Consider the following 55893-nt stretch of genomic DNA (forward strand, 5'->3'; position numbering starts at 1 on the left):
AAGATGCGCAATCCGCTCCCATTGGTCAGCCCTCAGCCCATAACGCCCCATCGATCAGCCTTTCGGAATGCTGATCTGCTATGAATCAGGAAAACGGTCGCGCCGGAATCCCCCCCGGTCAAATGACGACACACCCTAGTCGAGCTGATGTCGCGCCTCAAAGAACATCTGGCCGCTCCTGGTGGTCCGACCCTACCGGCCCATCCAAACATTGTCTCTGAGAGGAGCGCGCCATGACCGTGCAGACCAAGCCCGCCATCGTCACGACCGGCTCGGTTGCCGACTCACGCAAGATCTATCGCAAGTTCTATTCGTCGCCGCCCGATCGTCCGGATATCGGCGGACCGTTCCGCGCCGTCGATCTGCATCCGTCTTCCCGCCACGCACCGTTCCGGCTCTACGACCCGTCGGGCCCGTTCACCGATTCCGGTTTCATGCTCGATTTCGATGGCGGCCTGCCGCAATTGCGTGGGCCGAAGTTCGCGCAGCGCGGATTCGAGACGATGGATGCCCGCGCGGTCAAGCCGGAGGACAACGGCTCCGCAGCGGCTGACAAGCTCGTGCCACCCTGCCCGCCAACCCGCACGCTGCTGACCGGGGCGATGGCCCGACGGTCATGCAATACAAGTATACCTGTGCCGGTATCCCCCACCGAAAAGATCTTCGTCGGCCACCGGAAGAATCTCGGCCGGATTCAGGTGGCCAATGGGGCCGCCGAGCACCGGGCGGATGGCGAGTGAGTGGCCGGGATGGAGCAGAAGAGCACCGAGTTCCGAGGGGGCGGCAGCCGGATCTACGTGGAAGGCCAGGCGGCGGAGTGATTCGATGAAGGTCGCGATCATCGGTAGTGGCGTGATTGGTCTCGCGATCGGCTGGCGCCTGACCGCGCGCGATGCCGAGGTGCATGTCTTCGATCGCGACGAAGCTGGGTATGGTTCGAGCTGGGCGGCGGCGGGGATGCTCGCCGCCGGTTGCGAGACCGAGCCCGGCGAAGCGGCTCTCGGAGCGCTCAACCGCGACAGCCTCGCCCTGTGGCCGGATTTTGCGGCAGAACTTGAAGCCGCTTCCGGCATGAAGATTGGGCTGCGCCGTGAGGGCACGCTGATTATCGCCCTTAACCGCGACGATGCGGCGAAGCTGCGGCACGATATGGCGTTCCAGCGTACACAGAACGTGGCCCTGGAATGGCTTACCCCTGCAGAAGCGCGGGAGCGGGAGCCGTATCTTTCGCCCAATCTGGCAGGCGCCATCTTTTCGCCCGGCGATATCCAGGTCGACAACCGGCTGGTAGCAATCGCGCTGAAACGGGCATTCCTCCAGGCCGGCGGCATGCTGCACGAACACTGCCCGATCACTGGGGTCGACGCCGCGCAGGGCCGCGCCACCGGAGTCATCACCGCGGATGGCACGCATGCGGCTGATACGGTGGTGGTGGCAGCCGGTGCATGGTCGGCCGGAATTGATCTGCCGATCCCGCGCCTGCCGATTCGGCCAGTGAAAGGGCAGATGCTGGCGGTCCAGATGGATAAGGCGAATCCCCTGGTCCGCCACGTGGTCTGGGCGCCGCGCGCCTATCTTGTGCCGCGCGCGGATGGTCGCCTGATCGTGGGGGGGACCGTCGAAGAGCGTGGGTTCGATGCCACGATCACCGCCGGCGGCCTCTATACACTGCTCGATGGCGCTTGGCGCGCGCTGCCGGGAATCGAGGAATTGCCAGTGATCGAGACCTGGGTCGGATTTCGCCCCGGCGCGCGGGACGACGCGCCGATTCTCGGTCCGGCTGGCCTACCCGGCCTGTTCGTGGCGGCGGGACATCATCGCAACGGCATCCTGCTCACGCCGGTGAGCGTCGATGCGATGGCGGCGACGATTCTGGACAATCGCCTCGATCCAAGGATCGCAGCTTTTTCACTCGAACGATTTGCCGGAGAGCGCTCGGCGCATGGGAAAGTGACATGAGTGGAGAGTCGTTTATTCGGGTTGGGTGATTTCCTGCAATCTCCTAAAATCATTCTCGTCACCCCGAGAACCCCGTCCACGTAACGGTGACGTTGAAACTACGGAGAGCTATTCTTTGGATCGAGTTGTGAGCGGTCGGCGGCGGCGCGAAGCAAGGCAAGACCACGGTATAAGCCATGGACAAATTTGCTGTAGGGAAGCAGCAGGAATAGCGCGAGGATAGTGCCTAGATGGAGCGCAAGCAGGACGCCCATGGCGGGTGTCGCGCGCATAGCAAGCAACAGGAGGCCGGTCATCGCAGCTAGCCAGAGCAACCCGAGCAAGGCAAAGTCGGTGTTCATCAGCCGTGCCACAGCAGGGGCAGGATCACTGATTATTTTCACCCAGATAAGACCCGATGTGCCGATAATGAGCCCGGTACCACCAATCGTGCCAAACAGAGCTGGTAGGCTGAATAGTGGGTAGGGTGCTGGTTGGTCGAAGAAATGCGCGTAAACGGTCGCGGTACAGGTCGCCAAGAAACAGAGCAAGAAACCATAGGCCATGGCATGGTGGAATCGCCGCCGCAGCATCGAGAAGCTTTTATCGTGATCGCTACAGATCCGACCACCTCCTCCGAGGTTTTGAAGTGTTATGATATCACGCAGTGCGTGCAGAATAGCAGTCGGTCGGAGCCGCTTATCCTTCCTCCCCGATTCTCGCCAAAATTTGATACCGCTTACAGCCAGTGCAAAAACAGAGAATAGTAGACTCACACTGGCGACGCTCATCATCGTCCTCCAGGGGATAACCTGATAGAAGGCGCCTGGACCACTCAGGGCATGAGTAAGCGACCCTGGGGTAGCCGGCAATAAGGTGACTAAAAACACCAGCGTGATGCTGATCAAGCAAGTACCAGATACGACCAAGCCGTTACGGCGAAACAAGGATGCAAATAGGGCGGGCCAAACGTAGTGTGCGTGGCTCTCGTCTCTCAACTCCGCGAAACTCCGGGGTAAATTGACGTCGATTGGCTCCGGAGCCGCTTGACAAGCGTAGTAGCAGCCCCGGCAATTATGACAAAGATAAGCAAGGTAACGGAGATCGCCATCAGAAAATGCGCGCTGTAGTTCCATCGCCGGAAATACTGCACAATAGCTATCACAAAACCGGCAGGCGTTGCAGATTTCCGCAGCGCTTCGAACTTCTGCTAACGAGCCGATTTCAGGCATGCCTTCCTGCCCTCCACGTCGGTGGCCCGCCCGAACTCGGTGCCGCTAACCGTGACGAATCTTATGTAAATCGGGTACTTCCGGGTTGATACAAACGCCCCGTTCTCTATCGGTAGTAGCGGCGTTTGTTGCGCTCGGTGGGATTCGGGTAAGTGCCAAGATCTCAAGACACAACGAAAACTGCACGGGTTGTTGCCTAGCGGTGGTTGCGACGGCTCGCTCTGAGCGACGGCCACGTCGGGCAAGGCCGCGCGGAACCAGGGCTGCGGTAGAGAGTCCAATGTCGCGGTTACGCCTCTCTGGTCCGGCTGTTGCGAAGCTGATGGGCTCGCCGCCGAGGTGCCGAGCGGTGCGACACGCCCGCGACCAGCGCCCATGATCGGGCGGCGGCATTCCACGCGCTTGGGACAAACAATCACGCTATTCTCCCTATCGAAATGGTCACGAGTGTCGGCCGCCGCCAGCGCCTCGGTTATTTTTTATCACTCAAGGTCGCCAGATAAGCGATCACATCCGCGCGTTTCTGTGCGTTGGGCATGCCCATATAGGGCATCTTGGTGCCCGGTACGTCGGCTTGCGGGTTGGTCAGGAATTTATTCAGTGCGGCCGCAGTCCAGACGATGTGGGCGGATTTCAGCGCGGGCGAGAACTGGAAACCCTTCACGCTCGCGGCCGGTTTACCATAGACGCCGTAAAGGCTCGGGCCGATGCCGTTCTGGCCGGCGGCGACGCTGTGGCAAGCGGCGCATTGCGCGCTGAAAATTGTCTTGCCCTTGGCCGCATTGCCGGCGGGCATGGCGCCGGCCAGCGCAACCGCAGTGAAACACACCGTCGCGGCGGCGGCCAGGATGGGGATTACGATACGTTTCGACATCGATAGCCTCCTGTTGAATGTGCCTCTAGAATGGCGCAAATCGCTTCAGAACGCCAGCCAGATGCCAGCGAACAGCGTGTCGTTGGCCCCCGCGCTGCGCCCCGCCCCGTCATAGTTGCGTGCGAGTCCATTGAATGTCGGATACATCGTGTTCTCGACGAAGAACTTGGCGTTCAGCCAGGGCAGCCAGGCCGGCCCGCCATTGTTGAACGGGTAGTAGTCGAGTTCGGTGGTCCAGCTATTGGTGTTCGGCTTGCCGTTGGCGCTGCCGCCGATCGGGGATGCGGCGTAGAGCACCGGATCTTCATTGCCGTAGATCGTGTTGAACGACTCGGTGATGCCGTATTTCTGGAACAAAAGCTCGGAGACGGTGAGCGTAATCGTGTTCAGCGTGTCGGACGGATTACCCGCGAGGCCGAGCGGATAACTCGCCCGCCAGTCCTGCGACTCATGGATGACGTTCGCCTGCACCGAGAATGCCTGTTTCGCGGTGATGTACTGAAACTGCGAATCCGCCGCGACATCGAGAATTCGGTCGGTGGGTCCATCGATCATACCCTGCGGGTAGGGCCGATCGAACAGCGCATAGGAGCCGACCTCGAACGAGCTGTTGCCCCAAGTGTGCTGGAAGGCGAACCGGAGATAGGGGATCACCCCCTTGATCTGGGTCGCGGGCCCGACGCCGAGGGCATAGCTCAGCCGGTTCGGCAGCGATTTATACAGATCGGCCTCGGCATAGATCATATCTTCCGGCGTCAGGTTGAGCGCGCTATAGGCGCCGAATCCATACACACCCTGCGCCAGAGCCGGAATCTGCTGCTCCGCTGTCGGGCCGTTGGCAAGTTCCGACGGAATATAGGGATAACCCCAGCTCGGCGGCGTGTTCCACAAATCGGTCACGCCTGGTGCGTTGTTGACCGTGAAGCCGTAGAACAACGGCGTGCCGAACAGCGTGCCGGGTCGTGCGAGGCGGATATCGGTATTGTCCCAGTGCCATTGCCGGGCGACACCGTCATAGGTCACCTGGATGAACGCGCCAAGGCCGAGTTTCGCATCGAGCGCGCCACCATAGAACAGGCTGGTCTGCTGTGCTGCCCAGGCGTCGTTCGACTTGAAGCCGGGAGCCAACCCACCCGGCACCTTGTCGTGCAATTGGGTGAGGCCGATCTGCGACATCAACGCGACATTCTTCCAGGTCGGGAACATTCCGCCCGCGATATAGCCCTCCAGCTTGAAATCGCGGCCATAGGGGGTGAGCTGCGGAAAGCCGATATGGCAGGCCGAACACGGCTCGCCGGTCTGCGCGGCGAACGCCGGAATCGCGTGGGCGGCGTGCGGTAACAGGACGGTGAGACACGCCGCAAAGCCCGCGGCATACCTTAGTTTTCGGCCATTCTGGCGTATCGGTATCATGATGCCCTCTGTGATGTCGTAGGATCACGATGGGACGAAACGAGGGAGCGTTCATTGATCCTGATCAATGACCGTGGCGCCGGTTTCCGCCGGCAGTCAATCCAACGGAGCCTTGACCTCAATAGGCGGTGTTGGCGCCGACCGGGATCTGGTGGGCGATCAGGATGCCGAGCAAGGGGCCATAGACGGCGGCGATCAGAACGAAGGCGACGAGCGTCCAGGGGCCGAGGCGGTCGGTCAGCCGCACCCAGCGGGAGGTCTCGTCGATCGGCGCGTTGGCGAAGGGGATTTCCGGCACTTCCGAGGGTGACGCGGCCGCCGAAAAAAGCGTTCCGAGAGTGACAATGAGAAAACAGATCAGGGCCGCGAGCAGAATAACGCCGGCAATGCCGGTGATTGCCATCGGCACGACATGGACATAGGGATCGTGCGCGATGCCGCTGATCCAGTCGCGGCGCGGCGTGCCGTACAACCCCTGCCACATCAGCCCGACGCCGATCCCCATCATGCCGATCGCCCAGAGCCAGACGCTGACCAGCGCGATCTTCCGGCCATAGAGTCGCTTGCCGGTCAGATGCGGGATCAGCCAATAGCTCATCGCAATGAAGGTCAGTGCGGTCGCGGTGCCGACTGTGACGTGAAAATGCCCCGGAATGAACGCTGTGTTATGCACCAGCGCGTCGTTCGGCATACTGGCGAGCAGAATCCCCGTGGCCCCGCCCAGGATGAAGGTGAGCATCGCGAGCACCTGCCCGGCGACACTCGGATCATCCCAGGGCAGAGCGGTAAGCCAGCCGATCCAGCCGCGTCCGCCGCGCGCGTGGCCCGCAGTCTCCAACGAGGCGGCGACGGTGAAGGCGGTGAGCAGACTTGGTGCCACGATGAAGAATGTGAACACCATCTGCTCCATTTTCCAGCCCATCGCGATTCCCGGCGCCACCGCCTCGTGGTGCAATCCGACCTCGACGGAGAACAACAGGAACAGCAGGAAGCTGATCCGCCCGAGCGTGTCCGAAACCAGCCGCCCGCCCGCCTCGCGCGGCAACAGCGCATACCAGGAAATATAGGCAGGCAGCACCCAGAAATAGACGATCGCGTGACCGGTGAACCAGAACAGGGTCAGGGCCAGCAGCGGGTCCACGCCCTTCAGCATGCCGAGCGACCAGGGGATCAGCCAGAACACCAGTTCCGCGACGATGCCGATGGTGGTCAATCCCCAGAGTATCCAGGTGACGACGCTCATATAGGATACCAGTGGCGTGATCCGGCCGGGATTTGCGCGCTTCCAGGCGAGACGCTGGCGGATCGTCTCGGCGGCGACCATCAGGCTGCCGACCACCACCAGGGCGAGGCCGACATAGAACGACCAGACGGCCTGCAACGGCGGATAGAAGGTGTAGAGAACCGTCGCATGGTTGCTCAGCGTGGCGGTGAGCGACAAAGCGAGGCCGAACAGCATTACCACGATCGCGAGCCAGATCCACCCGGTATTGACTCGCATGTTCAACTCGCGTGCCGGGAAGTAGAAGAGGACGCCGGTATTGAAGAAGGTGGTAAACACCAGACCGTTGAGGACGCCGTGGATGGTCAGCCCCTGATAATAGGAGGCGACCGGGAGATGACCATAGATATTGATGTTGGCGTAATTCAGCGCCTGCGCCGGGCCGAAAATCGAGCCGACCACCATTGCCGCGAAGGCGGTCAGGATCAGGGTGAGCGCGGGCGCCTTCAGGCGGCGCAATCCGGCGCGATCAAGCGGCATGGTCACGATTGTCGCCGACATGCGGGTTCTCCGGTCAATGTTTTTGGGTGTGGCCCGCGAACAACTTTGCGCGAAGCTGCCCGACTGCGGCCGAGGTCATTGTCTGCTTGCGCGCGGACGCGACCGCTGCGGCATCGTAGGGCTTGTAGCCCGCCGGCTCGGCTTCCTTGTTGCCCCAGGCCGTGCCGATATAGTCGAGGATCGCGGCGATCTGCGTATTACTGAGTTGGTCGCCCCAGGCGGGCATCACGCCGTTATAGGATTTGCCCTCAGCCTTGACCTTGCCCTTGAGTCCGTACAGCAGCACATCGGCGAGCAGGGTGCGGTGCCGCGGATCGCTTTCGTATTCGGGGACAGACTTGGCGAGTGGTGGGAACGCGCCAGGAAGTCCCTGGCCATTCGCTTGGTGGCAGGCGGCACAACGGGATGCGTAGAGCGCCTGTCCCGCCTGCGCCAGCATGGCTGGGGTCGCAGGACCGCTCGGCACTACCTGAACGGAGGGTAGCGGCATTTTGGCAACCACGTCGAACGCGCCGATCATGTTCTGGTGGCCGATGCCGCAATACTGGTCGCAGACGACGAGATAGTCGTGCGGTTTGTGGTAAGTGGCGAACACATGGGCGACATAGCCGGGTATCACCTCGATATTGACGTCGGTTCCGGGGATTTCGAAGCCGTGGATCACGTCCGCGCTGGTAACGTAGAAATCGATCCGCGCATTCACCGGAACGACGATCTTCGAGGGCTCGAACTGGAACTGATGCGCGACCACCGCGACGCGGTAGTGGTGCGGCCCCAGCTTCGTCACTCCGGGGTGCCGGAACATCGGACTGCGCAGAATTTTGCGCACCGGATCGGTGAGTGGCGTGGTCGGAAACCGGCCGGGAGCGCTCATCATCCACCAGATCGACAGACCGAGCAGCACTCCGAGCGCGGCCATGGCGATAACGAACCAGCGGCGTTCATACTTTTTCAAATTCGCGTCGCGGCCGTTCATGGCGCATACCGCAGGACCGTGAGCGCAAACAGACTGAACCAGACGATCAGTGTCGTCACGCCAACCAGCGCCACGATCAATATCGCGCCGCGCGGTTTGAAATCATCGCCTGATGGCGCTGGGGGCGCCGGAGCCGGGTTTTGTGTTTCCGTCATGGCAGATATCCATCCGGCGGTTGTGAGCGAGAAAACCCTGCTCGTTGTGTGGTTATGCGGTAGTATCGGCGGCAGCAGCGGGCCTCATTGATCTGGATCAATGCAAGCCGCCGTCTGTCGGTGACCGTGTCGAGGAGATATTCATGACTGAGTCGCTTTATCCACCGTCCACGCCCGCGACTCGCAAGCGGCGGCGGGATCTCGCCCCGGAAGTCCACGCCGCGTTCGATGCGTTCAGCCGGGCTGCTTTTACCGATGGCGCGCTGTCGGCGAAGATGAAACAGATCATCGCGGTTGCCGTCGCTCATGTGACGCAGTGCCCTTACTGCATCGAGGGTCATACCAAGGCGGCGCAGCGCGCGGGGGCGACGCCGGAGGAATTGATGGAGGCGGCATGGGTCGCCGCGGAGATGCGCGCGGGCGGCGCCTTTGCCCATTCGACGATCATGCTGAACGCGCTCGATCACGCGCACCCTGCGCCGTGACCGCGCGGCTGAGGCTCCGCCGCGCCTACGATCCGCCGGCGGAATCGGATGGCACGCGGGTGCTGGTCGATCGGCTTTGGCCGCGCGGCCTCGCCAAAGCGCGGGCAAAAATCGACCTCTGGCTGAGGGAAATCGCGCCGAGCGATGAACTCCGGCGCGCATTCGGCCATGATCCCGCGCACTGGGAGGCGTTTTGCCGCTCCTATCGGCGGGAACTCGCGGAAAATCCGGAACCTGTGGAGCGACTCGCGGAACTGTGCCGCGCCGGCACGGTGACGCTGCTGTTCGCGGCCCACGATACCGAACACAACAATGCTGTCGTGCTGCGCGATATGCTCGAACATCGGTTGCGCGGCAAAAGCTGAGGTTCGATCGGCCTTCACGGCTTGATCACCACCATCGCGACGATCAGGACGACGAAGCCGACCGGAATCGCCGTCGCGATGTCGTAGAAGCGGGGACCGTGCCGGTTGGTCGAGTCGCGCAAGCGGCGACGCCAGGCCGACAGCGTACCATGATAGCCGGACAATGCCAGGACGGCGATGAATTTGATCCACCACCAGCCGGCCGACCAGGAGATCGCGCCGGGCGTGAGGATCAGCAGGATGCCGAACCCCCAGGCGGCATACATCGCCGGATTGACCAGGCGCTTGACCAGTGCGCGTTCGAGTTCGGCAAAGCCGGCCGCGCGCGCGGTCTCCGGTGGTGTCGCCGCATGGCGCGCATAGATCGCCGGCAACACGATCATCCCGGCCATCCAGACGATGACCGAGATCACGTGCAGCGCGAGCAGATAGCGGTAGGCCGGCAGCAGCGCCGCGATGGTCACGGTTCGCCGGGCTCGGGTGAGAACAGATCAGCCTTGCCCGGCTTGTCCTTCCACGCGTCGGCATCGTCGGGCGGCGTGCCCTTGCGGGTGATGTTCGGCCAGAGCGACGCGAAATCGCGGTTCTTTTCCAGCCATGCGGCAGCCTTCGCATCCTGATCCGGCACGATCGCCTCGGCCGGACATTCCGGCTCGCACACGCCGCAATCAATGCACTCGTCGGGGTGGATCACCAGCATATTGTCGCCGACATAGAAGCAGTCCACCGGACAGACTTCCACGCAATCCATGTACTTGCACTTGATACAGTTTTCGGTGACCACATAGGTCATCACATGTCTCCATCGTGCCGCACGGGCCGATGATCAATGGGCATAGATCCAGGCGGGCGGATCGCTCGCGGGAAAGGATTCGTCGCTCGCTTCGTCGAGGCGTTGGTCTTGGTCCGCACGCGTCGCGCGCCGTACTCGCGCCACGACTTCATCGACAAGCGCCGCATGGGTGGTGGTTCGGTGGCCCTCCACAGCATCGGGAACCTCGGTGAGGCACAGACGGAACACCTCATGCACCACCACCTCCGCAAGCTCGGTGAGCGACTCGTCGCGCTGGCGCGCCGCGAGCATTTGCAACCGTTGTGTCGCCTCGCGCAGCAGATCTTCGTTCAGGGCACCATTGGATGAGTTCGCCATGCTCGCTTACCTTCTGGTATGAACCCGGCCCATCATCACGCGGCGTGGGTAGCGGGATTGCCGGCAAAGCGTGGAAACAGGATATTATTTTCGATATGCACATGCATCATGAGATCGTCATGAAACTTGGACAGGCCGACACAGAGTGCCCGCCAGGTCGCGCAAGCATCGTCGGGCGCCGTGTGGTTCTGGGTAAGCCGGTCGATCTCGGCCAGCACCGCGCCATGATCGTCGTGCTCAGCGCGCATGGTGGCGATCGCCGCTTCGATCATCGGTCCGCCTCCGGCCTGCATCATCGGGAACAGCCCGACTTCCTCGCGCCGCTGATGGACGTTGATCCCGGCGAGCAGGCGGGACAGCAGGTCGGCAACGCCCGCAGGCACACGGCCATTCTCCTTGTGGGCTGCCTCGACCTTATGCGCGAGGCGGATCAGCCAGGGCAGTTCGCGCAGATGCACACTGTGGTAGCGCGTTCTGATGTGCTCGATCAGTTCCGCGGTCGGCGCCGCATCCCATGATACGTCTTCCACCGGATTGGCTGCGGCGAGTTCGCCGATCAGCGCATCGAGATCGAGGGCGCGTTTCGCCGCAGCATCCGCCAGGGTCCGATCGCCACCGCAGCAGAAATCGACGCCATGGTCCTGGAAAATGGCGGCAGCACCCGGCAGGGTCGCAGCGATCCGACCGACTGTCTGGTTGGCGATCGCGTTGGTATCGGCGAATTGGCTCATGATCTCCTCCATTCGAGGTTAATGAGTATCACGGATACCAATTTATCCAACAAATAAGCATTGTCAATACCGATTTGTCGGCACGGGCTCTTGTTCAGATGCAGCAAACCCCTATGCGGCGTGGGCCGATCCAATCAGCCGGGCGAGATCGGGGATCCGGCAATCCACCAGGGTGAACTTGTCCAGATAGGCGAGAAATGCCTGCTCGGCGGCGACCAGGATGGATCGGAGCCTGCAAGCAGGGGTCAGGACGCAGGCGCCGCCATCGGCGCGGCAGCATTCGACCAAAGGCTGATCCGCCTCCAGCGCGCGCACCACCGCGCCGATTCGAATCGATGCGGCCGGGCGTGCCAGCGCGACCCCACCCTGCTTGCCACGCTGGCTGCGCACGAATCCGGCGGCGCCCATGGCCTGCAGCACCTTCGCCATGTGATGCACCGAAACATCGAGCGCCTCCGCGATCGCCGCGGCGCTCTGCACTTCGCCCTCGTGATCGGCCAGAAGGATGAGGGCGCGCAGCCCGAAATCGGTGAACTGGGTCAATCGCATGGCGACATCATAAACCGGTATTGCATTTACTGGAATAGATGTTTATTCAGGTATTTTTAATGCCGATATTGGAAGGCCCTCGCATGAGCGCCGTTGTCATAACCACGCCTGCTTCAGGCGCCGTCCATGGCCAGACTATCGAGACGATCGACGAAGCGATGATCGAGCGCGTCGTGCATGCGTTTTATGCCAGAATTCGGCAGGATGCGCTGCTCGGGCCGATCTTCGAGGCGCGCATCCATGACTGGGGTACCCATCTCGGCCGGATGTGCGCGTTCTGGTCGGCGGTGATGCTGAAAACCGGCCGCTATCATGGCACCCCGATGCAGAAACACATGACACTGCCGGTCGAGCCGGACCATTTCGCTCGCTGGCTCGACCTGTTCGCCGAGACGACGCACGGCATCTGCCCCGAGGAAGCGCCACGTTTCGTCGCGGCGGCGCGGCGCATCGCCCAGAGCCTGGAACTCGGGATTGGGACCTACCGCAACAGGCATTTCTGATAGCGCGCTACGTTTTCATTGGTGCCGACGATCGAATTCATGATCCGAATGCACTGCAACCGTAATGAACGAGGGACCGGTCCCGTACGCGGCGGCTTCCTGTGGCGAACAAACCCTGCCACGCACTGTCAGGAAGCCCCCCGCACCAAATGTCTCGCACAAGCCGAAGAACAGCCCGCCTTCGCGCCGCGCACAGGAACTGCCATCGCATTTGTCGCGTGAGCGGTGTTCGCGGTTCAGCCCTCCGCGAGCAGCACCCGCGCGGTTTCGATCGGCATCAGCATAACCCTGTCGCCAAGCGGCGAGAGCAGGAAGCCATGGCGCCGATAGAACCCCACTACGTCATCATCGATGGCGTGGGCCACGATGGCCCGGACTCCGGCGATTTCCGAAGCAGCGAGACAGCGCCTGAGAGCGTCGGATAGCAAATCGGTTCCCAATCCGATCCCGCGATAGGCCTGATCGAGCGCCAGACGGCCAATGAGCAGCAAGGGAATCTGCTCGGGCATGCCGCGTCGCAGCTTTGCATTCGGGAGCGCCAGCCGCTGCTCCATCGCCGTCGTAATCGCATAATACCCCACCACCCGGGTCGGTTCGCTCGCGGTGCAGACGACATAAGTTCGTGCCGACAACCCTTCGCTGGCCAGCGCACGATTGCGGAGCCAGTCATCGAGTGAGGGATGCTTGCCATTCCGAAAGGACGAGGTGTCGTGGCTTGTGTCCAAACGCTCAGGGGCAAGAACCTGGGGTCTCTGTCGTAAACCTTTCCCTTCGCCCGCCCCCTTCCCGGCCATCAGCGTTCCCAGGCAGGCTTTCGTTTCAGCAGCGTCTGCAGCGCCTTCGTTGGCTTGGCGGGCGCATCGAGCATGGCCAGGAAAGCTTCATGCGCAGCGGGTGCGAGGAAGAATACACGTTGATCGAGTATTGCATCCTCCGCCTGGCGTCGTGCGCTGTCGAGCATGAATTCCGATAGTTTCTGCCCGCGCAGTGCCGCTGCCCGGTTGAGGATCGCCTTGGTCTCGACCGATGTTCTGATCTGGATCACATCCTCCTTGCGGGCTGGGGGCTTTCCGCTTCGTGCCTCGGTATGTGCTGCCTGAACCATCGCCAGTCTCCTTGTCTAGAATGAGGAGATAGAGCGATGTATTGATAGCGTCAATACAATCTGTGCCTTTCAAATTACCCTGACCAAGCCGTCGCCGGCCCACCGAAGCCCGGTTTTGTCCGATTGTGGGTAGGGTACGTGCCCCAGCACGCGTCGCGCGGCCGAATTCAGCGGTGATCCAGGCCAGGGCGCAGTCGATCAAGTCGGCGTTAGAACGGGCGCCGACGGTCGCAACGAGTTGTGGCTATGTTACTGATATTTGTGCGCGAGACGCCGAGATCGTCGAACTCGTGATCACTCATCTTGGAGAGCTCAAAATAAGCGTCTCGCTGAGCGCGCCGCGCGACTACCATCCTGCGCCAACGCTTGAACAGCTTAACCATCCGGTTCGAGTTATGGTGCAGGGCCGCGGCGATCGCCGCTTCCAGCTCGGTAACCACGTTCGTGGTCTTCAACTTGAAATCGTTCTGCTTTGTCACCGTAGACATGGGTTTCGCCTCTCTGGATCAAACGCCAGCCCCCTTGGGGCACTTCTGTTTCGGGCGTTTCCGGACGCTCCGGTTACAACCGGCCACGATTTGTGTCCTTGATTTGGATCAACGACTATGGCGTACACGATCCTCTTCCAGACCCGGCTCATCGACCGCGCGCTGTATCTTCTGAAAAGCTGGGCCAACGATCTGATATGCTTGGACATGGCACGCGGCACCGGGGCCAGCTTTGCGAGCAAACCGCAGTTGGCCGCTCAGATGATCAAGCGATCGCGCGTGATTGCGATTACAGCGGACGTGCCCGTCGCCCCTCCGGTCGATCTCCGACCGACTTCTTCGGAGAAGGATCTCCTCCTGCGGCGATGGTTGCCGTCGACAGCGTCTATGGCGGCGGCGATATCAGAAGAAACCTGCCGCACTGGCAAGGGCTACGTACTGGCGGTGGGGTTCGGTCCATTGAAACTCATGAGGGCTGCTGATCCGTCGTCATGTCGTCGATGGTGAACTGGCCTTGTTCTCAACCTGGCGCTCGGCTGGAACGCCGATCGACACCGGCCGCCGTCGAAGGATACTGCTGGTTGGTTGTTTCATGTTGCAGATCGCCTTGCGCAGACGCGCGACAAACTGCACGACGTTGTGCGCGGGACGCTGACCGCAAGCGATCTCTCCTCGCGTCGTTACCATCCTTCGCCGGCTTGCATCGGGGCAGATCGACATCCATGATTGAGGCGATTAGAGCGTCCACGACTTCTTCTCCATATCCCGGGTAGGTTCTGCATGACCCGTATGTCGGTATCGATCGCGTCTGAACTTGACTCGCTCCTCGGCACGGTGCGCCGGCCGGGTGATTTCTGGACGTCTGGCATGGAAGTTCTGGGCGTACCGTCGCTGGAGGTCGATGGTGCGGGCCAGGTGGCTTTACCGTTGCTGCCGGTGCAGGCCGGGCAACTCATCGCATGCGCCGAGCCCGCCCCCTATGGAAGGGGCAAGGCCACGATCGTCGATCAGAATGTCCGGCGCACCTGGCAGATCGGCCCCGATCGGGTGCGCATCGGCGGGCGGCGTTGGGCGGAGACACTCGCGACGATCGTGGCGCGGGCGGCCGAGGGGCTCGGGGTGAGCGAGCCGGTCGATGCCGAATTCTACAAGTTGCTGATCTATGACGAGGGCAGCTTCTTCGTCGGCCACCGTGACACCGAGAAAGCACCGGGCATGTTCGCGACACTTCTCGTCGTGCTGCCCTCGCGGTTCGCCGGCGGCACGCTGATCGTCCGGCACAAGAGGCGGGAGATCCAGCTCGATCTTCACAGTGAAGACCCGGCCGAAGCGGCGTTCACCGCCTTCTATGCTGATTGCGTCCATGAGGTTCTGCCGATCACCCAAGGATATCGCCTGACGCTGGTCTATAATTTGCTGCGGTGGGGCAAGGGCCGTCCACCCAGAGCCCCCAGCTATGAATCCGAACAGGCGCGCCTGACGGTGCTGTTACAGGGGTGGCGCGCGGCGAAACAGGCGGCCGATGAGGATTCGCCGGAGAAGCTGGTCTATCTCCTCGAGCACGCCTATACGCCGGCCGAACTCGGCTTTGCCGCGCTGAAGGGTGCCGATGCGGCGCGGGCGGGTGTGCTTTCTGCCGCCGCGCGGGAGGCGCAGTGCGATCTGCATCTGGCGCTGCTGACGATCGAGGAAAGCGGAATCGCCGAATATTCGGAGCGCTACGACGGGTCGTGGCGCGGGCGCTGGGTGGATGACGCCGAAGCCTTCGAGGCGGGAGAGGTCGTCGACCGGAGCGTGATCCTATCGGACTGGCGGCGCCCCGATGGCGATGCCGTGGTGCTCGGCCCGATTCCCGTGGAGGGGGATGAGTTTGCACCGCCTGACGCGGGCGAGGATCTGGCTCCTGACGAGGAGCATTTCCACGAGGCGACCGGTAATGAAGGCGCCTCGTTCGAGCGCACCTATCGCCGGGCGGCTCTGGTGCTGTGGCCAAGCGCGCGGATATTCGCGGTGCTGAGCCAGGCGGGTCTTGCGGTGACGCTTCCCTATCTCGATGACCTGGTTGGCCGCTGGGAAGCGGTCGGAGCGGAGCAGGAAACGCCACTCTGGTGCGCGGCACATGAGCTGACCGGGCATATGCTGGCGCAATGGCCGCAGCAAAATTGGTATCCGCGCGAAAGTGAAGGGCCAAGTGCGGCCGCGCGGCTGCTTGCCTTGCTGACCCGGTTGCGTGACACAGCGATGATCGAGAGAGCCCTCAGGGACATTGTCGCGACTGGTCATCACGAGAAGGGCGATAATGAGGCCATTGTCGGCGGACTCGCCTGCCTTCCTCCTAAGCGGCAGAGCGCCCTGCTCGAGCAGATTATCGCCGGGACCGCCGCGACGGCGTTCGCGGCCTGCGCCGACCTGCTTGCCCGCGCCACGACTCTTCGCCAGCAACATCCCGGGTTGCGCCTGGTGGATGCTGCCAGCCTGATGATCGCCAAGTTGCCGGGTGATCCGGCACACGGCGTCACGCCCGAGCCCTGGCAGAACCAGGCCAGGATGCGGCCCGGCATCGTCGTCGATCTTCTGAACGGGCTCGGCGCAATCGACGCGACTTTGGCAGGGCGCGCCGCAGATCATATACTGGCCAGACCGCAGCACTATGACCCGGATTCCATTCTGATCCCAGCACTTCGGCGGCTGACTACCCTGACTATGTCGCCAAGCCAGGCGATCGAGCGACTGCGCGCGGCCTGTCTCGCCCACCTGCGCGCGCGAACCGCGGAGCCACTCGCACCGCCGCCCGACTGGCGTCGCGCGAGCAAGCTTTCTTGCCGCTGTGCCCGCTGTGCCGAACTCGCGCGCTTTCTCGACAACACGGAAAGCAGAACGTGGATCTTCAAGGCTGCGGAAGCCGATCGCGCTCACCTCCAAGGAACGATCAAACAGGCGCGTTGCAATGTCGATGCAACGACCGATAAGCGAGGCCGGCCCTACAGCCTGCTGTGCGTCAAAAATCAGGCAAGCTATGATCGCCGTGCCAAGCAACGAGAGCAGGATCTCGCAGATCTGATGCTGCTCGAGCGCTGACGAGATTACTCACATTTGGCGCATCGTCGGTCGTTCTGGCGGGCTCTGGCGGAATTGGCCGAAGACAAGGATGCCAAGACGCCGCGCGCGCATCCTTGACTTCGACGAAGGCGGTCAGCGCGCCGCCACTCTCCTGTCACCATCCTTCAGACCGACAAACTGAACAACATCGGTCCGCAAACCTATCTCACCGACACGTTGCCCAAAATCGCCAGTAACCACCCGATCAATCGGGTCAGCGAACTGATACCCTGGACCCATCAGAAGGTCGAAATTTCCGCTTGACCGCTGAAACTCCCCAGGCTGACAAACACCTACCTGATCATCGGCTTCCCGAACAGCTTGGTGAATAACCGCACACTCTCCGCCAAGCCCTCCTCGGTGAACACCACGGACTTCGCCTTGCCCACCGGATTGCCAATCATCCCCTTGTGATGCAGCCGATCCAGAGCATCCCAATCATGGCCTTTCCACGCCCTGAACCCATCGTGCAGCGTGAGATGAAGCAGCGCCAAAACCGCCTCGTCGACCTTGTCGGTGTCAATCTCCACCATCGTAACCTCACAGACCACGGACGCACCATTGTTCATCCACGCCAATTCGGAAAGTCAATAGACAAAATCAACGCGTTTGACCCGTCTTACGCTCGAATAGCAGCCTGATCGAAAGAAAACGTCGATCCTTCCAAGCGGCAGCGTTTCGCCGAAGTTGCAGAGGTCGAACGCGTGAGCCCGCATGAGGAGAATTCGGCGCCATATGATCGATATCAGATCAGGCCGTCTGAATTTGAAGCGTGGCAGAAAGTTTGGACGGCACCGAGATGACCTTGGCTGTGAAATCACACCCAACCTTTGCTGGTTACCGTGATTATGCTTGACTGCTGCGCGGGTTGGCGCGCAGTGGCCCCCAACACGTCCACCGCACACCATGAGCGGTAATCTTGTAGAATTTGTCAAGAGTTCGTTGTGGAACTCCGTAGGGTCGGTCAGTAACAAATTCGCTTCTGAAAGGAGCAAAGGGATCGCCAGCGCGGACGACATCGCTCGACAGATTGCGACCCTGAAAGGCCGGCTGACCGCACTCGACCGGGAACGGTCGGAGATCGCCAAACGATTGGGCGTGCTTGAGCAAGCGCAGGCGCGGGAGAGGGCCGAACAGTCGGCACCTGCCGCTGTCACGATGGCCTCTCCGACCGCTGCGAAGATCGCGCTTTTCCGCAGCCTGTTTCGCGGACGGGAGGATGTGTTGCCGCGGCGGTGGGAAAACTCGAAGACGGGGAAGGCCGGCTACGCGCCCATGTGCCGGAACGAGTGGGTCCGCAGCGTGTGCGGCAAACCGCGGGTGAGGTGCGGAGAATGCCCAAATCAAGCATTCGTCCCTATCGGAGACAATATCTTTAATTCGCATCTTACCGGGAAGGCCTCCGGCAATGCAACCGATTTCACTGTTGGCATATACCCGATGCTGCCGGACGAAACATGCTGGTTCCTTGCCGCCGATTTCGACGAGAAGGCCTGGATGCAGGATGTTGCCGTGTTCCGTGACACCGCACGTGCGAAGGGTGTGCCTGTCGCCATCGAACGATCGCGCTCGGGCAATGGTGCTCATGCCTGGATTTTCTTCGCTGAGCCCGCACCGGCGGCGGATGCCAGACGCCTCGGTGCGCTTCTGGTCACGGCAACGATGGATCGTTGTCCCGATATCGGCTTCGATTCGTATGATCGGTTCTTTCCGAGCCAGGACACCATGCCGGCAGGCGGGTTCGGCAATCTGATCGCCCTGCCGCTTCAGAACCGGCCGCGTGAGAACGGCAACAGCGTCTTCCTCGATGATGAATTCCGTCCCTACGAAGATCAATGGGCGTATCTATCAACGATCGGTCGGCTATCGCGCGCCGAACTGATATCGATCGTGGCCGAAGCCGCTGCCTCGGGACAGATTATCGGCGTGCGTCTCCCTTCGACGGAAGAGGACGAAGAGCCCTGGACCGCGCTGCCGTCCCGCCGCAGCAAGGAGCCACCGATCGAGGGCGAGCTTCCCGGTTCGGTCGAGGTCGTGCTGGGCAATCAGGTCTATATTGACCGGTCGAAGCTGCCGCCGGCTCTCGTGAACCGCATCGCACGGCTGGCCGCATTCCAGAACCCCGAGTTCTATGCGGCGCAGGCAATGCGCCTGCCGACCTTCGGCAAGCCGCGCGTCATCTCATGTGCCGAGCTGTTCCCGAGACATGTCGCCATCCCGAGGGGATGCCTCGACGATCTGTTGAGTCTTCTCGGCGACGCGGGCATTGTTGCCGAGCTGCGCGCCGAACGCCAGCAAGGGCGGCCGATCGGCGCCCCATTTCTCGGTGAGCTGACACCGGAACAGGATGAAGCCGCCGCCGCTCTTCTCCAGCATGAAACTGGGGTGCTCGCCGCGACCACGGCGTTCGGCAAGACCGTCATCGCCGCGAAAATGATCGCGGCGCGGGATCGGAACACCTTGGTGCTGGTCCATCGCCGGCAGCTTCTCGATCAATGGGTTGCGCGTCTCCAAACCTTTCTGGATATCCCGCCGAACAAGCTCGGCGTCTTCCACGGCGGGAAGAAGAAGCCGACCGGACATGTCGATATCGCCGTCATGCAGAGCTTGGTGCGGAAGGGCGTTGTTTCCGATCTGGTCGCCGACTACGGGCATGTCGTCGTCGATGAATGCCATCACCTCTCCGCTGTGGGCTTCGAGACCATCGCACGGGCGGTCAAGGCCCGATACGTCCTTGGCCTGTCCGCGACGGTGACGCGGAAGGACGGCCACCATCCGATCATCTTCATGCAATGCGGTCCGGTTCGCCATCGCGTCGATGCCAGGAAGCAGGCGAGCGCTCGTCCCTTCGATCATAAGGTCGTTTTCCGGCGTACGGCGTTCCGGCTTACCCGGAGCGGTCCGGATGAAAGGCCGACCATCCAGGAGCTTTATGCAAAGCTTGCTCAAGACCCGGCGCGGAATGATCTGATTTTCGATGACATCCTGTCGGCACTCGAAGCGGGACGCTCGCCGGTCGTCATCACCGAACGCAAGGATCATCTTGACTTGTTGGCGGGGCGGCTGTCGAAATTCGCGAAGAACGTCATCGTTCTCCGTGGCGGCATGAGCGCACGGCAGTCGCGAGCAGTGACCGAATCCCTGGCCACGATCCCGGCGGGCGAGGAACGGGTCCTGGTGGCGACGGGTCGCTATCTCGGCGAGGGCTTCGACGACGCGCGGCTCGATACCTTGTTTTTGACCATGCCGATTTCCTGGCGGGGAATCCTTGCTCAATATGCCGGCCGGCTGCATCGGCTTCACGCCACGAAACGCGATGTCGTTATTTACGATTATATCGATGGGAACGAACCGATGCTGGCGAAGATGGCGATCAAGCGGGAGGCCGGATATCGCAGCCTCGGATATCGGGCTGCTTACGGCTTCGAACTTGAGTTGGGATCAGCAACTACAAAACCAGCCCAATAGGGTCCCATCGGCGTTAATTCTGTGATCGTATTACTAACCTGCTCCTCAAATAGGTATTGAATTGAGCCGTGCTATAATTTGAAGATGACGATTGAGCGAGATTTTAGGAAGCTGGACAGAGCGACGCAGGCTGAGTTGCGGCGCGTTGCGGTTGCGATGGTCGCCTCGGGCAAGACGCGGATTGATATCAACCTCCCTAAATTTTGACTGACGCCCATGTGCGTTGGGTAATTGATTGGATGCGTGGTTGGTCGGCCATCAGTGAGTTTCGGGCGGCGGCTCAGGCTGCGAGGATTTCATCAAAGGTGTCCCAGACGGTTATGCTGAACCTATTGGGTTGAAGTTCCCGGCCACGGCGATGCCCAATCCTGACTGGTGGCAGGCGCTTGGCCGCGTCCTGGCGAGGTGATTGCTAAGGCGTTGTTGATAAATAACTGAATCGAATTGCGATTTTTTGGAAGTCTTGGGATTCCCAGCGCGCGGCCGAGTTTATAGAATCGCGGCGTGATTGACGAATCGGCGATCCGGTTGCGGTTTGAGGCGCTCGATCCTTTGCTGGATGAGCGGGGACGGCGGCGCTTGGCTGCGGCGGAAGCCTTGGCCGCGGGTCGCGGCGGCGTCAGCGCGGTTTCTCGCGCCACCGGCATTGCGCGCAGCACGATTGGACGCGCGCTCGCCGAACTTCGCGACGGCGCAATGTTGCAAGACAAGCGCGTGCGCCGCGCCGGCGGCGGACGCAAGCCGTTGAGCGAGACCGACGCCAGCCTGCTGGACGATCTTCGTCGTCTGGTCGATCCGGCGACGCGCGGCGATCCCGAATCTCCGCTGCTGTGGACCTCGAAAAGTCTGCGCAAACTGGCCGAGGGTTTGCGCGGCATTGGTCACGCGATTGGCCATAATCTGGTTGGCGATCTGCTGCGCAAGCTGGGCTATAGCCTGCAGGCCAACCGCAAGACGCGCGAGGGAACCCATAATCCAGATCGCGATGCGCAGTTTCGCTATATCAACGATCGCGTGAAAGCGGCGCTCGACGCGGGTGAGCCAGCGATCTCCGTCGACACCAAGAAAAAGGAGCTGGTCGGCGATCACGTCAAGCCCAACTTCGACACTTTGCCCTTCACGCGCGTGAAAAAGTCGCAGAACTCTGCGGATTTTTGGGCGGTCGACTGAATTGTGGTGCTAAAACGAATGGGTTGTCGGATTTAGATTACTGCTTTTTTCTTGACTCTTGCCGATTCGACATGGTGCTCTACCATCTCGCAGGTCAGCAGCCATGTTCATCCGTGTCAAGAAGATCGGTCAATACGAGTATCTTTACCTTGTCGAGAACGTCCGGGAAGGTGGTCGTCACGTTCAACGGGTCATCCGTGCGCTCGGTCGCCGGGACGAGGTTGAAAACTCCGACCTGCTCGACGGCCTGATCGCGTCGGCGGCCCGACACTCGCGGCGGTCGATCGTGCTGTCGCGGTTCTACCGGGGCGAATTGGCTGAACTGTGCCGGCGCAGCATCGGCCCCGACCTGGTGTTCGGCCGGCTTTGGCAGGAGACGGGTTGCGCCGAGGTTCTACGCCAGCACCTCACGGATCGGCACTTCGGCTTTGATGTCGAGCGCGCGGTCTATCTCACCGTCCTGCATCGGCTGATGGTATCGGGATCCGACCGCCATGCCGCGTCATGGCGAGAAACCCTCGAGGTGCCCGGCGCCGACGCGATCACCCTCGATCACGCCTACAAGGCGATGGCCTGGCTCGGCGAGCCGATCACGACGGATGATGCCCAGGAGAGATACCAAGCCGAAGTGATCGAGGAGGCGCTGTACGCACATCGGCGATCGTTGTTCGGCGAGGTGGCCGTCGCTTTCTTCGACACCACCTCGCTCTATTTCGAAGGGCGCGGTGGCGCGATCCTTGGGCAACGCGGGCATTCGAAGGATTATCGCCCGCACCTCAACCAGGTCGTGCTGGGCATCGTCCTCGACGAGAACGATCGGCCGATCACCTCCTTCCTGTGGCCAGGCAACACGACCGATGTCACCACGCTGCTCCCCGTGGTCGAACGGCTGCGATCGCGCTTCGGCATCGGCCGCGCCTGCGTCGTCGCGGATCGTGGCATGATCAGCGCGGCCACCATCACCGAACTCGAGGCGCAGGGGATCGACTACATCCTCGGGGCCCGCGAACGGTCCAGCAGGGAGATCCGCGAGACGGTTCTGAATGATGACGGGGTCAGCGTGCCGCTGATCATCCCGCGTCAGAAAGGGAAAACCGAATTGGCGGTAAAGGAGGTGAAAATCGCCGGCCGCCGCTACATCGTCTGCCGTAATCCCGAGGAGGCGCGCAAAGATGCTGAAACACGCGCCAAGCTGCTCAACGACCTCGCCCGCAAATTATCCCACGGCGACAAGGCCCTCGTCGGCAACAGCGGCTACCGGCGGTTCCTCACCGCACCCAATGGTGTCGGCTTTGCCATCGATCCGGCCAAGGTCGACGCCGACGCCGCCTTTGATGGCCTGTTCGTGCTGCGAACCAATATGAAGCTCTCGCCCCTCGCGGTGGTCCTGCGCTATCGCCAGCTCCTCTCGGTCGAGCAAAGCTTCCTGACCAGCAAGACCTTGATGGCCACCCGCCCAGTTTACCACCGCACCGACGCCGCGATCCGCGGACATATTTTCTGCACGTTTCTGGCTCTCATTCTCCGCCATGAACTGCTCGCGCGTCTCGCGAACCGCAAAGACCCCATGCCGGAATGGCAGCAGATCATCGACGATCTCGCCGATCTCAGCGTCGTCGACGTCGAACAGGACGGCCGAAGAGCCCGGCTTCGAACTGCCCCATGCGCCAGCATCGATCCGGTCTGCCGTGCCGTCGGGTTGAGCCTGCCACCCGTATTCCAGGAGATGCTATCATCCAAAACCGCTGAACCCGCCAACTGAAAACTTGTGGTGCCTAAAACTCAAAACGGCCGATATCCCGTTGTAATACCTCTTTATTTTTTTACGCACTATGGAAGTTGGGTCAAGGCCAACTGGCACTTCACCACCGCAAACGCCCGCATCAAACTGAAGCGGCTATACCCCGCACTATGAGCGACTCGGGGTACTAGTTTCTGACCCGCAGTGAAACCGCGTGCGGCCAGTGCGGCCGACAAATGACGCTGGCTCTTGCTGACCCAGCGCAGCGGCGCCTCCGGATCGCCGCGGATCGATGATTCCACCAGCGTATTCAGCGCGTCCAAAAGTCCTGGCTGGATCTCGGTCGCTGGCTTGCTCCCACCGCCCGATCTGCGCACCCGCGCGCCGAACGGCGTCGTACCCAGACGCAAATCAACCAATCCCCGGCCGATCGTGCTGCGCGCAATGCCGGTCGCCACCGACACCGCCGCAATCCCTCCTCGACCCGCGGCACGGGCTTCGCCAGCGGCAAACAGACGGCGATCCCGTTCGGTCAGAAACGGCTCAAGAGCTTCAAAGCGCGACTTGATGGCTGCAATATCAATCATCCCCCAAAAATAGGCCGGACCGACCCAACGTCACCCAGTTCGCCCGATTCGATCCTTGCGTTTTCGCGGTCATTCCGATTCTTTCGTGCCGAATCGCTTGTTCAAGCTCAGGCCCTAAGCAGGAATTATTAACCACAGTGTCACTTCGTCCGAATGGTTTCCAATGGAAGAGCGACGTGCCTCTGTTGCCACAGGTTTGTCCCTTGGCTGATGGCGACTATCGCTAACAAACTCACCCACACCACCGAATAAGAATGGAAGACACGCAATATGGTGATTGAGAAAGCAGGGCCGCCCAGGAAGCCGAACGATGCTACCGCACCGGCAGCAAAGATGAAATCCCCCCTGTAACCAGACGGAACCACTTCAACCAATTCTGCCCAATAATTTGGAATATTAAACACGATACAACTAGCAAAGATCGACCCAAGTACGTATGAGGTAATTCCTTTACCAAAAAGCAGCATCAGCAATCCGATTGTAGCGATGGCATGCCCGATATGCCGAGCACTATTCCGAGATCTAAATATATCTCTAACAGTTGTCTGTCTACGGACGATAGCGCTGCCAAAAAGAGCCCCGGCGACAATCATTGCTCCAGAGGTGAGCCCGTAAAGAATTACAGTGTTGGCAATGATCTTCGGAGAAAGATGCATCGCGTAGCCATAGAACGGGACTAGAAATGGTACAGAGGCAAAGAGCATCGTTGTAGCGATCTGCGATAGTCCAATCGTGTAGGTTACTGGCCACCTCCAGACCGACATACTGTGGCCACCTACGTGTCCCCGGCTTACATGGGCTGCCCTATCCTTGCTTAAGTGGGCTTCGTAACCCGGGGCGTCCCGGTACAGAATGAAGAACAGGGTTGTCGCCATCACATCAATACCAGCGGCAACGTAGAATCCTGTCTGCCAACTGCTTGTTAGCATAACATAGCGGGTTACTATTCCACCAACAGCTGAACCTACCTGTAGGGCTGCTAACGAAATACCAACCGATATTGATAATGAATCATAGTCAAACCACCCCGAAAAACAGATGGTACACAACCCCAGTTCTACAAACCACAAACCCTGTATAAATCGCAAGAAGATGATTACGATATAAATTGGAATATATGGGATAAGAATGCTCGGTACGATAATAACTATTTGGGATATTAGCACGGCTGTCCGCACCCTTATATTCATCCAGCCGCGGAAGTTAACGAAATAGACCACCCAGAGGGCAGAAGAGTAGGACAACAGCCCAGATAATTGCCAGATAGAGCCAGATTTTAAATAAAATTCATTTGAAATGAATGGAAGGGCTAGTGAATAATCGGTAATAGAGATGCTGTTGGCAAGATAAAGTGTAAACCACGTTGCAACAAGCAGACAGGAGTATACTGTAGCACCGCCGGGACTATAAGAATCAATGTCAGGACTGTTGTGCTTTATTTCTATCATATCCATAAGTCCATAATTTTTTTATTTTTGGGCTTTAGCAAAGCTCATTGATTGCGTCACAAAATGACGGTTGCAGTGAGTGTGCTGGCATACCTTTGGGAACGATGGTTTTCACGATCGTTGCATCCAGCGCCTCGAATCCCGCATAATCGATCGTGTCGTAAAGTTCGGCGCGCGTCTGCATCGCGTCGACGCAATTCTGCGCGCCACCGTCGCGCCTTATCGCCGCATAGAGCGTTTCCACCGCCTTGGCCGAGACGCGCAGGCTGGTGACCGGCCAGATCACCATGCGATAGCCCATAGCCTCGAATTCGCTCGCGGTGAAAAACGGCGTCCTGCCGAATTCGGTCATGTTGGCGAGCAGCGGAATGTCCGGCATCCGCGCCGCGAATTCACGAAACATTTCGGCATTGTGCAGGGCTTCTGGAAAAATCGCGTCCGCCCCAGCCTCGACATAGAGTTTCGCACGTGCCACGGCACCGTCGATCCCCTCGCTCGCAGCAGCATCGGTGCGGGCGATGACGAACAGATGCCGCCGCGCGTGGGAAGCCGCCGCGACCTTCGCCGCCATGTCGTGCGCATCGGCGAGTTTCTTGTCGTTCAGATGGCCGCATTTCTTGGGCAGCACCTGATCTTCGATATGCACGGCGGCAGCACCGGCATCCTCGAAGCTGCGCACCATGTGCATGACGTTGAGCGCCTCGCCATAGCCGGTATCGCCATCGACCAGCACCGGCAGGCCCGAAGCGCGCGCGACCTGACGGATGAAGAAACATACCTCGTCCACGGTGATGATGCCGAGGTCCGGCAGTCCCATCGATGCGGTCATCGCAGCACCCGACAAATAGCACGAATCGAATCCGGCGCGCTTCGCCTGCTGCGCGGCAAGCCCGTTATGCGCACCTGGAATTTGTAGAATTCTTGGTCGTTCCAACAGGCTTCGAAATCGCTCGCCGGCGGACCGCATCGGAATGTCCTGAGCGCGCAGATAGGTCATCGCTCTCTCCTCAGCTTCGCTGTCCGATCGGCACGAATTTCAGATCTTCCGGCCCCACGTAATTCGCCGACGGCCGAATGATCTTGTTGTCGATTCGCTGTTCGATCACATGGGCACTCCAGCCCGAGGTGCGCGCGATCACGAACAAAGGCGTGAACATCGCGGTCGGCACGCCCATCATGTGATAGGACACCGCGCTGAACCAATCGAGATTGGCGAACATCTTCTTGGTATCGTGCATCACGCTCTCGATCCGCTCGGCGATCGAAAACATCTTCGTCGCACCAGCCTTCTCGGACAATGCGCGCGCCACCCGCTTGATCACCACGTTGCGCGGATCGGCGATGGTATAAACCGGGTGGCCGAACCCGATGATCACTTCGCGCGCTTCGATGCGCCGACGGATATCCGCCTCGGCCTCGTCGGGCGTCGCGTAGCGTTTCTGCACCTCGAAGGCGAATTCGTTGGCTCCGCCATGCTTCGGCCCGCGCAAGGCGCCGATCCCGCCGGTGATCGCGGAATAGATGTCCGATCCGGTGCCGGCGATGACCCGAGCCGCAAAGGTCGATGCGTTGAATTCGTGCTCGGCATAGAGAATAAGCGAGGTGTGCATCGCGCGCACCCAATCGCCATCCGGTTCGCGCCCATGCAGAAGATGCAGGAAATGGCCGCCGATCGAGGCATCGTCGGTTTCGACATCGATGCGCTTGCCGTTAGCACTGAAATGATGCCAGTAGAGCAGCATCGAGCCGAACGAGGCCATCAGCCGGTCGGCGATGTCGCGCGCGCGCGCCGGATTGTGGTCGTGCTCCTCGGGCAGGACGCATCCGAGCGCTGAGGCAGCCGTGCGCATCACGTCCATCGGATGCGCCGCAGCGGGAATCGCTTCGAGCACCCGCTTCACCGCGGCGGGAATTCCTCGCAAGACGCGCAGTTTGGCCTGATACGCCGCGAGTTCCGCCGCGTTCGGCAGAAAGCCGTGAACCAGCAGATGGGCAATTTCCTCGAAGGTGCAGCTTTCGGCGACATCGAGAATGTCATAGCCGCGATAATGTAGATCGTTGCCGGTTCGTCCGACACTGCATAACGCGGTGTTGCCAGCCGCGACCCCCGAGAGGGCAACCGATTTCTTGGGTTTCGGAGCCGTCGTTTCGCTCATGCTGCGTTTCCTTCGATCGTGTTATTTCTAGAAAATTCCAGGCTTGCCTTCCAGCAGCGCGCCATTGGGCAGGGCGACGTTCAACCGGTCGAGCTCGCCGGCCGGCAAATGCGGCAATTCCTGCACCGCTTCGATGAATCGCGCCGATTCACGCGCGGAAATGATGCCGTCGGTCAGCGTCTCGAACTTGCGGATATAGTCCGCGCGTTCGAACGGCCGCGCCCCCAGGGAATGCGCGTTCGCGACGGCCAACTCGTCGGTCAGCGTCGAGCCGTCCTTGAACGTGATCTCGATGCGTCCGCCGAACGCCTTCTGGTTCGGATCGGTCGCGTGATAGCGCCGCGTCCATTCCGGGTCCTCGCGCGTCTCGATTTTGTGCCACAGCCGTACCGTGTCCGGCCGCTGTGCGCGCTTCGGCGCGTAGCTGCCGACGTGATGCCAGGCGCCGTCCTGCAGCGCGACCGCGACGATATACATGATCGAATGGTCGAGCGTTTCGCGTGACGCCTTGGGGTCCATTTTCTGCGGGTCGTTCGCCCCGGTTCCGATCACGTAATGGGTATGATGCGACGTGTGGATGACGATTTTTTCGATCGCCTCGAAATCCTCGATCTGCTGGCGCATGCGGAACGCAAGGTCGATCAGCGCCTGGCTCTGATATTCCGCCGAGTGCTCCTTGGTATAGCTGTCCAGAATCGCGCGCTTGGCCTCGCCCTTTTCGGGCAGCGGCACGTGATAGATAGCGTCCTTGCCGCCCAGCATCCAGGCGATCACGCTGTCCTCGCCCTCATAGATCGGGCTCGGCGCGCCCTCGCCGCGCATCGCGCGGTCCACCGCCTCGATCGCGAGCTTGCCGGCATGGGCAGGCGCGAACGCTTTCCACGAGCTGATCTCGCCTTTGCGCGACTGACGGGTCGTGAAACTGACATGCACCGCCTGCTGCACCGCCTGAAAGATCACATCCTGCTTGAGGCCGAGCAGGGCTCCGATTCCGGCGGTCTGCGCCGGGGCGAGATGGGCGATATGGTCCTTTTTCCATTCATGCAGGCAGATCGCGCGCACCAGGTCGATCTGGATTTCGTAGCCGGTGACGATACCACGGATCAGGTCGCGGCCGGTGCGTTCCAAGCTTTGCGCGACCGCCAGAATCGGCGGAATATTGTCGCCCGGATGGGAATAATCGGCGGCCAGAAACGTGTCGTGATAATCGAGCTCGCGCACCGCCGTGCCGTTGGCCCAGGCCGCCCATTCGGGGCTCACGGTCTTGCGGGCCGGCAGGCCGAACACGGTTGCTCCGCCGCGCCGCGCATGGCCCAGCGCCATGTCGCGCGCCGCCACCACCGGCTTGCGATTCACCGAGGCGATGGCCACTGCGGCATTGTCGATCATCCGATTGATGATCATCTCGGTCACATCGCGCGGCACGGCCACTTTGTCGGCGGCAACGCCGGCAATCTTCCAGGCAAGCTGATCCTCGCGCGCGAGCAGCGATTTCGACGGATGGACGCGGACCTCATGCAGCTTCATGGATATTGGACACTTTCGTTTCTATATCATTTTATGGAATCCGGCTGCGCTGGAGATTCGGCGCCTTGCGCACAAAACGCAACCCTCGCGGACGGATCGGAGGGTTGTGCTTGATGGAGCGGTTCTGAAATTCCCCAGCATTCGCGGTCGTGTTCGTGGAAATTCCAAAACCATGAACCACATTGGAATCATGTGCTTTCCGGCATCAGGCGACGGCGTGCGGTGAGGTTTCGGTCGCGCGGATGCGCATCGTCTTCTTGTCGAGCTTGCCGACCGAGGTCTTGTCCAGCGCCTCGACGATGACGATCCGGTCCGGTACCGCGTAGCGGGAGATTTCGCCGAGATCGGCACGGGCACGGACATGCGACCGGATGGCCTCTTCATCTTGCGCGGCATTCTGTTTGAGCACCACGAAGGCGACCGGGCGCTCGCCCCAGCGTTCGTCGGGCACGCCCACCACGGCGGCCTCGGCAACGCCAGGATGTGTCAGGATGATGTCTTCGATCCCGATCGAGGAAATCCATTCGCCGCCGGTCTTGATGACATCCTTCACCCGATCGACGATGCGCAGATAGCCGTCCGCGTCCAGCGTGCCGATATCGCCCGTGTGCAGCCAGCCGCCGCGCCAGAGCGCGTCCGACGCCTCCGGGTTGCCGGCATAACCGGGCGTGAGGAAGGGCGAGCGCGCCACCACCTCGCCCACCGATTTCCCGTCGCGCGGCACGTCGTTCATCGCGTCGTCCACCACGCGCAATTCGACCAGGGTTGCCGGCAGGCCGGCGGAGATGCGAATCGCGACCTCGGCCTCGTTCCGATTTTCCGCCGCATCCAGAATATCGCCGCGCAACTGCGTCATGGTCAGGATCGGGCAGGTTTCCGACATGCCGTAGGCGGCGTAGATGTCGAGCCCGCGCGCAAGACCCGCCTCGCACAGCGCGCGCGGCAGCGCCGAGCCGCCGATGATCACGCGCCAGCCGGTGAGATCGATATCCTTCGCCGCCGGCGCGGTCAGGATCATGTGCATGATGGTCGGCACGCAATGCGAGACGGTGACCCGCTCGGTGCGCAGCAACCGGCAAACCACGTCCGGCAGGAACCGCCCGACATAGACCTGCTGCATCCCCATCATCGTCGCCGCATAGGGAAATCCCCAGGCATGAACGTGAAACATCGGCGTCAGCGGCATATACACGTCTTCGCGGGAGATGCGCCCGTTCAGCCCGGCCATCGCCATCGTCGCCATGATCACCATGGTGTGCAGAACGAGCTGCCGGTGGCTGAACATCACCCCCTTGGGCAGGCCGGTGGTGCCCGTGGTGTAGAAGGTGGTCGCCTGGGTATTCTCATCGAAATCGGGGAAATCGTGTTCCGCCGGCACCTGCGCGAGCAGCGCCTCGTATTCGCCGGCAAAGCCTTCGGGAAGGTCCGGCGGCGATGCCTCGTCAGTCATCAGCACGATCGCCCGCAGTCGCGGCAACCGGTCGCGGATCGCGCTCAGCACCGGCAGGAAATCGCTGTTGACGAACAGGATTTCCGCCCCGGAATGGTCGATCGTATAAGCGATCTGGTCAGGGCTGAGGCGAATATTCACCATCATCAGCACCGCACCCGACATCGGCACCGCGAAATAGGCTTCGAGATAGCGGTGGCTGTCCCAGTCCATCACGGCAATCCTGCTGCCCATGGCGGCACCGAGCCCGGCCAGCACCCCGCCGAGCCGGTTCACCCGCTCGACGAATTGCGGATAGGTGAAGCGCCGGTCGCCGCGATAGACGATCTCGCGCCGGCTCGCCTGGGCGATCGGCATTTTCAGGATGTGCTTGATCAGCAACGAATAGGGCTGCGCGCTCATGGAAAATTCCTCCACCTCTGCGCCCCGTATCGGGCCGGGGCTTGTCCTCCATTGGATAGGAGCGTATCGCGCCCGTCAATCCCGCTCACCCAGGCGTGGCCCCCCAACAGGAGACGTCATGACCGCGTTGAAATCCCTGTTCGATCTCACCGGCAAGCGCGCCCTGATCACCGGCGGCTCGCGCGGGCTGGGGCTGCAGATCGCCGAAGCGCTGGGCGAATACGGCGCGAAAATCGCCATTTCCGCGCGCAAGGCGGACGAGCTGGACGCGGCGGTGCGCCATCTGGCCGGCATGGGCATCGCCGCGACCGCGCATGTCGCCGACCTCGGCAAACCCGAAGGCCCGAAGGCGCTGGCCGATGCGGTGCTCGCGCTGCACGGCGAGATCGACATCCTGGTGAACAATGCGGGTGCTACCTGGGGTGCCCCGGCAACCGACGTCACGCTTGACGCGTGGGCGCGGGTGATGAACCTGAATGTTAACAATCTGTTCTTTCTGACCCAGGAGATCGCCCGGCGTTCGATGATCCCGCGCCGGGCCGGCAAGGTGCTGAACATCGCCTCGATCGCCGGGCTGCGCGGCCACCACCCCGACATCACCGGAACCATCCCCTACAATGCCTCGAAAGGCGCGGTGGTGAACCTGACCCGCGCGCTGGCCGCCGAATGGGGGCCGCAAAACATTACGGTGAATGCGATCGCGCCGGGGTTTTTTCCGTCGAAAATGACCAAGGGCATTCTCGGCCAGTTCGACAAGCAGGTGCTGCACCACACGCCGCTCGGCAAGCTCGGCAATGACGACGATCTGAAGGGTGCGGCGCTGCTGTTCTGCTCCGCCGCCTCGGGCCATATCACCGGGCAGATCCTGGCGGTCGATGGCGGCACGATGGTCATCTGAGCCGTCATGCTCATCGTGGTTGCCGGACTGCCCGGCACCGGAAAAAGCACTCTCGCGAAGGCGATCGCGCGCGAGCGGGAAGCGGTCTATCTGCGGATCGACACGATCGAGCAGGCAATCCGCGACGCGAACGGCGTCATGGGCGATGTCGGGCCGGCCGGCTATGTCGCGGCCTATGCGCTGACTCTGGACAATCTGCGCCTTGGCCGCATCGTCGTTGCCGATTCGACCAACCGGCTGATGATAACCCGCAAGGCTTTCCGCGCGACCGCACTGGCGGCGGGGGCATCGTTGATCGAAATCGAATTAATCTGCTCCGATCAGTCGGAACACCGGCGCCGCGTCGAAACAAGGTCCATCGACATCCCCGGTCTGTCGGCACCCGACTGGGCAAGCGTAGGCAGGCAAGCCGCCGAAACCGAACCCTGGGACCGCCCGCCGATCAGGCTCGACACCGCAGGCCGCACGATTGCCGAGTCGATCGCCGAATTGTCGGCTCTCATCGACCGGCATTAGACTATCCGGCTTGATCGAGCGCGCCCGTTATGGTCCTGCTCGCGCATGACCCGCTTCACCGCCCGCATCGCCCGCACCAAGCCCGCCGCCACGTTCGCCATGGCCGCCCGTGCCCGCGCCCTGCGTGCCGCCGGGCGCGACGTGATCTCGCTGTCGATCGGCGAGCCGGATCTGCCAACACCGCCGCATGTGATCGAGGCGGCGTATCGCGCGGCGCTCGACGGCCAGACGCGCTATCCGCCGATCGCCGGCACCGAGGCCCTGCGCGAGGCGGTCGCCCGCAAATTCACCCGCGACCAGAAACTGCCGGTCGGGCCGAAAAACGTGCTGATCACCAATGGCGGCAAGCAGGCGATTTTCAATGCCGTGATGGCGGTAATCGAGCCGGACGACGAGGTGGTGATCCCCGCGCCGTGCTGGGCCGGCTATATCCAGGTGGTCGAATTCGCCGGCGGCGTACCGGTGTTCGTCCCCTGCCCCACCGCATCCGGCTTCCGGCTCGATGCGGCGGCGCTGGAGGCGGCGATCACGCCACGCACGAAATTGTTGCTGCTGAACTATCCGAACAACCCGTCCGGCGCGGTGGCCGATACGGCGATGCTGGGCGCGATCGCCGCCGTGCTGCGGCGGCATCCCGACGTGCTCGTGATTTCCGACGATATCTACGAGCATCTGATCTTTGATGGTAGCTATCGCACACTGGCGGCGGAAGCTCCCGATCTCGCGGGGCGGGTGCTGACCATGAGCGGCGTGTCGAAATCCTACGCCATGACCGGCTGGCGGCTCGGCTTCTGCACTGGCCCGGCCGACTGGCTGGCGGCGATGACGCTGGTGCAGGGGACCGCGACTGCGGGGGTTTCGACGATCAGCCAGGCCGCCGCGGTGGCGGCGCTTGACGGGAATCAGGATCTGCTGGCCGAGCGGCGCGACATTTATCGGCGCCGGCGCGATCTGGTGCTGGCGGCGCTGAGTGCCGCACCCGGCCTCGACTGCCCGAAACCCGAAGGCGCGTTCTATGCGTTTCCCTCGATCGCCGGGCTGACCGGCCGGACCACGCCGGCCGGCCGGCATCTCGCGACCGACGACGATGTCGCCGAGGCGCTGCTGGAAGAAGCCCTGGTCGCGACCGTGCCCGGCTCCGCCTTCGCGATGACGGGCCATATCCGCCTGTCCACCGCCGCCGCCGATGACGCGCTGGCCGAAGCCTGCGCGCGAATCGTAAAATTCTGCGGAGCCATTCGATGAACGCCCCGGCATTTCTTATCGGGCGGCTGGCCGCGCCGGGCATCGCCGGCCGGCGGGAGGCTTTGGCGAATTTGTTGATCGCCTGCGTGGCGGATGGTGGCTCGCTCGGGTATCGTGCGCCGCTCGCACTGGCTCGCGCCCGCACCGTTTTCGACGAGCTTGCCGACGTGGAACGGAATGGACAGGCCCTGGTTTTCACCGCATCCGTCGAAGGCGAGATCGCCGGCTGTGTCGCGATCTTCGCGGAAAAGCGTGAGACGGAGCCGCATATCGCCGAACTCGGCAAGCTGATGGTGCATTCAAGGTTTCGTCGTCATGGCATCGGTGGCGCCCTGGTCGCCGCCGCCGAACGCGCCGCTTTCGAATGGGGCAAAACGCGGCTCTATCTGTTCACATCCGATGACGGCATAGCGCCGGCGTTCTACGATCGGGCAGATTACCAACGCGCCGGACGTATCCCGGAAGGCGGCGGCCTGCCCGATGGAACATTGGTCGATGCCTTGATCTTCACCAAGAAACTTGCAGGACACGCCGCATGACCGAAACACGACCGCCCGTCCCGCCCTTCGATCGCGAAGCGGCGCTGAAAAAAGTCCGCGCCGCGGAGGATGCCTGGAACAGCCGCGACCCGGTTCGCGTCGCCGGCGCCTATACCAAGGACAGCGCCTGGCGCAACCGGTGCGAATTCTTCACCGGTCGCGCGGCGATCGTCGAGTTCCTCGCCCGCAAATGGGCGCGCGAGCTGGATTATCGTTTGGTCAAGAGCCTTTGGGCGTTCCACGAAAACCGTATCGCCGTGCGCTTTCAGTATGAATATCACGACGACAGCGGTACCTGGTTCCGCGCCTATGGCAACGAGCAATGGGAGTTCGACGCGAACGGACTGATGCGGCGGCGCGAGGCGAGCATCAACGACAAGCCGATCCGCGAGGCGGAGCGGCGGTTCCGCTGGCCGGCAGGGCCGCGTCCCGCCGATCATCCGGGGATCGAGGATATCGGCTTCGGCTCAGAACCCTAGAAATCTCACCAACAGAGGTGCGAGGATCGCGGTGATCAGCCCGTTGAGCCCGATCGCCAGCGCGCCGAACGCGCCCGCTGTTTCGCTCTCCAGCAGCAGCCGCGCGGTGGCCAGCCCATGCGCGCCGGTGCCGCCGGCAAGACCCTGAGCGCGACGATCTCCGATCCGAAGCAGCCGGAAAAACGGCAGACAGACCAGCCCGCCGAACACGCCGGTCAGCAGCACGAAAATCGCGGTCAGCGACGGAATCCCGCCCAGATCCTGGGAAATTCCCATCGCGATCGGTGTGGTCACGGATTTCGGCGCCATCGAGATCACCACCGCGCGCGGCGCGCCGAGCCAATGGGTGATGACCATGGCGGACACCGAGGCGGTGACCGATCCGGCGATCAGAGCGACCAGAATCGGCAGCAGGTTGCGCCGCATCGTCACGAAATTCGCATACATCGGCACCGCGAGCGCGACCGTGGCCGGACCGAGCAGGAACTGGACATACTGCCCGCCACGGAAATAGGCGCGATACGAGGTGCCGGTGATCAGCAGCAGCACCGCCAGCACCGCGATCGAAACCATGATCGGGTTGGACCACGCCGCATGGCCGGTGCGCCGGTCGAGCGAGGTCGCCCCCTGCCAGACCAGCAGCGTCGCGACCAGGCCGAGCTGCGGGCCGCTCTGCAGATAGACCCAGACATGATAGAGATCGCCTCCGGCGAACGCGTGCATCAGCGATCCCCGCGCGCCAGAAGTTGCATCACCGTGCCGGTGACGCCAAGCGCCAGCAGGGTGGACACCGGGATCGCGACGGCGATCGCCAGTGCGTCGGTGCGCAGCACGTGCAGCTCGTTGACGATGCCGACGCCGGCCGGAACGAAGAGCAACCCGAGCTGTTTCAGCAACCCCTGCGCGGTGTCGTGCACCGGCGGCGGCGGCCCGCCGCGCCGGATCAGCAGCCCGAGGAGCAGAACCAGCCCCAGCACCGGGCCCGGAATCGGCCAGCCCGCCGCATGGGCGACGATGGTGCCGATCAACTGGCAGACGAGCAGCAGGGACAGGGCTCCGATCATCTTCGGTCTCCGATGGCGGCTGGCGTGGGGCGATGGATTGCGCTGTTATCGGCGCATGAACGCTCATGTCGCCGCCATCCTCGCCCGATTGCAAGAGCAGCCCTCACATACCGGCTCGCTGATCGTCACTCTGTTCGGCGATGCCATCCTGCCGCGCGGCGGCGCGGTCGCTCTGTCGACCATCATCGAACTGTGCGCGGCGATCGGGATCGGCTCAGGTGTGGTGCGCACGGCGGTGTCGCGCCTCGCCGCCGATGGCTGGCTGGTCGCGACAAGACAGAGCCGCGCCAGTTTCTACCGGATCGGCCCCGCGCGCAGCGGCGAATTCATCCGGGCGGCACGGCATATTTTCGGCCCGGCGCGCCGACAGGGCGTTCACCGGCTTACCATCGTTCTGTCCGAGCCGGGCGAAGCGCGCGAGGCTGCGCGCGACCGCCTCGCGAAGCTCGGCTTCGTCGCATGGCAGGGCGTCATGCTCGCACCCGAACGGCCGCTTCCGCCGTCATTCGCGGCAGGCGTGACCGCGTTGACCGCGACCGCCACGCCCGAGGCTCTGCAACGTCTCGCCGCCAAGGCCTGGCGGCTCGAGGTGCTCGGCGAACGCTACCAATCGTTCATCGAAGCGTTCGAATCTCTCGCCCGGCAGACGAGGCGATTGGATGCGTGCGACGCACTGATCGCGCGCACGCTGCTGATTCACGACTATCGCCGCATCATTTTGCGCGATCCGCGCCTGCCCGGCGCATTCCTGCCGGAACAATGGCAAGGCCATGCGGCGCGCGGACTCTGCGGCGCGCTCTATGCTGACCTGCTCGCCCCGGCGGAGAACTGGCTCGATCGCAACGCGCGCACCGAGACCGGCGATCTCCCGCCGCCCGATCCCAGCCTATGGAAGCGTTTCGCGAATGGCTGAGCGGCCGCAACCTCCGGCGTGACGCGGCAAGGTTCCGCGCAGAAACAGGCAGATCGCGCGCCGGATTCGCGCTTCGAGCTCAACCCTGCTTGGCGTCTTGCCGATGCCGAGCAGCATCTGCATATGGATTTTACCGATCGCCATTCCGTAGAGCATCTGGGCCGCCTCTTCCGGGTCGCGGACATCGAGCGTGCCGGCCGCCGCACAACCGGCAAGAAAGCCCTGAAGAACATCCTTGCATGGCTTGGCGCTCTCGCGGTCGAGCAGGCGCGACAGGGTCCTGCCGTGGATGTATTCAGCCATGATCAGCCTGAGCAGCGAAACCGTCGACGGACTCAGCACGTGATGCGCCCAGCGGGCCAGCACGTCGAACAGCACATCCTCGGGCGTCCGCCCTTCGGTATGGATCGAGAAGTCGAAGGGTTCGTTGTGCCGCGCGAGAAGCGCCGTGAAGAGCTCTTCCTTCGACTGCACGAGCTGATAGAGCGTGCGCTTCGACATCCCGGCGGCACCGGCGACATCGTCCATCGTCGCCGCATGGTAGCCATGCCTGAGAAAAACCCGCTCGGCAGCCTTGATCAAGACGCAGCGCCGCAGCTCGGCGTCGTTCATGCCCTCGCGGGAATTTCGACGCGACGCCGCCGGCTTGCATCGCAACCGGCCTGAAAGAACAATCGAATCAGAATCAGCCATATCCGAACAATCATATGCCAAAAATGAGATCGCAGAGAACCTGCCGGATTTCAAGAAGAAATCGCCTCTTGACGCGGATCACGAAAACTCGATAGTTTCCACCCGGCACATGAGGAGGCTTCAGCGCGCTGCTGCCGGCAGCATCGATCAGCATGCCGGGGTTCGTAGGCGCGAAAAGTATCAAGCGAGATGATGATCCATAACACGTCACGGCTGCTCCGGCCTTTCCGGCCGGTGGGGCTTGCCTGCGCCGCCTTGCTGAGCGGCTGTGCGGTCGGTCCCAACTATCATCCCCCCAAGGCGCCGCAGGTCTCCTCCTATACGGAGCAGCGCCTGCCCGCACGCACGGTATCCGCCCCCGGCGTCGGCGGTGCTTCGCAAACCCTGGTGCTCGGGAAAAAGATCGGCGGCGAATGGTGGTCTCTGTTCCACTCGCCTTCGCTCGACTTATTGATCAAGACGGCGCTTGCCAACAACCCGAGCCTGCTCGCGGCGCAGAACGCGCTGCTCGCGGCGCAGGATACGGTGCGCGCGCAGGAAGGCTCGTTCTTCCCGTCGCTCAGCGGCAGTTTCAATGCAACGCGGGAGCGCAGCCCGTTCGGGGTTTCGGGCAGTGGCGGGGCGGGAGCGGCCGGCGCGGCATCGTCGGGGGCTTCGCCGTTTTCCTTGCTGAATGCGAGCGTTTCGGTCTCCTATGCGCCGGATATTTTCGGCGGCGTGCGCCGGCAGGTCGAAAACCTGCGCGCCCAGGCCCAGAATCAGCGTTTCGCGCTGGAAGCGACCTATCTCGCGCTGACCGCGAATATCGTCACCGCCGCGGTGACCGATGCGTCGCTGAAGGCGCAGATCGAGGCGACCGATCAAATCATCGCCGCCGAGGAACGCGAATTGCGCATCTTGCGCCGTCAGGTGGCGCTGGGCGGAATTCCGGCGGCGAATGCTCTGACCCAGGAAGCCCAGCTCGCCCAGACCCGCGCGACGCTGCCGCCGCTGCAAAGCCAGCTCGCCCAGGAGCGCAACCAGCTCGCCGCCTATGAAGGCGTGATGCCGGACCAGTTCCACCTGCCCGATCTCGATCTTGCCGACATCGTTTTGCCGCGGCACCTGCCGGTCAGCTTACCCTCCGACCTGGTCCGCCAGCGGCCGGATATCCGCGAAGCAGCGGCGACGCTGCATGAAGAAACCGCCCTGGTAGGGGTGGCGACCGCGAACATGCTGCCGCAGATCACGCTGTCGGCCGGGGTCGGGCACGAAGCGCTGTCGGCGGCGTCGCTGTTCACGCCGCAAACGCTCTTGTGGAACCTCGCGGCGGGGGTGACCCAGCCGCTTTTCGAAGGCGGCACGCTGCTTTATAAGCGTCGCGCGGCAATCGCGACGATGCGGGAAGCGGCGGCGAATTATCAGAACACCGTGGTACTGGCGTTCCAGAACGTGTCTGACACGCTGCTCGCCTTGCAATACGATGCGTCGACCCTCGCCGCCGACACCACGGCGGAAGCCTCGGCCAAGGCCAGCCTCGCGGTCATCGAACGTCAGTACCGCCTCGGCGGCGTTCCCTACACCGCGGTTCTGACCGCCGAGCAAACCTATCAGACCGCCGTGATCGCCCGGATCAAGGCGAGTGCGCAGCGCTACGCCGACACCGCCGCCCTGTTCCAGGCGCTCGGCGGCGGCTGGTGGAATCGCCAGGATATCGCGCACGATGTACGAACCTGCTGTGGAGTTTTGCCATGACGGCACAAGCGATGAATGACCCCGGCAACGGCGCCGGTCCCGACCGGATCAAGGTGAAGCGCCCCTCGACGGTGAGGCGAATGGTCGTCATGCTGATTCTCGTCGGCATCGTGCTGTTCCTGATCTTCGGCTTCGGCGCGTTCCGTACCATCATGATCGGCAAGTTCCTCGCCACGCTGAAGAACCCGCCGCAGACGGTCGCGACCATGGTGGCGGCGAAAACCTCGTTCCAGCCCGAAATGAAAGCGACCGGCAGCCTGATCGCCGAGCAGGGGGCCAATCTGTCCGCCGAGGTGAGCGGCATCGTCGACACGATCCGGTTCCGCTCCGGCCAGGACGTCAAGCAAGGCCAGGTGCTCCTCACGCTGCGGCCGAACAACGACAAGGCCCTGCTCGCCCAGTTGCAGGCGACGGCGGCGCTCGATCGCACCACCTATCAGCGCGATCTCGCTCAGTTCCACGCGCAGGCGGTGAGCATGCAGACCGTCGATATCGACCGGACCAACCTTGCCAGTGCCGAAGCGCAGGTGAAAAGCCAGTTGGCACTGATGGCGGAAAAACATGTCCGCGCGCCGTTCTCGGGACGCATCGGTATCCGTCAGGTCGATCTCGGGCAATATCTCGCCGCCGGAACCACCATCGCCTCGCTGCAGGAACTCAACCCGATCGATATCGATTTCTACCTGCCGCAATCCACCCTGCGGACAATTCGCCTTGGAATGCCGGTAAAGGTGACCGTCAACGCCTTCGGTGGCACCGGCTTTCCCGGCAAGATCATCGCGATCGATTCGGCGGTGAGCACGACGACGCGGATGATCCAGGTTCGCGCGAGCCTGACCAATCCGCATGAAGAGCTGCGGCCGGGCATGTTCGCCCGTGTCGCGATCGATGTCGGTGCGCCGGAGGAACTCGTCACCCTGCCGCAGACCGCGATCGCCTATAATCCTTATGGCGACACGGTGTTTCTGGCGGTTCCCGACAAGGGCAGCGCCGCCGACCCGGTCAAGCCCGGCGCCCAGGCCAAAAGTGGCAAGGCCCAGCCCTCGCTTCACGCACAGCAGGTTTTCGTGACCCTCGGGCAGACGCGCGGCGATCAGGTCGCGATCACCAAGGGCATCGCGGCCGGCGATCAGGTCGTCGTCGCCGGCCAGGTGAAATTGCGCAACGGCACGCCAGTCACGATCAACAACAAGACCCTACCTCCGAATAATCCTGCCCCGACCGTTCCGAACCACTGAACCGCACCATGAAGAATTTCACCTCCCTGTTCATCAGGCGGCCGGTTCTGGCGATCGTCGTCAGCGCGGTCATCCTCGTGCTCGGATTGAAGGCCGTCGGCGCGCTGCCGGTTCTCGAATATCCGAAGACCGAGAACGCGACCATCACCATCACCACGACCTATCCGGGCGCCGATCCGAACACCATGGCCGGGTTCGTCACCACGCCGATCGAGCACGCCGTCGCCCAGGTCAACGGCATCGACTACATGACCTCAGCGAGCCAGGCCAGCACCAGTACGATCACCATCTATCTCGTGCTGAACTACAACCCGGACCAGGCGCTCACCGAAATTCAGGCACAAGTCCAGTCGGTGCTGAACCAGTTGCCGAGCGGCACCCAGCAGCCACAGCTCAAGCTGCAGGTCGGCCAGCAGCTCGATGCGATGTATATCGGTTTCAAGAGCAAGGTGCTGTCGCCCAACCAGATCACCGACTATCTGACCAGGGTGGTGCAGCCGCAACTGCAATCGGTGCAGGGCGTGCAGACCGCGGAAATTCTCGGCGCGCAGAACTTCGCGATGCGCGTCTGGATGGATCCGGCCAAGCTCGCCGCCTACGGACTGTCCGCGAGCGATGTCTATAACGCGCTCGCCGGCAACGACTTCATCAGCGCGCTCGGCAATTCCAAAGGCACGATGACGCAGACCTCGCTGACCGCCTCGACCAGCCTGCACAGCGCAGCCGCGTTCCGCAACCTGATTATCAAACAGTCGAATGGCGCGATCGTCCGCCTCGGCGACGTCGCGCATGTGACACTCGGCTCGGATACCTATGATGCCGAGGTCGCGTTCGACGGCAAGCCTGGCGTCTATATCGGCATCCAGGTTGCACCGGGGGCGAATCTGATCTCGGTCGTTCACGGCGTGGAGCAGCGGTTTCCGCAGATCCAGGCGCAATTGCCCTCCGGCCTGGACGGCTCGATCGTCTATAATTCGGCAAGCTTCGTGAATGCGTCGATCCATGACGTGATCGCGGCGCTGATCGAGGCCCTGCTCATCGTCGTCGTCGTCGTCTTCGCGTTTCTCGGCACGCCGCGCTCGGTGATCATTCCGGTGGTCGCGATTCCGCTATCGCTGATCGGCACCTTCGCGGCAATGCTGATGCTCGGCTTCACCATCAACCTGCTCACGCTGCTGGCCCTGGTACTCGCGATCGGGCTGGTGGTGGACGACGCCATCATCATCGTCGAAAACGTCAACCGGCATCTCGACAATGGCGAACCACGCATGCAGGCAGCGATGGCGGCGGCAGCCGAACTCGCCAACCCGATCATCGCGATGACGGTGGTGCTTGCCGCCGTCTATGTGCCGATCGGCTTCCAGGGCGGCCTCACCGGGGCGCTGTTCACCGAATTCGCCTTCACCCTGGTCTCGGCGGTGACGATTTCGGCGATCATCGCATTGACGTTGTCGCCGATGCTGTCCTCGCGGATGCTGCGCCATATTTCGCGCGAAGACCGATCCTGGGAAGGCAGGCTGGTGCATTTCATCGACCGGCGGTTCGACGAGGTTCACCGGCTCTATATGCGATTGCTGCGCGGCAGCCTTGCGACCATCCCGGTGACGCTGACTTTCGGTGCAATCATTCTGGCGAGTATCTACTTTCTCGCCTCGGGCGCGAAAAGCGAACTGGCGCCACAGGAAGATCAAGGCGTCGTCATCCTGTCCTCCACCTCCGCCCCGAACGCGACCCTGGCGCAGAAAGTGGTCTGGGGCCAGGAAGTCAACCAGATAATGATGAGCCACAAATCGGTGGCGCACACATTCCAGTTCGAAACCCCCACTTTGTCGATCGGTGGCGCGGTGCTCAAGCCATGGGACCAGCGCGCGAAATCCGCCACGGTGTTGCAGACGGCGATCCAGAATCAGGTGGCCTCTGGAATCTCCGGCCAGCAGGTGGTCGCGTTCCAGCCGCCATCGCTGCCCGGTTCGCAGGGCATGCCCGTGCAGTTCGTGCTGAAGACCACCAATTCGTTCGGTGTACTGAACGGGGTCGCGCAGAAAGTCCTGGCCGCCGCATTGAAATCGGGAAAATTCATCTTCCTGCAGAGCGACCTCAAAATCGACCAGCCGCAATCAACGGTGGCGATCGACCGTGCAAAGGCCGCCAATCTCGGCCTGACCATGAGCCAGGTGGGCGCCGCCCTGTCGCAGGCGCTCGGCGGACTCTATGTGAATTACTTCAGCCTCGACGATCGTTCCTATAAGGTCATTCCCCAGGTTTCGCAGATCAACCGGCTGAACGTCGTGCAATTGCTCGACTATCCGATCACCTCGATCAACGGCGTGCCGATTCCTCTCGGCTCCGTCGCCAAGATCACCAACCAGGTGATCCCGGAATCGGTCAATCACTTTCAGCAGTTGAACTCGGCGACGATCGAAGGTGTCGCGGCACCGGGCGTGTCGACGGGCGAAGCGGTCAAGGTGCTCGACGCCATCGCGAAGCAAACTCTCCCCTCGGGCTACGAAATCGATTACGGCGGCCCGATGCGCCAGTTCATCCAGGAGCGCAGCGGGTTTCTCGCAACCTTCGGCTTCGCGGTGATCGTGATCTTCCTCGCTCTCGCGGCACTGTTCAACTCGTTCCGCGATCCGCTGATCATCCTGGTCTCGGTACCGATGTCGATCGCCGGCGCCTTGATCTTCATCTATCTCGGCTTCGGGCTGAGCCTGAACATCTATACCGAGGTCGGCCTGGTCACCCTGATGGGCTTGATCAGCAAACACGGCATCCTGATCGTCGAGGTGGCAAACGAGGCGCAGTTGGCCGGCATGACCAAGCGGCAGGCGATCGAACACGCGGTGGGCATCCGGCTGCGCCCGATCCTGATGACCACGGCAGCGATGGTGCTGGGCGTGGCGCCGCTGATCATCGCGACCGGGGCCGGCGCCGCCGCGCGCTACAATATGGGCATGGTGATCGCAAGCGGCCTCGCGATCGGCACGCTGTTCACCTTGTTCGTGCTGCCGGCGGTGTATCTCGTGGTCGCCCAGCAGCACCAGGCCACCGAGTAGATCGCGATCGGTACATGCCGATCACGATCTACTCATATTTTGGCGATCGACCGACGGTAAATCCCGCCGCCTCGATCGCGGCGCGTAGCATCTGCGGCGTCGCGGTCGAGGCGATGGCGACTTCGCGTCCCGCGAGATCGGCAGCGACATCGGCTTTCGCATCGATCTTCTGTACCGCCTTCGTAATGGACGCGACGCAGGCATTGCATTCCATATCCGGGACTTTGAAACGTGTCATGGCACACTCCTGATGGTGATTCCGGTTATGCCTGAACCATAAGGCTTCCCATTATCGGAAGGTCAAGCTTGACCTTCCCATGATTGGAAACTTATATAAGGGTGGGACAGGAGACCATCCCATGGCCGATATCGCCACCGACTATCATCCCCCAGCCACAAAAATGGTCCACGACCTCGCCATCGAGGGCATGACCTGTGCGAGTTGCGTCGCACGAGTCGAGAAATCGCTGAAACGGATCGAGGGCGTCGCCTCGGTCGCGGTCAATCTCGCGACCGAATCCGCGCGGATCGAGGCAGCCGCCGGCGTGACGGACGTTGCCCTGATCGCGGCGGTGGCCAAGGCCGGCTACGGCGCGCGGCCGCGCACCGCCGCCGAACCCCAGGCCGAGACAAAAGAGATTTCGCGCGACGCTGCCATGCTCGGCATCGCCGCCCTCGCCTCTGCTCCATTGTTGCTGCCGATGCTGAGCGGCGGCGCCATCGCCCTGCCCGGCGGCCTGATGCTGGCGCTCGCCAGCATCGTGCAGTTCGGCCCCGGCCTGCGCTTCTACGTCGCCGGCTGGAAAAGCCTGCGCGCCGGCACCGGCTCGATGGATGTGCTGGTGGCGATCGGCACGTCGGCGGCCTATGGGCTGTCGGTCTTCGATTTCGCGGCGCAGCGCGGTCCGCTCTATTTCGAAGCCTCCGCCGTGGTGATCACGCTGATCCGCCTCGGCAAATATCTGGAACATCGGGCAAAGCGCAGCGCCGCCCGCTCGGTTGGCGCCCTCGCCTCACTCCGGCCGGACATCGCGCATCGCGTCACCCGCGATGGCGTCGCGGACCTGGCCGTCGCCGCACTCTCTCCCGGCGATGTCATCGAAGTCCGGCCCGGCGAGCGGGTGCCGGCCGATGCGCGGATCAACGACGGTGCCGGGCTGTTCGACGAACAGCACATCACCGGCGAGGCGCTGCCGGTGCTGCGCGAAGCCGGCGCCACGGTCATGGCCGGCGCATTGGCACAGGATACCGCGCTGCGCCTGACCGTGGTGGCCGAGCCGGGGCAGTCGATGATCGACCGGATGGCCCGGCTGATCGAGGACGCGCAGGCGTCGAAACCGCCGATCCAGCGCCTGGCGGACACTATCGCCGCATGGTTCGTCCCGGTCATTCTGCTGATCGCGTTGGCCACGCTCGCGGGCTGGCTGCTGGCGGGTGCCGCGACCTCGACCGCGGTGATCGCCGCCGTGTCCGTGCTTGTGATCGCCTGCCCCTGTGCGCTGGGCCTCGCCACCCCGGCGGCGATCGTCACCGGCACCGGGGTCGCGGCTAGGCACGGCATCCTGATCCGCGACGCGGTGGTGCTGGAGGCGGCGCATCGCGTCGATACCGTGGTGTTCGACAAGACCGGTACGCTGACCGAAGGCAAGCCGGAACTCGTCGCGGTACAACCGATGCCAGGCATCGCCGAATCCTGGATCCGCGCGCTGGCATCGGCATTGTCGGCGACCGGAACCCATCCGCTCGCCCGCGCGTTGCGGGACGCGTTGCCCGATGCGGCACCAGCCGAACAGGTCTCGGTCATCGCCGGGCGCGGCGTCCGCGGCACGGTCGAGGGTGAGATTCTGCTCCTCGGCAATGCCCGACTCGCTACCGAAACCGGAGCGGACACCGCCGCGCTGGCGGCACTTACGGCAAAAATCGAGCGCGACGGCACAACGCTTTCGTTCCTGCTGCGCGAGAACGGCACCTTGCTCGGCGTCCTCGTCTTCGCGGACACGGCGCGGCTGCACGCGCGCGACGCTGTCGTCGCGGTGCGCGCGCTCGGCTGCACGGTGATGCTGCTGACCGGCGACAACCAGGGCGCCGCCCGCGCGCTCGCCCGCGATCTCGGCCTCGATGACGTGATCGCGGAGGCCGATCCGATCCGCAAGCGCGCCGAAATCAAGGCACTGCGCGATCGGGGGCGGGTGGTGGCCATGGTCGGCGACGGCATCAACGACGCGGCGGCCCTGGCCGAAGCCGATCTCGGCATCGCCATCGGCAGCGGCGTCGATACCGCGCTGGATGCCGCACCGATCGTTCTGCTGCGCGACGATCCGCGTTTGGTCGCCGATGCGCTGGCGCTCGCGCGGCGGGTACGGCGCACATTGTGGCAGGGGCTGTTCTGGGCGTTCATCTACAATGTGATCGGGATTCCGCTCGCCGCGTTCGGCCTGCTCAACCCGATGGTTTCGGGCGCCGCGATGGCCGCCTCCTCGGTCTCGGTGCTCGGCAACGCACTTCTGTTGCGGCGCTGGCGAGGGCAAGCGTCATGAAATCCGTCGTCACCATTCGCGAAGCCGCCGCGCGCAGCGGCGTTTCGGCGAAAATGATCCGCCATTACGAGTCGATCGGGCTGATCGCGCCGCCCACCAGGGCCGAGAACAATTACCGGTTTTACGATCCGCGGCTGATCCACGAGCTTGGCTTCATCCATCGCGCCCGCGAACTCGGCTTCTCGATCGCCGATATCGGCGCATTGCTCGCCCTCTGGCGCGACCGCAACCGTCCATCCGCCGAGGTGAAGGCGATCGCGCTGTCGCAGATCGCGGTGCTGGAGGCGAAGGCGGACGCCCTGCGCGCAATGAGCGCGACGCTGCGCCACCTCGCCGCGCATTGCCATGGCGACGACCGGCCGGACTGCCCGATCCTCGAAAATCTGGCGGGCGATCAATCCATTACACAATCGAGGAAATAGTCGCCGTTTTCGTCCTTGCGCACACCATGGATATCGGTCTCGAAGCCGGGAAACTGGCGATCCCAGGCGGCGGCGAAGCGCAGATACTCGACGATCAGCGGCGATGACACGCGCTCGCCCGGCACGATGAGCGGAATCCCCGGCGGATAGGGCACCACCATGCGCGCGAGCACCCTGCCTTCGAGCGCATCGAGCGGCACCTGCTCCACGCGCCCGCCGGCAAGCGCGGCGTGCGCCTGCTGCGGCGTCATCGCCGGTTCCGGGAGTTCGGCAAACATCGCGTTCTGGATCGCGAGCACCCTGCCCGCGCGATACACCACATGCTGGGCGGCGCAGAGATCGCGCAGCCCCATCCGCTCATAGGCGTGTGAGGAGCGCACCAGTTCGGGCATCACGTCGGCAAGCGGCGTGTTAGCCTCGTAATGGGCGCGGAAGGCGAGCAGCTCGGTGACCAGATTGCTCCATTTGCCACGCGAGACGCCGAGAGTGAACAGGATCAGGAAGTGGTAGGTGCCGATCTTTTCCACCACGATGCCGCGCGACCAGAGAAATTTTGCCACGATCGGCGCCGGAATCCCGGTCCCGGCGTCGATACCGGGACAAAGGATCGTCACCTTCATCGGATCGAGGAGCGTAAAACCGTCGGTAATATCCTCGAAGCCGTGCCACGACTCGCCCGGCTTCAGCGTCCAGCCATCCTGATCGAGCCCGGCACCGTCCGGTTCCCACAGCTTGAACCACCAGTCGCCGCGCGCCGCGAACGCTTCGCCGAGCGATGCAACGCTGCGGCGGAACGCGGCAGCCTCGCGCAGGGTTTCATCGACCAGGGTGCGGCCGGCGGCCCCGCGCATCATCCGGGCCGCGACATCGCACGAGGCGATGATGCCATACCAGGGGGAGGTGCTGGAATGCATCATGAAGGCTTCGTTGAACCGATCGGGGTCGAGCCGGAGCTTGGTGCCTTCCTTGAGATGCACCATCGACGCCTGGGAAAACGCGGCGAGCACCTTATGGGTCGACTGGGTGGAGAACACCAGCGGTTCCACCGGCCCCGCGCCGTCGCTCATCGCGAAGAAGTTCCGGTAGAATTCGTGGAACCGCGCCTGGGCAAGCCACGCTTCGTCGAAATGGATCGCATCGGTGATCGGCGCCAACGCGGTTTTCACCACATCGGCGTTGACGCACAGCCCGTCATAGGTCGAGTTGGTGACGGTGGCGAGCCGGATGCGCCCGCCGGCGCGCTCGCGCAGCGCCGCCACATCGAACTGCCGGCGCGGGATCGGGCCGATGATGCCGTACTCGTTGCGGCTAGGCAGCAGATAGATCGGCCGCGCCCCGGTCATGATCAGCGCATGGACGATCGATTTGTGGCAGTTGCGATCGACCAGGACGGTATCGCCCGCCCCCACCAGCCCGCTCCAGACGATCTTGTTCGCGCTCGACGTGCCGTTGGTCACGAAAAAGGTCGAATCCGCGCCGAAACTCTGCGCCGCCTCGCGCTCCGCCTCGCGCACCGGACCGGCATGATCGAGCAACGACCCAAGTTCCGGCACCGAAACGGACAAATCCGCGCGCAAGGCCGTCTCGCCGAAAAACCGATGGAACGCCTGGCCGACCGGCGAGCGCATGAACGCGACTCCGCCGCCATGGCCCGGCGTGTGCCAGGAATATTTCGCGGCATCGGTATAGCGCGCCAGCGCCTTGAAGAAGGGCGGCAGCATCGCGTCGAGATAGCGATGGATCGCGCTCGACACATAGCCCGCCATGAAACCGGGCGTGTCCTCGTGCAGATAGAGATAGCCGTCGATCCGCTCCATCAGCTCGACCGGCGGATCGTCCGGCATGCGGCGTTCGCCATACAGAAACACCGGCAGGTCCGGCGCCCGCGCCAAGGCCAGCGAAACGATCCGGTCCAACGCCTCGATCAGCGCATCGCGATCGGCAAAACCGTCGATCGAAACCAGCACGGCGGACAGGCCAGTATAGAGCACCCGTCCCGCCCGCGCGTCATCGACACCGAGGCCCGCGAGCACCCGGTGGCCGCGCGCCTCGAAGGCGGCAACCAAGGCGCGGATGACCCGCGCCCCGGCGGTGGAGGCGCCGTAATCGTCGTCGATCACGGCAATCGGATAATCGTCCAGTTCTCTCATCGCGCCGGCATAGACAAGAACAGGCAACCAAGCCAGAGGCCTCAGCTACCCTCGTTCGGCACGGTGATGCGAAACAGCGTGCCGGTCGCCCCCGTGCCGATCAGATCGAGTTCGCCGCCATGGGCGCGGATCAGGTCGCGCGCGATGGCAAGCCCGAGCCCGGTACCGCCGCGCCGCGCCGAGCCGGTGAACGGCCGGAACAGATTGGCGCGCGCCTGTTCCGGCAATCCGGGTCCATCATCCTCGATGTCGATGATCAGCAGAGCGGCCTCGCAGCGCGCCCGGACCGAAAGCCGCTGCGCCCCCGCCTCGGCGGCGTTGCGCATCAGATTGAACAGCGCCCGGTAGATTTGGGCGCGATCCAGCTTCGGCGCCAGATCGCCCGGAATAACGTTTTCCACCGCGAGCCCGCCGGCCAGCGGGCGGATCTGCTCCGCCAGTTCCTCCACCAGCGCGGCGAGCGGGAACGACGCGCGCAGCAGCGCCGGCGGTCCCTCCCGCGCGAAAGTCAGCGTCCTGGTGACCAGCTCGGTCGCACGCTCCACCGCGCCGAGCAGGGTCGCCGCCGCGCGCCGCGTCGCCGGATCGGTACTGCCGGAGAGCCGGTCGGCCACCAGCAGGGCAGAGGACAGGATGTTGCGCAGATCGTGGCTGATCTTGGCGACGGCGGTGCCGAGTGCCGCGAGCCGCGCATTGCGCCAGAGGGCGGCGCGCAGCTCGGTCTGCATCGCCGCGAGTTCCCGCGCCGCCAGCGCGATCTCATCATCGCCGTGCCGTCTCTCGGACGGCACGGCCAGGGGTGCGGCGTGCTCGGGATCGGCCCGGAAGGTCGCGATGCTGTCGGTCAGGCGGCGCATCGGCAAAACAAGCACCCGGTCGAGCATCAGATACACCATCAGCCCGGTCAGCAGCGCGATCGCCAGGGACAATGCCGCGATATGCGCGGCATAGCGGCGCAGATGGCGCGCGAGCATGGCGTTGCGGACCACGATCTGCACGATCACGCCTTTTTGCAGCGGGCTCGGCGCCGAAACCAGGATGTCGCGCGGCTCCAGCCCCAGAAGCACCCCGACCGCACGCATCATCGAACCGATCAGCGTCTCATCCGCGATGTCGATCGCGGCACCCGGCCGCACCGTGCCGCGCGGCGGCAGCACCATGATGCTCCGCCCGTCCTCGATCAGCCGGATCGCCTCGGTGCCCGACAGGCGCAGCAATTCGTTGCGGGTGGACAGATCGACCACGCCGTGCGGCGCGGTCGAGACGGTGAGCGCGGCAAGATGCGCCTCGGTGATACGGTTGGTCAGCCACTCGGTCCGTTCCCGTCCGAGGCTGGGCAACAGGATCATCACCTCGACGATCAGGGTCACCGCCACAGTCAGCCAGAGCAGCCGCGCCGAGAGGCCGTAGCGAAGCCGGCCCATCGTGCGGAGCGGGGCGATCAGACCGTCTCCACGGTCTGGCCGGCGGCGCGTCCCGCCGCGAACAGCCGGTCGAGAAAGGCACGGTCGGCATTGAACCGCGATTCCGGCGCCAGCCCGACAAGTGCCTGATCGGCCGTATATTCGACGAAATCGAGCCCCGGCGGCAGGCAGGCGCATTCCGCCTCGATCGCGGTCTGAAAGGCGATTTCCTGTATCCGATTGAGGATGTCCGCGGGCTGGCTCGGCACCCCGGCGCGCGTCCGGCTCTGCGCGCGGATCAGCACGAGCAGGTCGGGATCGAGCGCAAGCAGCGGCGCCAGCGGCGGATTTCCGGAATAGGCGCCATCCCAATAAGCCACACCGTCGATCGTCACCGCGGGAAAGACCGCCGGGAGGCAGGACGAGGCAAGCAGCGCCTCCACGGTGATCTCCCGGTTGGTGAAAATCCGCGCCCGTCCGGTTTCCACCGCCGTCGCGGCGACGAACAGGCGCGGTGCCGCCGGATCGGCCAAGGCTTCGCGGTCGAGCAGATCGGTCAGGATCGGCCGCAGCGGATTCTGCCCGAGCGGATTGAACGGCGCCGCGCCGAACAGGTTGAGCGCCGCCGCCATGCCCTGCATCGCCAGGGTATTGCCGAAGTCGCGGCCGATCCCGAAACCGGGCACCCAGCGGTCGAGCTGGTCGGAGAGCGGCGCGAACACGTTGGCCGCACCCACCCGCTCCCAGAATTGCGCCATCGCCGTGCGTGCCCCGTCCGCTCCGCCGCACACCAGCCCCTGCACCGCCATGGCCGCGAGAAGCGCGCCGGACGAGACGCCGCAGACCGCGTCGAAACGGAAACCGGCCTCGATCAGCGCATCCAGCACGCCCCAGGCGAAGGCGCCATGCGCGCCGCCGCCCTGCAGGGCAAGCACGGTGCGGTCCCGGTCGAAACGCTTTATCGCCATCACGGCAGTTTGCACGGCCGGCGGGCGTTTGAGCAAGCCGTGTTTGGTCCGCGCTTCATTGACGCGGCACGCGTCACTGCCTATGAGGGCGTCTCTTGATGAAGCCGCTCCTGCCGGATCGCGGCTTCGTCTTCGTTTGTCCATTCGCCTGCCCGCATTAACCGATCGACTATCTCGAGAATCCTTGGAGTAGAGACCGTGAAGCGCACCTATCAACCCTCCAAACTCGTCCGCAAGCGCCGCCATGGTTTTCGCTCGCGGATGGAAACCGTCGGCGGCCGCAAGGTTCTGGCCAACCGCCGCGCGAAGGGCCGCAAGCGCCTGTCGGCCTGACCGGCTGGCGGACGTGCCACGCCTCCGAACCGACCCGGCCCACGCCCATGCCGCGCGCGACGCATGACGCCCTGCCGAAACGCGCCGATTTCCTGCGCGCCGCCGCGCGTGGGCGCAAGATCGCCCGCCCCGGCTTCGTGATTCAGGTGCTGCGGACCGAACCGGACGCCACCCCGCGCATCGGCTTCACCGCGAGCCGCAAAGTGGGCAACGCGGTGCAGCGCAACCGTGCCCGGCGCCGCCTCCGCGCGATGGTCCGCCTCGAACTCGCCGAACGCGCGATGGCGGGCCGCGCGATTGCCGGCGCCGATCTCGTTCTGATCGCGCGCAAGGACACCGCCGGCATCGATTTCGCCGCGCTGTGCAGCGCATTCGGCGCGGTGCTGGACCAGTCCTTCGCCGGAGACCACGGCACGGGAGCATCCTCGTGACCCCCGCCGCCCGCACGCTTCGCGGCTTCGTGCGCGCCTATCAACTGGCTCTTTCGCCGGTTCTTGGCGGTCAGTGCCGGTTTTACCCGTCCTGCAGCGCCTACGCGATGGATGCGCTCGCCACCCATGGCGCCGTGCGCGGCGCGGCGCTCGCCGCGCGGCGGATTCTGCGCTGTCACCCCTGGAACGACGGCGGTCACGACCCGGTGCCGCCCGCGACCACCATGTCCCGAGACGAAATGACCCGCAATGGATAACCGACGCCTGCTCTACGCGATCTCGATCTCGCTTGCGATCCTGGTGATCTTCCAGGTCCTGGGCGGGTATTTCCTGCCCAAGCCGCCGCCGCGCCCGGCGGTTCACGCGATCACGAACCAGACTTCGGCACCGCCCAGCGCGGCACCGGGCGCTCCCGCCGAAGCCGGCGCGGCCGCCAGCGCCAAGACGGCGGCGGCACCGCGCCTTGTGATCGACGCGCCCTCGGTCAAGGGCTCGATGAGCCTGCTCGGCGCCCGGCTCGACGATCTGGTCCTCACGCATTACCACAAAACCGTCGCGAAAACCTCGCCCCTGGTGCGGCTGCTGTCGCGTTCGTCGGGCACGAAACCCTATTACGTGCAATTCGGCTGGGATGCGGCACCCGGCTCGAACCTCGCCGTGCCGGGGCCGAAAACCTTGTGGACTAGCTCGGGCGGCGTGCTGGCGCCCGGTCACGACGTCACCTTGTCCTGGGACAACGGCGCCGGCGTGACCTTCCAACTGCTGATGGCCATCGATTCGGACTACATGTTCACCGTGCAGCAGCGCGTGGTGAACCAGACCGGCGCCAAGATCGAGGTATTCCCCTGGTCGCGCATCCGCCGCGACTATCTGCCGTCCATCGAGGGCACCTACATCCTCCATAAAGGCCCGATCGGCACGTTCAAGGGCACGCTGCACGAGATGAGCTATGTGGATGTCCGCTCGAACGCGAAGCGGCGGGCGGGAACCGCGTTCCAGGACACTGATATCGGCGGCTGGGCCGGCATCACCGGCAAATACTGGCTGACCGCGCTGATCCCGAGCCAGGGTACCGAGATGACCGGCGCCTATCGCTATCTGCCGCGCCCCGGTCATCCGAAGGATGCCGCGTATCAGGTCGATTACATGACGGCGAAGCCGGTCGATGCCGCGCCGGGTGCGGCCGCGCAAACCACGCTGCACGTCTTCGCCGGCGCGAAAGTGCTGCATATCCTGAACGCGTATCAGCACAAATACCGGATACCGCTGTTCGAGAAGGCGATCGATTTCGGCTGGTTCTTTTTCCTGACCAAGCCGATCTTCCTCGCCCTCGATTATTTCGCCAAAGTGTTCGGCAATTTCGGCGTGTCCATCATCGTGTTCACCGTGCTGCTCAAGGTGGTGCTGTTCCCGCTGGTGCGCACCTCCTATCGCTCGATGGGCAAGATGCGCGCGGTGACGCCGAAGGTGCAGGCGCTGCGCGAACGGTTCAAGGACGATCAGGTCCAGCAGCAGAAGGAGATCATGGCGCTCTACAAGGCCGAGGGCGTCAATCCGGCGGCCGGCTGCCTGCCGATGCTGCTGCAGATCCCGATCTTCTTCTCGCTCTATAAGGTGATCTTCATTTCCATCGGCATGCGCCATGCCCCGTTCATCCTGTGGATTCACGACCTGTCGGCGGAAGATCCGACCAACATCTTCAACCTGTTCGGGCTGATTCCATTCCATCCGGGCACGATCTCGCCGTTCCTGCATCTCGGCGTGCTGCCGATCATCATGGGCCTGACCATGTGGGGTCAGCAGCGGCTCAACCCGCCGCCGCCCGATCCCACCCAGGCCAAGATGATGCAGTTCATGCCGGTGATCTTCACCTTCATGCTCGGCCGGTTCTCGGCGGGGCTGGTGCTGTACTACTGCGTCAACAACACGCTCACGCTGATCCAGCAATGGCTCATCATGCGCAATTTCCAGCATCATCCGCGCCACCCCGCCGACGCCAAGGTCTGAGACGCCGGGATGGACGAGGCGGAACTGCTCGAAGCCGGTCGGCTCCTGTTCGCGCGCGGCACTCGGTTCGTCCATGCGGCGCAGACGGTGGAGGGGCTGCTCGACGCGACCGGAATCGAGATCGCGCTTGCCGGACGGTCGAATGTCGGCAAATCGACCCTTATCAACGCCTTGACCGGGCAGGTTGCCCTCGCCCGCGTCGCCCAGGCGCCGGGGCGGACGCGGCAGCTCAATTTTTTCCAGGTGGGCGAAGGCCGGCTCTCGATCGTCGATATGCCCGGCTATGGCTATGCCGAAGCGCCCAAGGCGGTGAAGCGCGACTGGCAGGGGCTGATGTTCCGCTATCTGCGCGGCCGGCCCAATCTGCGCCGGGTGCTTCTGCTGATGGACGCGCGGATCGAGGACAAGCCCGCCGATCACGCGGTGATGGGCATTCTGGACAAGGCCGCCGTCGCCTTCCAGATCGTGCTGACCAAGTCCGACAAGATGAAACCCGAGGCTCTGGCGCGCAAGCTCGACACGATAAAGGCGATTGCCCGCAAGCATCCGGCCGCGCTCAACGACGTGATCGTGACATCGAGCGAAACCGGCGCCGGGATCGCGGAGCTGCGTGCCACGATCGCCGCACTGGTCGCTTGACCCCGGCGTAGCGGGGCCATAGACGGCGGCTCGAGGTTTTCACGGACGGAGTGCGCCGACCCATGACCGATCAGGACCGTCACGCCGACGCGGCGGAACAGGCGCGCATCGTCGCCCTCGCTCTGCCTTATCTGCGCCGCTACGCCGGAGCGACCATCGTGGTGAAATATGGCGGCCACGCCATGGGCGAGGATACCCTGGCCGACGAATTCGGCCGCGACATCGCGCTGCTCAAGCAGGTCGGCATCAACCCCGTGGTGGTCCATGGCGGCGGCCCGCAGATCAATTCGATGCTCCAGCGCCTCGCGATCCAGTCCACCTTCGTCGATGGCCTGCGCGTCACCGACGCCGCGATGGTCGAGGTCGTCGAAATGGTCCTGGCCGGCACGGTCAACAAAATGGTCGCCGGGCTGATCAACCGCGCCGGCGCGCTGGCGGTCGGCATCTGCGGCAAGGATGGCGGGCTGATCCGCGCGCGCAAGCTCACCCGCACAAGGCGCGACCCGCAAAGTGCCATCGAACAGGCGCTCGATCTCGGTTATGTCGGCGAGCCCGAGCATGTCGATGTCCGGGTGATCCATGCGCTGACCGGCGCCGGGCTGATCCCGGTGATCGCCCCGGTGGGCGTGGGGGCGGACGGTGCCACCTACAACATCAATGCCGATACCGTGGCCGGCGCGATCGCGGGGGCTTTGGGAGCGAACCGCCTGCTGATGCTGACCGACGTGCCGGGCGTGCTGGACCGCGACGGCCAGTTGATCCCCGAACTCACGGTTGCCGAGATCGACGCGATGCGCGCCGACGGCACGATCTCCGGCGGCATGATCCCGAAGGTCGAAACCTGCCTCGCCGCGGTGCGCCAGGGCGTGAAGGGTGCGACCATCGTTGATGGCCGGGTCCACCATGCCTGTCTGCTGGAATTGTTCACCGAAGGCGGCATCGGCACCCTGATCCACGCGTGACGGCTTGAAATGATTTTGATAACCGGCGGAGTAATACCCGGAAGTCCGAAGGGCTTCCGGGTATCGACTCGCCCAAGCAACGGCCGCGGCGCGGGCGGGCGGGCGGGCGGGCGGATGAAAATGCGTGGACCTTTACTCAAACTTAAGGCGTAGATTAGACTTCATTGATAGCAGGTCCAACGGAGGAATGATCCGTGACGACACCATCATTGAAGAAAAACCCCGAAACCGACCTTGATTCGGACAGGGCCGCATGGTTGCCGCTAACCCATGAACCGGCCTGTCGCTGCCGTGAGCGGTCCGAAATCGACGTAGAGAATGGACACCAGGTGTCGCGCCGGCGCCTTCTTGCGATGCCAATGGGAGCCGGCACCCTCGCCGCCCTCGGTGCGGCCGCAACGGAGGCTGCGATGATGCCATCGGCGTCCGCCGCGGAGCCTGTGCCTCAAACGCCCGAAGCCGCGCTTGCGGCGCTTATGGCCGGGAACCAGCGCTATGTCGGCGCTCGGCTCGGCGTCTGCTCGGAAAATCTGCCCAAGGCCCTGCGCGAGACGGAAACCAAGCAAGCGCCGTTTGCCGCGGTGCTTTCCTGTGCGGATTCGCGGGTGCCCGTCGAGCTTGTCTTCGATCAAGGCGTTGGTCAGGTTTTCGTCGCACGGGTCGCAGGCAACATCGCGGCGCCGGAGATGATCGCGAGCCTTGAATACGGCGTTGCAGTGCTGGGAACGCGGGTGATCGTGGTGCTCGGTCACGGCAATTGCGGGGCGGTGTCGGCGACGATGGCGCGGAAGGCCGCGCCGGGGCAGATTTCAAGCCTCTATGCCTTCATCCGGCCGGCGGCGGACCGCGCCGGCGGAGACGTCGACAAGGC

General features: G+C 63.2%; 58 protein-coding genes (1 of these 58 only partly in view). 29 read left to right on the top strand and 29 right to left on the bottom strand.

The genetic code is table 11. The features are described from left to right. The first annotated feature begins 233 nt into the window (after positions 1-233). On the top strand, positions 234-740 hold the full coding sequence (locus AiwAL_RS11940; protein WP_235706243.1) for a hypothetical protein: 507 nt from the start codon (positions 234-236) through the stop codon (positions 738-740). 85 nt (positions 741-825) lie between these two features. After that, the gene (thiO, locus tag AiwAL_RS11945; RefSeq protein WP_262312750.1) at positions 826-1959 is read left to right on the top strand and encodes a glycine oxidase ThiO; all 1134 of its coding nucleotides are present in this window, start codon (positions 826-828) and stop codon (positions 1957-1959) included. Between the two features lie 98 nt (positions 1960-2057). Here the strand turns inward: thiO and tcuB are convergent, their stop codons facing one another. From tcuB to AiwAL_RS11975, 6 genes are all read right to left on the bottom strand, one after another. Next, the gene (gene tcuB, locus AiwAL_RS11950) at positions 2058-3170 is read right to left on the bottom strand and encodes a tricarballylate utilization 4Fe-4S protein TcuB (protein WP_262312751.1); all 1113 of its coding nucleotides are present in this window, start codon (positions 3168-3170) and stop codon (positions 2058-2060) included. A 472-nt stretch (positions 3171-3642) separates the two neighbouring features. Beyond that, positions 3643-4044, bottom strand: coding sequence for a c-type cytochrome (locus AiwAL_RS11955; protein ID WP_262312752.1), 402 nt, complete (start codon positions 4042-4044; stop codon positions 3643-3645). Positions 4045-4089: 45 nt separating this feature from the next. Further along, on the bottom strand, positions 4090-5457 hold the full coding sequence (locus tag AiwAL_RS11960; RefSeq protein WP_262312753.1) for a hypothetical protein: 1368 nt from the start codon (positions 5455-5457) through the stop codon (positions 4090-4092). Between the two features lie 118 nt (positions 5458-5575). Next, complete coding sequence (locus AiwAL_RS11965; protein ID WP_235704825.1) at positions 5576-7240, bottom strand: cbb3-type cytochrome c oxidase subunit I; 1665 nt, start codon at positions 7238-7240, stop codon at positions 5576-5578. A gap of 13 nt (positions 7241-7253) precedes the next feature. After that, positions 7254-8216 carry a c-type cytochrome gene (locus AiwAL_RS11970; RefSeq protein WP_262312754.1) on the bottom strand — a complete coding sequence of 321 codons (963 nt, stop codon included), beginning with the start codon at positions 8214-8216 and terminating at the stop codon, positions 7254-7256. After that, entirely contained in the window at positions 8213-8371 is a 159-nt protein-coding gene (locus tag AiwAL_RS11975) for a hypothetical protein (RefSeq protein WP_235704823.1), read from the bottom strand. Before AiwAL_RS11975 ends, AiwAL_RS11970 begins: the two co-directional genes overlap by 4 nt. 143 nt (positions 8372-8514) lie before the next feature. Here AiwAL_RS11975 and AiwAL_RS11980 point away from each other — a divergent pair, with 143 nt between their 5' ends. Then, positions 8515-8856, top strand: coding sequence for a carboxymuconolactone decarboxylase family protein (locus tag AiwAL_RS11980; RefSeq protein WP_235704822.1), 342 nt, complete (start codon positions 8515-8517; stop codon positions 8854-8856). Then, a complete protein-coding gene (locus AiwAL_RS11985; RefSeq protein WP_262312755.1) occupies positions 8853-9221 on the top strand; it encodes a DUF488 domain-containing protein in 369 nt (122 codons plus the stop codon). Before AiwAL_RS11980 ends, AiwAL_RS11985 begins: the two co-directional genes overlap by 4 nt. Positions 9222-9235: 14 nt before the next feature. Here AiwAL_RS11985 and AiwAL_RS11990 read toward each other — a convergent pair whose 3' ends face one another. The 5 genes from AiwAL_RS11990 to AiwAL_RS12010 form a co-directional block, all read right to left on the bottom strand. Beyond that, entirely contained in the window at positions 9236-9685 is a 450-nt protein-coding gene (locus AiwAL_RS11990) for a CopD family protein (RefSeq protein WP_235704820.1), read from the bottom strand. Continuing rightward, a complete protein-coding gene (fdxA, locus tag AiwAL_RS11995; RefSeq protein ID WP_235704819.1) occupies positions 9682-10014 on the bottom strand; it encodes a ferredoxin FdxA in 333 nt (110 codons plus the stop codon). The genes AiwAL_RS11990 and fdxA overlap by 4 nt, the downstream gene beginning before the upstream one ends. Positions 10015-10047: 33 nt before the next feature. Continuing rightward, positions 10048-10371: a hypothetical protein gene (locus AiwAL_RS12000; protein ID WP_235704818.1), complete on the bottom strand. Its 324-nt coding sequence runs from the start codon at positions 10369-10371 to the stop codon at positions 10048-10050. 35 nt (positions 10372-10406) lie between these two features. Further along, positions 10407-11102: an iron-sulfur cluster repair di-iron protein gene (gene ric / locus AiwAL_RS12005; protein ID WP_262312756.1), complete on the bottom strand. Its 696-nt coding sequence runs from the start codon at positions 11100-11102 to the stop codon at positions 10407-10409. A gap of 111 nt (positions 11103-11213) precedes the next feature. Further along, positions 11214-11651: an Rrf2 family transcriptional regulator gene (locus AiwAL_RS12010; RefSeq protein WP_235704816.1), complete on the bottom strand. Its 438-nt coding sequence runs from the start codon at positions 11649-11651 to the stop codon at positions 11214-11216. Between the two features lie 83 nt (positions 11652-11734). On the opposite strand from AiwAL_RS12010, the gene AiwAL_RS12015 reads away from it, so the two are divergent. Continuing rightward, positions 11735-12154 (top strand): group III truncated hemoglobin, encoded by a 420-nt coding sequence (locus AiwAL_RS12015; RefSeq protein WP_262312757.1) that lies wholly within the window; start codon positions 11735-11737, stop codon positions 12152-12154. 236 nt (positions 12155-12390) lie between these two features. Here AiwAL_RS12015 and AiwAL_RS12020 read toward each other — a convergent pair whose 3' ends face one another. The 3 genes from AiwAL_RS12020 to AiwAL_RS12030 form a co-directional block, all read right to left on the bottom strand. Beyond that, positions 12391-12879 (bottom strand): GNAT family N-acetyltransferase, encoded by a 489-nt coding sequence (locus AiwAL_RS12020; protein WP_235704814.1) that lies wholly within the window; start codon positions 12877-12879, stop codon positions 12391-12393. A gap of 68 nt (positions 12880-12947) precedes the next feature. Then, complete coding sequence (locus tag AiwAL_RS12025) at positions 12948-13259, bottom strand: DUF1778 domain-containing protein (RefSeq protein WP_235704813.1); 312 nt, start codon at positions 13257-13259, stop codon at positions 12948-12950. Positions 13260-13468: 209 nt separating this feature from the next. Beyond that, complete coding sequence (locus AiwAL_RS12030; RefSeq protein WP_235704812.1) at positions 13469-13747, bottom strand: DUF1127 domain-containing protein; 279 nt, start codon at positions 13745-13747, stop codon at positions 13469-13471. A gap of 117 nt (positions 13748-13864) precedes the next feature. Between AiwAL_RS12030 and AiwAL_RS12035 the strand changes: the two genes are divergently transcribed. From AiwAL_RS12035 to AiwAL_RS20400, 3 genes are all read left to right on the top strand, one after another. Further along, a complete protein-coding gene (locus AiwAL_RS12035) occupies positions 13865-14254 on the top strand; it encodes a hypothetical protein (RefSeq protein WP_235704811.1) in 390 nt (129 codons plus the stop codon). Between the two features lie 273 nt (positions 14255-14527). Further along, positions 14528-16825 (top strand): 2OG-Fe(II) oxygenase, encoded by a 2298-nt coding sequence (locus AiwAL_RS12040; protein WP_235704809.1) that lies wholly within the window; start codon positions 14528-14530, stop codon positions 16823-16825. Positions 16826-16966: 141 nt separating this feature from the next. Beyond that, positions 16967-17110, top strand: coding sequence for a transposase domain-containing protein (locus tag AiwAL_RS20400; RefSeq protein WP_407932555.1), 144 nt, complete (start codon positions 16967-16969; stop codon positions 17108-17110). A 29-nt stretch (positions 17111-17139) separates the two neighbouring features. On the opposite strand, the gene AiwAL_RS12045 is transcribed toward AiwAL_RS20400, so the two are convergent. Then, complete coding sequence (locus AiwAL_RS12045) at positions 17140-17379, bottom strand: DUF6429 family protein (protein WP_262312758.1); 240 nt, start codon at positions 17377-17379, stop codon at positions 17140-17142. Positions 17380-17788: 409 nt separating this feature from the next. Here AiwAL_RS12045 and AiwAL_RS12050 point away from each other — a divergent pair, with 409 nt between their 5' ends. The 3 genes from AiwAL_RS12050 (at position 17789) to AiwAL_RS12060 (ending at position 23246) form a co-directional block, all read left to right on the top strand. Then, positions 17789-20314, top strand: coding sequence for a TOTE conflict system archaeo-eukaryotic primase domain-containing protein (locus AiwAL_RS12050; RefSeq protein ID WP_408851599.1), 2526 nt, complete (start codon positions 17789-17791; stop codon positions 20312-20314). 504 nt (positions 20315-20818) lie between these two features. After that, on the top strand, positions 20819-21484 hold the full coding sequence (locus AiwAL_RS12055; RefSeq protein ID WP_262312759.1) for an ISAzo13 family transposase: 666 nt from the start codon (positions 20819-20821) through the stop codon (positions 21482-21484). Positions 21485-21587: 103 nt separating this feature from the next. Then, positions 21588-23246: an IS1634 family transposase gene (locus AiwAL_RS12060; protein ID WP_262312760.1), complete on the top strand. Its 1659-nt coding sequence runs from the start codon at positions 21588-21590 to the stop codon at positions 23244-23246. Between the two features lie 68 nt (positions 23247-23314). Here the strand turns inward: AiwAL_RS12060 and AiwAL_RS12065 are convergent, their stop codons facing one another. The 6 genes from AiwAL_RS12065 to AiwAL_RS12090 form a co-directional block, all read right to left on the bottom strand. Continuing rightward, positions 23315-23812, bottom strand: coding sequence for an ISAzo13-like element transposase-related protein (locus AiwAL_RS12065; protein WP_262312761.1), 498 nt, complete (start codon positions 23810-23812; stop codon positions 23315-23317). Positions 23813-23952: 140 nt separating this feature from the next. Further along, on the bottom strand, positions 23953-25266 hold the full coding sequence (locus AiwAL_RS12070) for an MFS transporter (protein WP_262312762.1): 1314 nt from the start codon (positions 25264-25266) through the stop codon (positions 23953-23955). Between the two features lie 28 nt (positions 25267-25294). Next, on the bottom strand, positions 25295-26257 hold the full coding sequence (prpB, locus tag AiwAL_RS12075; protein ID WP_262312763.1) for a methylisocitrate lyase: 963 nt from the start codon (positions 26255-26257) through the stop codon (positions 25295-25297). A gap of 10 nt (positions 26258-26267) precedes the next feature. Continuing rightward, the gene (gene prpC, locus AiwAL_RS12080) at positions 26268-27416 is read right to left on the bottom strand and encodes a 2-methylcitrate synthase (RefSeq protein ID WP_235704037.1); all 1149 of its coding nucleotides are present in this window, start codon (positions 27414-27416) and stop codon (positions 26268-26270) included. Between the two features lie 27 nt (positions 27417-27443). Beyond that, positions 27444-28943 carry an MmgE/PrpD family protein gene (locus AiwAL_RS12085; RefSeq protein ID WP_235704038.1) on the bottom strand — a complete coding sequence of 500 codons (1500 nt, stop codon included), beginning with the start codon at positions 28941-28943 and terminating at the stop codon, positions 27444-27446. Positions 28944-29148: 205 nt separating this feature from the next. Further along, positions 29149-30795 (bottom strand): fatty acid--CoA ligase, encoded by a 1647-nt coding sequence (locus AiwAL_RS12090; RefSeq protein WP_235704039.1) that lies wholly within the window; start codon positions 30793-30795, stop codon positions 29149-29151. Between the two features lie 118 nt (positions 30796-30913). On the opposite strand from AiwAL_RS12090, the gene AiwAL_RS12095 reads away from it, so the two are divergent. The 5 genes from AiwAL_RS12095 to AiwAL_RS12115 are packed head-to-tail and all read left to right on the top strand — an operon-like array spanning position 30914 to position 34472. Then, a complete protein-coding gene (locus AiwAL_RS12095) occupies positions 30914-31693 on the top strand; it encodes an SDR family oxidoreductase (protein WP_262312764.1) in 780 nt (259 codons plus the stop codon). 6 nt (positions 31694-31699) lie between these two features. After that, positions 31700-32209 (top strand): AAA family ATPase, encoded by a 510-nt coding sequence (locus AiwAL_RS12100; protein WP_262312765.1) that lies wholly within the window; start codon positions 31700-31702, stop codon positions 32207-32209. A gap of 45 nt (positions 32210-32254) precedes the next feature. Next, positions 32255-33454, top strand: a complete 1200-nt coding sequence (locus AiwAL_RS12105) for a pyridoxal phosphate-dependent aminotransferase (protein WP_262312766.1) — start codon at positions 32255-32257, stop codon at positions 33452-33454. After that, the gene (locus AiwAL_RS12110; protein ID WP_262312767.1) at positions 33451-33993 is read left to right on the top strand and encodes a GNAT family N-acetyltransferase; all 543 of its coding nucleotides are present in this window, start codon (positions 33451-33453) and stop codon (positions 33991-33993) included. The genes AiwAL_RS12105 and AiwAL_RS12110 overlap by 4 nt, the downstream gene beginning before the upstream one ends. Beyond that, complete coding sequence (locus tag AiwAL_RS12115) at positions 33990-34472, top strand: nuclear transport factor 2 family protein (protein WP_262312768.1); 483 nt, start codon at positions 33990-33992, stop codon at positions 34470-34472. Before AiwAL_RS12110 ends, AiwAL_RS12115 begins: the two co-directional genes overlap by 4 nt. On the opposite strand, the gene AiwAL_RS12120 is transcribed toward AiwAL_RS12115, so the two are convergent. Further along, positions 34461-35195, bottom strand: a complete 735-nt coding sequence (locus AiwAL_RS12120; RefSeq protein ID WP_235704045.1) for an LrgB family protein — start codon at positions 35193-35195, stop codon at positions 34461-34463. The two genes, AiwAL_RS12115 and AiwAL_RS12120, sit on opposite strands and share 12 nt — an antisense overlap. Further along, positions 35195-35536, bottom strand: coding sequence for a CidA/LrgA family protein (locus tag AiwAL_RS12125; protein WP_235704046.1), 342 nt, complete (start codon positions 35534-35536; stop codon positions 35195-35197). The genes AiwAL_RS12120 and AiwAL_RS12125 overlap by 1 nt, the downstream gene beginning before the upstream one ends. A gap of 55 nt (positions 35537-35591) precedes the next feature. Between AiwAL_RS12125 and AiwAL_RS12130 the strand changes: the two genes are divergently transcribed. Beyond that, a complete protein-coding gene (locus tag AiwAL_RS12130; RefSeq protein ID WP_262312769.1) occupies positions 35592-36449 on the top strand; it encodes a PaaX family transcriptional regulator C-terminal domain-containing protein in 858 nt (285 codons plus the stop codon). Here AiwAL_RS12130 and AiwAL_RS12135 read toward each other — a convergent pair. After that, positions 36423-37061, bottom strand: a complete 639-nt coding sequence (locus tag AiwAL_RS12135; RefSeq protein ID WP_235704048.1) for a TetR/AcrR family transcriptional regulator — start codon at positions 37059-37061, stop codon at positions 36423-36425. The two genes, AiwAL_RS12130 and AiwAL_RS12135, sit on opposite strands and share 27 nt — an antisense overlap. Before the next feature lie 91 nt (positions 37062-37152). Beyond that, a complete protein-coding gene (locus AiwAL_RS12140; protein WP_235704049.1) occupies positions 37153-37296 on the bottom strand; it encodes a hypothetical protein in 144 nt (47 codons plus the stop codon). Between the two features lie 35 nt (positions 37297-37331). Between AiwAL_RS12140 and AiwAL_RS12145 the strand changes: the two genes are divergently transcribed. From AiwAL_RS12145 to AiwAL_RS12155, 3 genes are read left to right on the top strand one after another with little or no spacing between them, the layout of a single operon-like run. Then, entirely contained in the window at positions 37332-38876 is a 1545-nt protein-coding gene (locus AiwAL_RS12145) for an efflux transporter outer membrane subunit (protein ID WP_262312770.1), read from the top strand. Then, complete coding sequence (locus AiwAL_RS12150) at positions 38873-40114, top strand: efflux RND transporter periplasmic adaptor subunit (protein WP_235704051.1); 1242 nt, start codon at positions 38873-38875, stop codon at positions 40112-40114. The genes AiwAL_RS12145 and AiwAL_RS12150 overlap by 4 nt, the downstream gene beginning before the upstream one ends. 8 nt (positions 40115-40122) lie before the next feature. After that, the gene (locus AiwAL_RS12155; protein WP_235704052.1) at positions 40123-43170 is read left to right on the top strand and encodes an efflux RND transporter permease subunit; all 3048 of its coding nucleotides are present in this window, start codon (positions 40123-40125) and stop codon (positions 43168-43170) included. Positions 43171-43198: 28 nt separating this feature from the next. Here the strand turns inward: AiwAL_RS12155 and AiwAL_RS12160 are convergent, their stop codons facing one another. Beyond that, the gene (locus tag AiwAL_RS12160; RefSeq protein WP_235704053.1) at positions 43199-43408 is read right to left on the bottom strand and encodes a heavy-metal-associated domain-containing protein; all 210 of its coding nucleotides are present in this window, start codon (positions 43406-43408) and stop codon (positions 43199-43201) included. Between the two features lie 121 nt (positions 43409-43529). Between AiwAL_RS12160 and AiwAL_RS12165 the strand changes: the two genes are divergently transcribed. Both AiwAL_RS12165 and cueR read left to right on the top strand, forming a co-directional pair. Beyond that, the gene (locus AiwAL_RS12165; protein ID WP_235704054.1) at positions 43530-45707 is read left to right on the top strand and encodes a cation-translocating P-type ATPase; all 2178 of its coding nucleotides are present in this window, start codon (positions 43530-43532) and stop codon (positions 45705-45707) included. Next, positions 45704-46129: a Cu(I)-responsive transcriptional regulator gene (gene cueR / locus AiwAL_RS12170; RefSeq protein ID WP_262312771.1), complete on the top strand. Its 426-nt coding sequence runs from the start codon at positions 45704-45706 to the stop codon at positions 46127-46129. Before AiwAL_RS12165 ends, cueR begins: the two co-directional genes overlap by 4 nt. Here cueR and AiwAL_RS12175 read toward each other — a convergent pair. Genes AiwAL_RS12175 through AiwAL_RS12185 form a run of 3 tightly spaced genes read right to left on the bottom strand, consistent with a single transcriptional unit; the run spans position 46102 to position 50650 of the window. Next, positions 46102-48306 (bottom strand): arginine/lysine/ornithine decarboxylase, encoded by a 2205-nt coding sequence (locus AiwAL_RS12175; RefSeq protein ID WP_235704056.1) that lies wholly within the window; start codon positions 48304-48306, stop codon positions 46102-46104. The genes cueR and AiwAL_RS12175 overlap by 28 nt on opposite strands. A 14-nt stretch (positions 48307-48320) precedes the next feature. Then, positions 48321-49703, bottom strand: a complete 1383-nt coding sequence (locus tag AiwAL_RS12180; RefSeq protein ID WP_235704057.1) for a HAMP domain-containing sensor histidine kinase — start codon at positions 49701-49703, stop codon at positions 48321-48323. 17 nt (positions 49704-49720) lie between these two features. Further along, a complete protein-coding gene (locus AiwAL_RS12185; protein ID WP_235704058.1) occupies positions 49721-50650 on the bottom strand; it encodes a patatin-like phospholipase family protein in 930 nt (309 codons plus the stop codon). 198 nt (positions 50651-50848) lie between these two features. On the opposite strand from AiwAL_RS12185, the gene rpmH reads away from it, so the two are divergent. The 7 genes from rpmH to AiwAL_RS12220 all read left to right on the top strand — a co-directional run. After that, positions 50849-50983: a 50S ribosomal protein L34 gene (gene rpmH, locus AiwAL_RS12190; protein ID WP_076454639.1), complete on the top strand. Its 135-nt coding sequence runs from the start codon at positions 50849-50851 to the stop codon at positions 50981-50983. A 47-nt stretch (positions 50984-51030) separates the two neighbouring features. Continuing rightward, positions 51031-51414, top strand: coding sequence for a ribonuclease P protein component (gene rnpA / locus AiwAL_RS12195; protein WP_235704059.1), 384 nt, complete (start codon positions 51031-51033; stop codon positions 51412-51414). Next, complete coding sequence (gene yidD, locus AiwAL_RS12200; protein WP_235704060.1) at positions 51411-51671, top strand: membrane protein insertion efficiency factor YidD; 261 nt, start codon at positions 51411-51413, stop codon at positions 51669-51671. Before rnpA ends, yidD begins: the two co-directional genes overlap by 4 nt. Next, entirely contained in the window at positions 51664-53421 is a 1758-nt protein-coding gene (gene yidC, locus AiwAL_RS12205; RefSeq protein WP_235704061.1) for a membrane protein insertase YidC, read from the top strand. The genes yidD and yidC overlap by 8 nt, the downstream gene beginning before the upstream one ends. 9 nt (positions 53422-53430) lie before the next feature. Then, positions 53431-54060, top strand: coding sequence for a ribosome biogenesis GTP-binding protein YihA/YsxC (yihA, locus tag AiwAL_RS12210; RefSeq protein WP_235704062.1), 630 nt, complete (start codon positions 53431-53433; stop codon positions 54058-54060). Between the two features lie 62 nt (positions 54061-54122). After that, complete coding sequence (gene argB, locus AiwAL_RS12215) at positions 54123-55022, top strand: acetylglutamate kinase (protein WP_235704063.1); 900 nt, start codon at positions 54123-54125, stop codon at positions 55020-55022. A gap of 410 nt (positions 55023-55432) precedes the next feature. After that, positions 55433-55893, top strand: partial view of a carbonic anhydrase gene (locus AiwAL_RS12220; RefSeq protein WP_235704064.1) — the 5' portion only. Its footprint extends 145 nt past the window's final position; only the first 461 of its 606 coding nucleotides appear in the window; the start codon lies at positions 55433-55435; its stop codon lies off the right edge, out of view.

Source organism: Acidiphilium sp. AL (assembly GCF_025499445.1).
GTDB lineage: Bacteria > Pseudomonadota > Alphaproteobacteria > Acetobacterales > Acetobacteraceae > Acidiphilium > Acidiphilium iwatense.

Coding starts and splice junctions, on each gene's coding strand:
- AiwAL_RS11940 (WP_235706243.1), top strand. CDS start 234: ATGACCGTGCAGACCAAGCCCGCCATCGTCACGACCGGCTCGGTTGCC.
- thiO (WP_262312750.1), top strand. CDS start 826: ATGAAGGTCGCGATCATCGGTAGTGGCGTGATTGGTCTCGCGATCGGC.
- tcuB (WP_262312751.1), bottom strand. CDS start 3,170: ATGCCTGAAATCGGCTCGTTAGCAGAAGTTCGAAGCGCTGCGGAAATC.
- AiwAL_RS11955 (WP_262312752.1), bottom strand. CDS start 4,044: ATGTCGAAACGTATCGTAATCCCCATCCTGGCCGCCGCCGCGACGGTG.
- AiwAL_RS11960 (WP_262312753.1), bottom strand. CDS start 5,457: ATGATACCGATACGCCAGAATGGCCGAAAACTAAGGTATGCCGCGGGC.
- AiwAL_RS11965 (WP_235704825.1), bottom strand. CDS start 7,240: ATGTCGGCGACAATCGTGACCATGCCGCTTGATCGCGCCGGATTGCGC.
- AiwAL_RS11970 (WP_262312754.1), bottom strand. CDS start 8,216: ATGAACGGCCGCGACGCGAATTTGAAAAAGTATGAACGCCGCTGGTTC.
- AiwAL_RS11975 (WP_235704823.1), bottom strand. CDS start 8,371: ATGACGGAAACACAAAACCCGGCTCCGGCGCCCCCAGCGCCATCAGGC.
- AiwAL_RS11980 (WP_235704822.1), top strand. CDS start 8,515: ATGACTGAGTCGCTTTATCCACCGTCCACGCCCGCGACTCGCAAGCGG.
- fdxA (WP_235704819.1), bottom strand. CDS start 10,014: ATGACCTATGTGGTCACCGAAAACTGTATCAAGTGCAAGTACATGGAT.
- AiwAL_RS12000 (WP_235704818.1), bottom strand. CDS start 10,371: ATGGCGAACTCATCCAATGGTGCCCTGAACGAAGATCTGCTGCGCGAG.
- ric (WP_262312756.1), bottom strand. CDS start 11,102: ATGAGCCAATTCGCCGATACCAACGCGATCGCCAACCAGACAGTCGGT.
- AiwAL_RS12010 (WP_235704816.1), bottom strand. CDS start 11,651: ATGCGATTGACCCAGTTCACCGATTTCGGGCTGCGCGCCCTCATCCTT.
- AiwAL_RS12015 (WP_262312757.1), top strand. CDS start 11,735: ATGAGCGCCGTTGTCATAACCACGCCTGCTTCAGGCGCCGTCCATGGC.
- AiwAL_RS12025 (WP_235704813.1), bottom strand. CDS start 13,259: ATGGTTCAGGCAGCACATACCGAGGCACGAAGCGGAAAGCCCCCAGCC.
- AiwAL_RS12030 (WP_235704812.1), bottom strand. CDS start 13,747: ATGTCTACGGTGACAAAGCAGAACGATTTCAAGTTGAAGACCACGAAC.
- AiwAL_RS12035 (WP_235704811.1), top strand. CDS start 13,865: ATGGCGTACACGATCCTCTTCCAGACCCGGCTCATCGACCGCGCGCTG.
- AiwAL_RS12040 (WP_235704809.1), top strand. CDS start 14,528: ATGACCCGTATGTCGGTATCGATCGCGTCTGAACTTGACTCGCTCCTC.
- AiwAL_RS12045 (WP_262312758.1), bottom strand. CDS start 17,379: ATGGTGGAGATTGACACCGACAAGGTCGACGAGGCGGTTTTGGCGCTG.
- AiwAL_RS12060 (WP_262312760.1), top strand. CDS start 21,588: ATGTTCATCCGTGTCAAGAAGATCGGTCAATACGAGTATCTTTACCTT.
- AiwAL_RS12065 (WP_262312761.1), bottom strand. CDS start 23,812: ATGATTGATATTGCAGCCATCAAGTCGCGCTTTGAAGCTCTTGAGCCG.
- AiwAL_RS12070 (WP_262312762.1), bottom strand. CDS start 25,266: ATGGATATGATAGAAATAAAGCACAACAGTCCTGACATTGATTCTTAT.
- prpB (WP_262312763.1), bottom strand. CDS start 26,257: ATGACCTATCTGCGCGCTCAGGACATTCCGATGCGGTCCGCCGGCGAG.
- prpC (WP_235704037.1), bottom strand. CDS start 27,416: ATGAGCGAAACGACGGCTCCGAAACCCAAGAAATCGGTTGCCCTCTCG.
- AiwAL_RS12085 (WP_235704038.1), bottom strand. CDS start 28,943: ATGAAGCTGCATGAGGTCCGCGTCCATCCGTCGAAATCGCTGCTCGCG.
- AiwAL_RS12090 (WP_235704039.1), bottom strand. CDS start 30,795: ATGAGCGCGCAGCCCTATTCGTTGCTGATCAAGCACATCCTGAAAATG.
- AiwAL_RS12095 (WP_262312764.1), top strand. CDS start 30,914: ATGACCGCGTTGAAATCCCTGTTCGATCTCACCGGCAAGCGCGCCCTG.
- AiwAL_RS12100 (WP_262312765.1), top strand. CDS start 31,700: ATGCTCATCGTGGTTGCCGGACTGCCCGGCACCGGAAAAAGCACTCTC.
- AiwAL_RS12105 (WP_262312766.1), top strand. CDS start 32,255: ATGACCCGCTTCACCGCCCGCATCGCCCGCACCAAGCCCGCCGCCACG.
- AiwAL_RS12110 (WP_262312767.1), top strand. CDS start 33,451: ATGAACGCCCCGGCATTTCTTATCGGGCGGCTGGCCGCGCCGGGCATC.
- AiwAL_RS12115 (WP_262312768.1), top strand. CDS start 33,990: ATGACCGAAACACGACCGCCCGTCCCGCCCTTCGATCGCGAAGCGGCG.
- AiwAL_RS12120 (WP_235704045.1), bottom strand. CDS start 35,195: ATGCACGCGTTCGCCGGAGGCGATCTCTATCATGTCTGGGTCTATCTG.
- AiwAL_RS12125 (WP_235704046.1), bottom strand. CDS start 35,536: ATGATCGGAGCCCTGTCCCTGCTGCTCGTCTGCCAGTTGATCGGCACC.
- AiwAL_RS12130 (WP_262312769.1), top strand. CDS start 35,592: ATGAACGCTCATGTCGCCGCCATCCTCGCCCGATTGCAAGAGCAGCCC.
- AiwAL_RS12135 (WP_235704048.1), bottom strand. CDS start 37,061: ATGAACGACGCCGAGCTGCGGCGCTGCGTCTTGATCAAGGCTGCCGAG.
- AiwAL_RS12140 (WP_235704049.1), bottom strand. CDS start 37,296: ATGCTGATCGATGCTGCCGGCAGCAGCGCGCTGAAGCCTCCTCATGTG.
- AiwAL_RS12145 (WP_262312770.1), top strand. CDS start 37,332: ATGATGATCCATAACACGTCACGGCTGCTCCGGCCTTTCCGGCCGGTG.
- AiwAL_RS12150 (WP_235704051.1), top strand. CDS start 38,873: ATGACGGCACAAGCGATGAATGACCCCGGCAACGGCGCCGGTCCCGAC.
- AiwAL_RS12155 (WP_235704052.1), top strand. CDS start 40,123: ATGAAGAATTTCACCTCCCTGTTCATCAGGCGGCCGGTTCTGGCGATC.
- AiwAL_RS12160 (WP_235704053.1), bottom strand. CDS start 43,408: ATGACACGTTTCAAAGTCCCGGATATGGAATGCAATGCCTGCGTCGCG.
- AiwAL_RS12165 (WP_235704054.1), top strand. CDS start 43,530: ATGGCCGATATCGCCACCGACTATCATCCCCCAGCCACAAAAATGGTC.
- cueR (WP_262312771.1), top strand. CDS start 45,704: ATGAAATCCGTCGTCACCATTCGCGAAGCCGCCGCGCGCAGCGGCGTT.
- AiwAL_RS12180 (WP_235704057.1), bottom strand. CDS start 49,703: ATGGGCCGGCTTCGCTACGGCCTCTCGGCGCGGCTGCTCTGGCTGACT.
- AiwAL_RS12185 (WP_235704058.1), bottom strand. CDS start 50,650: ATGGCGATAAAGCGTTTCGACCGGGACCGCACCGTGCTTGCCCTGCAG.
- rnpA (WP_235704059.1), top strand. CDS start 51,031: ATGCCGCGCGCGACGCATGACGCCCTGCCGAAACGCGCCGATTTCCTG.
- yidC (WP_235704061.1), top strand. CDS start 51,664: ATGGATAACCGACGCCTGCTCTACGCGATCTCGATCTCGCTTGCGATC.
- yihA (WP_235704062.1), top strand. CDS start 53,431: ATGGACGAGGCGGAACTGCTCGAAGCCGGTCGGCTCCTGTTCGCGCGC.
- argB (WP_235704063.1), top strand. CDS start 54,123: ATGACCGATCAGGACCGTCACGCCGACGCGGCGGAACAGGCGCGCATC.